This is a genomic window from Rhodophyticola sp. SM2404, from assembly GCF_053570515.1.
Genome location: NZ_JBSEDL010000005.1, coordinates 1 through 57,671, shown reverse-complemented (window position 1 = coordinate 57,671; position 57,671 = coordinate 1). Strand labels below are relative to the sequence as shown.

Here is a 57,671-nt window from a genome sequence, read left to right as displayed (position 1 = left end):
TTGCCAACCTTATGGGTGGAAAGACTTTATTTCAAAGCAGTGCTGAACGTCTCACTTCATCCGACATCATTGAGTTCACTCCACATATTACATTAACGAACTCTGACTTCCGTTTCATCATTGGAGAACAATTGCAGGAAATCGGCATAGATCCCGGACCTATTTTGATTGAGCCGGAGACAAAAAATACAGCCGCTGCGATATTAGCTGCAAGCATTTTTGTGCACGCAAAGGACAAGGACGCAGTTCTATTGGTTGCACCATCTGATCATGTGATCCCCGACACGCATGCGTTCCATGATGCAATCAAGGTGGGATTAGCACATGTCCAAAATCAAAAGATGGTTACGTTGGGCATCAGGCCAACACATCCCGAGACAGGATACGGATATTTAGAATTATCTTCAGCGCCCCTAGATGAGCATGGCTCATCTGATCTCAAGACGTTTATAGAAAAACCCAACTTACATAATGCCACGCAGATGGTCCAAGCTGGCCACTATCTTTGGAACGCGGGAATATTTCTATTCCGGGCGCAAGATATGATCGATGCTTTCAGAGCACACGAGCACCAAACTCTCGACTTTGTCTCGCAGGCCGTTGATGAAGCCTTAATTGATTTAGGTTTCTTGCGCTTGTCCAAAGAACCTTGGTCAAAACTTCAAGATATTAGCATTGACTACGCTATTATGGAAAAGGCGCAGAACTTGGTCGCAGTACCCTACCTTTCAAAATGGTCAGACTTGGGAGGGTGGGATGCAGTTTGGTCCGAGAGTAAGACCGATGCCTCGGGCAATGCCACCTCTGATACCGCACATGCGATTGAATGCTCAAATAGTCTGCTGCGCTCTGAGAGTACTAGTCAGCAGGTCGTAGGTATTGGACTGACTGACATCATGGCGATAGCAATGCCTGATGCTGTACTTGTTGCTCCGAAAGACCGCGCGCAGGACGTCAAAAAAGCTGTAGACTTGCTCAGAGCAAAGGACATTGCACAAGCAGAGATATTTCCTAAAGATCATCGCCCTTGGGGATGGTTTGAGAGTTTGGCAAAAGGAGAACGCTTTCAAGTGAAGCGCATTTGTGTGAAGCCCGGAGCAGCGCTGAGCTTACAAAGTCACAATCACAGGTCTGAACATTGGATTGTCGTTGAAGGTACAGCGAAGGTTACAATAGATGAAGACGTTCAGTGCATAACTGAAGGCCAGTCCGTGTACGTGCCATTGGGTGCGATACATAGGATGGAAAACCCAGGGAAGTTGCCCATGTTGTTGATAGAAGTGCAGATTGGAAGTTACTTGGGTGAAGACGATATCATCAGATACGAAGACATTTATTCGAGGAGTTAAAAATAGATGAGTGATTACGTTGTTAAAGACATAGCTTTAGCGGATTTTGGCCGCAAGGAATTGGACATTGCGGAAACTGAAATGCCTGGATTGATGGCGCTTCGCTCTGAATACGGCGAAAGCAAGCCATTGAAAGGCGCACGCATCGTTGGCTCGCTTCATATGACGATCCAGACAGCTGTTTTGATTGAAACATTGGTGGCATTGGGTGCTGATGTGCGCTGGGCGTCTTGCAACATCTTTTCAACACAGGACCACGCAGCGGCAGCCATTGCAGCAGCGAACATTCCTGTCTTTTCGATCAAAGGCCAGTCATTGGAAGAGCATTGGGATTACTTGGATAAATCCTTTATGTTCCCAGAAGGTCCAAACATGATCTTGGACGATGGCGGTGATGCGACATTGTACGTTCTATTGGGCGCACGTGCAGAAGCGGGTGAAGATATCATTCCCGTGCCACAGTCCGAAGAAGAGGCCGTGATCAAGGCGCAGATCAAAAAGCGTATGGAACAATCGCCAGGTTGGTTCACGAAAACCCGCGATGCGATCAAAGGTGTGTCAGAGGAAACAACAACGGGTGTTCACCGTCTGTATGAATTGGTGAAAAATGGCCAGCTGCCGTTCCCTGCGATCAACGTGAACGATTCCGTTACAAAGTCCAAGTTCGATAACAAGTACGGATGTAAAGAGTCCCTTGTTGACGGCATTCGTCGCGCAACCGACACGATGATGGCAGGTAAGACCGCAGTTGTCTGTGGATACGGCGACGTGGGCAAAGGCTCTGCCGCATCACTTCGCGGGGCGGGTGCGCGTGTTAAGGTAACCGAGGTTGATCCGATCTGTGCGCTTCAGGCTGCGATGGATGGATTTGAGGTTCTAACGCTTGAAGATGCTGTTGAAACGGCTGACATCTTTATCACGACAACAGGTAACAAAGACGTCATTCGCATCGAACATATGCGCGCGATGAAGGATATGGCGATTGTTGGAAACATCGGTCACTTTGACAATGAAATCCAAGTTGCACACCTAAAGAACCACAAATGGACCAATATCAAAGATCAGGTGGATATGATCGAAATGCCATCGGGCAATCGCATCATTTTGCTTTCAGAGGGTCGTCTATTGAACCTTGGTAACGCAACTGGACACCCATCGTTTGTGATGTCAGCCTCGTTCACAAACCAAGTTTTGGCGCAGATCGAACTTTGGACTAAGGGTGATGAATATAACAATGATGTTTATATCCTACCAAAGCATTTGGATGAAAAGGTTGCGCGCCTGCATTTGGATCGCATCGGTGTGAAGCTTACGACACTCGCCAAAGATCAAGCAGACTACATCGGCGTCACACCAGAAGGCCCATTCAAGCCAGAACATTACAGATACTAAGAAAGAAAAAGACATGACAAGAAGCACATATGTATTTACGTCGGAGTCTGTTTCTGAGGGACACCCCGATAAGGTTTGCGATCTCATTTCTGATGCGGTTTTGGACGCCTTTTTGGCAGAAGAGCCAGAGGCACGGGTCGCTTGTGAAACATTTGCCACAACGAACCGCGTTGTGATCGGTGGCGAAGTGGGCCTGTCCGACAAAGAGAAATTATCAAGCTATATGGGCCGCATCGATGAAATCGCGCGCGCTTGCATCAAAGATATTGGATACGAACAAGATAAATTTCACCACGAAACCGTCGAGGTGACAAACCTGCTGCACGAACAATCGGCGCATATCGCCCAAGGTGTGGATGCCGCAGATAACAAAGACGAAGGTGCGGGCGATCAGGGGATCATGTTTGGCTATGCCACGCATGAAACCGAAGAGTTGATGCCAGCCCCTATTCGGTATTCGCATGCGATCCTGCGCCGTTTAGCAGAGGTGCGCAAGGATGGCACAGAACCCACATTGGGACCGGATGCAAAATCCCAGCTGTCAGTGCGTTATGAAGACGGAAAGCCCGTTGGTGTGACATCCATTGTTTTGTCGACACAGCACTTGGATGAAACCATGACATCCGATGATGTGCGCCTAGTCGTTGAACCCTATGTCCGCGAAACCCTGCCTGAGGGGTGGATTACCGCAGATACCGCATGGCACGTGAACCCAACCGGGAAATTCGTGATTGGCGGACCTGATGGGGATGCGGGCCTGACAGGGCGCAAAATCATTGTGGACACATATGGCGGTGCAGCCCCCCACGGTGGCGGCGCATTTTCTGGGAAAGACCCGACCAAGGTTGACCGCTCTGCAGCCTATGCGGCGCGCTATTTGGCGAAAAATGTGGTGGCCGCAGGTTTGGCCGAGAAATGCACGATCCAGCTGAGCTATGCGATTGGCGTTGCGCGTCCACTCTCGATTTACGCAGATACATTTGGCACAGGTCAGGTCAGTGAAGAGCAGATCGAAAAGGCTGTGTCAGACTGTATGGACCTGACCCCACGCGGTATCCGTACGCATCTGGGCCTGAACAAACCGATTTATCAACGCACAGCTGCCTACGGCCACTTTGGCCGCGCGCCTGATGCAGATGGCGGCTTCAGCTGGGAGCGCACCGATCTGATCGATGCGCTGAAAGCGGCTGTCTAGGCGCATTGAAAGTATCAATTGTCACTGTGGTTTTGAACAGAAGCGATACAATACGTGCTTGTCTCGAAAGTGTAAGCTCCCAACGTTATTCTAACATAGAACATATCTTGATAGATGGTGGCTCAACTGACGGGACGTTGGAAGTCCTTCGCGAGTATGCAGCTGGTTCAGACCAGGTGGTCATAACTTCGGAGCCTGATAAAGGGATTTATGATGCCATTAATAAAGGTATTAAACGTGCATCAGGAGACATAATTGGATTTCTGCATTCTGACGATATTTTCAGCAGTGACGGTTCCGTCGCAGAAGTTGTAAAAACTCTTTCCAAAAACTCTTTAGATGGGTGTTTTGGAAATTGTCATTTTTATTATAAATTGTCAGAGAAATTTCCAATTAGAGTTTATAGAATTTCTAATTCTTGGACAAAGCTTTTAAAGTTTGGTATTATACCTCCGCATAGCACATTATTTTTAAGGAATGGTGTATATAAAAAACTGGGACTTTACAGTACTGACTATAAAATATGTGGGGATTTTGAGTATTTCTGTAAAATGAAAAAAGCGGGTATTAAAATAAATTATTGTCCAAATTATACATTGAAAATGAAATATGGTGGTGCCAGTACGAAGTCGACTAGTAGGCGTGTCATAAATACAGAAATCTACGAAATCCTGAGTACGCATAATATTCAGAAGTTTAAATTTCTTATATACCTCAGGTATATCTTGAAAATATTTGAGATTAAGCCACGAGCTTTTCTAAAGTTAAGGTAGAAAACAAAAAATGTTGAAATCAGTAATTGTAACAGGTGGATATGGATTTATTGGATCAAACTTGGTTAGATATCTCATAGACCAAGGAATTGATGTATTAAATTTAGATGACATGCGTACTGGAGCTGCCACTGGTAATTTGCAGGACATAGAAGATGTCTCCAATTATGACTTTAAGAAGGTCAACCTAGCAGATCCAATAGCTTTAAAGGCTGCCGTAGAAAATTTTGTTCCAGATATCATATTTCATTTGGCTGCAGAAAGTCATGTAGACCGGTCAATTGAAGGCCCGGGACCTTTCATAGAATCTAACATTATTGGTACCTTTAATCTATTAGAGTTAGTGAGATTAGAAAATATAAACTGTCGTTTTGTTCTGGTATCTACCGACGAAGTATTTGGCTCACTTGAGCTCGGATCTGCAGAAAAATTCAGCGAGAACTCACGTTATAAACCTTCAAGTCCTTATTCATCATCAAAAGCCGCGGCTGATCATTTAGCTAAGGCATGGTTTGAAACATACGGCTTAGACGTCATTGTCACAAACTGTTCGAATAATTATGGCCCGAGACAACACAGCGAAAAGCTTGTCCCGATGGTAATCAAAAACGCAATTTCTGGTAAATCCATACCTGTATATGGTGATGGATTGAATGTGCGTGACTGGCTATTTGTTGATGACCATGTGAGTGCTTTGATCGAGATCGCACGGAACGGAGTTTCTGGGAACAGCTATTTGATTGGTGGAAATAATGAGTTACCAAATATTGAATTGATCAAATTAATTTTTGAAATGCTGAAAAGAGATCCTCGGTATTTAAATCATGAATTTGAATCATTATTGAAATATGTTGAAGATCGCGCTGGTCATGATCGAAGATATGCAATTGACAGTTCCAAGCTAATGACTGAATTAAATTGGGAGCCATCCTGTTGTATAGAAGAAGGAATTCGTCAAACCATTTTATGGTATCTGAAGTCGTGGGGAGGAGCTAGATAATGTCGCGCATTGGAATTTTATTAGCAGGTGGGACAGGTTCTAGACTGTGGCCAATTACTTTAGGCGTCAGTAAACAAGTATTAGCTGTTTATGATAAGCCCCAATTTTACTATGCACTATCTACGTTGATGCTTGCGGACATAAGAGAGATTTGCATCGTCACTAATCCAGAGAATACAGAAGTTTACGCTAGTTACTTTGGTGACGGTTCAGAAATTGGAATGACACTGCACTATGTAAGTCAAAAAGAGCCAAGAGGAATTGCTGACGCATTTAACGTTTGCAAACAGTATATTCAGAACAAAAAATGTGCCTTGATCTTGGGCGATAATATTTTCATCGGAAATGAGCTAACACGCGACATTACAAATCCAAGTCTAAACGATTATGGCGCCACACTCTTTGTGCAAGAGGTATCTAATCCATCAGCTTACGGCGTAATTGAATACAAAGAAAATGGTAAAATTAGGAATATTATTGAAAAACCGTTGAATGCTCCGTCCAACAATGCCGTGACTGGATTGTATTTTTATGACGAAAATGTTTCTTATTTTGCCGCTCAACTAACACCCTCTTCTCGAGGCGAATTAGAAATAACCGACCTTAACAATATTTATTTGAAAAACGGTGAATTAAACGCGCAGAAGTTTGGTAGAGGCCATATTTGGTTTGACACTGGAAATCCTCGCGATTTGCTTGATGCTGGAAATTTAGTTGAGATATTACAGAGGCGGACGAATTTGATGATAGGCTGTCCAGAAGAAATTGCGTTTCAGAAAAACTGGATTACCAGCGATGCGTTAATTGCATTAAGCAGAAAATATGCAAAAACAAACTATGGGATTTACTTAAAAGGCCTAGCAACATGCAGCACGTGAAAGTTACTACATCAGTGATTGATGAGCGAGGGATGTTGGACGTATTTGACGATCTACCCTTCGATTGTAAAAGATTTTTTACTATTAAAGCGCCGAAAGATCAGGTTCGGGGTAATCACGCACATCATCACACGGAAATGGTATTATATTCGGTTCAAGGTAAGATTAAAATTGAAGCGATGTCACATAATCATACTGAAGTTGAAATACTCATTCCGGGTTCATTTGGATTGTTGTTACTACCTCATGAATACAGGCGAATGACCTTTCTGGAAGATGCTTGCCTTCTTGTCTTAGCGAGCACCGTGTATTCGTATGATGATTACATTTTTGAGATGCCAAAATGATACAATATGAAAATTTGCAGAAATTAAATGACAATTATCGAGCTGAGATTGATGAAGCGATAAAACAGGTTCTCGATAGTGGGTATTTCATTCTCGGGGAGAATACAGCGAAATTTGAGGAAGAATTTTCACGGTACCTAGGCATTGACCACTGTATCGGAGTAGCCAATGGCTTGGATGCTCTAACGCTGTCTTTCGTGTGTTTGGATTTACCGTCAGGTTCTGAAGTTATTGTACAATCGAATACTTACATCGCAACAATTCTGAGTATCGTGCACAATGACTTAAAACCTATATTTGTGGAACCTGACCTTGATACTTATTCAATGTTAGCAAAATCGATAGAAAAGAATATTACGCCCAAAACAAAGGCTATTCTAGTTACTCACTTGTATGGAAAAATATCAAACATGGAAGAGATTTGCGCGCTTGCGAGAAGATATAATCTATTCGTTGTCGAAGACTGCGCGCAATCACATGGATCAACATTAAATGGTAAGCAATCGGGAACATTTGGTGACCTTGGCTGTTTCTCTTTCTATCCCACAAAAAACCTAGGTGCTTTAGGCGACGGCGGTGCAGTTGTAACAAATAATCAACTCTTTGCAGAAAAAATTAAAACTTTACGAAATTATGGCTCGTCTAAAAAATATTTAAATGAGAGGCTAGGAGTGAACTCAAGATTGGATGAACTCCAGGCTGCAATTCTTAGAATAAAGTTGAAGTACTTAGAAAGTTACATTCAGAAAAAGCGTGATGTGGCAGATCAGTACTTTCAATTACTTGACTCTACAAGGTATTCCTTACCAGTGATTGAAGCTGATAAGCGGGACACATATCATATTTTTCCAATCCGATTGAAGAGCAGAGATAAGATAAGAGAAGTATTAAATAGTAACGGAATAAAAAGTGAAATTCACTATCCAGTTCCATTATGTGACCAACCTGCACTTAAAAACCACATAAGCGCGCTACACCCAATTGCAAAGAAAATTTCAAATACAATTTTGAGCCTTCCTTGCTCTATAGTGCACACTGCCGAAGAAATTGAAGAAGTGTGTAAAGTATTAAATCAGGCTGAAGAAAATGCTAACTGAGTTTTGGAAGTACAGAGATCTTTTTTTTATACTAGTTTGGCGGGATATTTTAGTCCGATACAAACAAACCCTTTTTGGTATTTTGTGGGCAATAGTAAGGCCTTTAATCTCCATTGTAATATTTGCTTTTGTATTTCAGAAAGTTGCAAATATGCCAACGCACGGAGATTATCCGTATCAACTGACTATCTTCTGTGCAATGTTGCCCTGGATACTATTTTCCCATTTTTTGTCGGAAGGTGGGAATAGCTTGTTAGCAAATACAAATCTAGTTACAAAAGTATATTTTCCCAGAATTTTTTTGCCATTATCCTGTATCGGTGTCGGCGTCTTAGATTATTTAATAAATATAATTGTATTTATTTGTTTGGCAATTTTCATGGGATTTCATGTAAATTTCACGTCTGTATTTGGCCTAATAATTGCAAGTATTCCGGTACTAATCCTTAGTTTTGGTCCTGTGCTATATATTTCTGCGGCAACGGCAAGATATCGCGATTTTCGTTTCATGATACCGTTTGTGTTGCAAGTTGGAATTTATATTACCCCGGTGGGGTATGAGTTAGCTGCCCTTGGACCAAATGCAGCTCAATATTTGGCATACAATCCATTAACTTTTTGTGTTGAATTTTCCAGATTTATGGTTTTGGATGGTTACCCTATGCCAGGATTAAGTGCGTTTACCTCATTTATCGTTTTTGCACTTATAAGTTTTGTTGGTGGATTTAGGTATTTCAAAAGAACTAGTGACATTATGGCGGATTATATATGATGGACTATGCGATTAAAATCGAAAATGTGTCAAAATCGTATCGCTTAGGAGGTTCTACGGCTCCAGACAATTTTAGAGAAGCGTTGGCAAATTTATTCAAAGGAAATCAAAAAAAGGAAAACGACAAAGATTTTTTTGCATTAAAAGATGTGAATATTTCTTTAGAGCAGGGAAAAGTGCTTGGATTGATAGGTTCTAATGGAGCGGGCAAAAGCACTCTCTTGAAAATAGTATCTGGAATTACGAAACCTACAAGTGGCAGTGTTTCATTTCAAGGTCGAGTGGGAACATTACTGGAAGTTGGAACCGGCTTTCACCCAGAACTCACCGGTCGAGAAAATATATTCTTGAATGGCGCAATTTTGGGTATGAAGCGCCATGAGATTTCTCGCAAGTTTGATGAAATAGTTGATTTTGCAGGTATCGAGAAATTCCTCGATACGCCAGTAAAAAGATATTCATCTGGAATGTATGTAAGGCTTGCTTTTTCAGTCGCTGCTCATTTGGAGCCTGAAATTCTAATTGTCGACGAAGTTTTAGCTGTTGGTGATGCCGAATTTCAAAAAAAATGCCTTAACAAGATGAAAGAAATCTCTGGATCCTCTCGCACAATCATATTCGTGTCACACAATCAAGCTGCTATCGAAAGCTTATGTGACAAGTGTGCATTGCTTGAGCAGGGACAAGTAACGTTTGTTGGCGACACGCATCTTGCTTTGCAACAGTACGGAACGACTAAGACCACTAATGCGTTTGATAACAAAGCGGTACAACGTAAAGTCATTACAGATATCGAAGTTAAAAATATTGCCGTTAAAAATAAAGATGGAGATATCAATGGTGCTATTAAAATGGGAAGCGAAGCAATATTTAAATTAGAAATTTTGTCTCAGAACGCCTATGAGAATGTTGAAGTTAGTTTAGGTATCAACACATTGTATCAGGAAGAGCGTATGCTTTTATCGAATAAACTAACTGGAGAAAAAATTAGCTTAAAAAAAGGTACAAATTCATTGTCTGTTATTGTTCCAGAATGGCAACTTGGTCCTGGCACCTATGGTATAAATGTTCACATAACATCCCGAGGACTTGTAAAAGAGTGGATAATAAATGCTGTAGAATTTGATGTTGCAGCAAACGATTTTTTTGGTACGGGTGCTTTACCCCCAGATGCATACAGAAAATTCGTATGTAATCATCAATGGATTTTGTAAATGTATTCATGGTTGAAATATAAATTTAAGCAAAAATCGAAATTCCACCAAAAGTCGATAGAGTTCCGAGAGATGATGGAGGCGAATGATCAGTATGCATACGAGAAAATGTTTGCTGATGATATGAATATAAAAATATATATGGACAAAAACCGATTAGAATTTTTAAAATCTGTGGTAGAATTAGCTGTAAGTAAAATAAGCGTTGTTTCTAAAACACATATTTTGGATGTTGGCTGTGGCACAGGTGACTTATTAAATATTTTAATACAAAGGAAAATTGGTGCAACCCATTTAGGGATAGATTATGCTTCAACCGCAGAAAGAGTTGTGAAATCTCTCAATGGGAGCATAGAATTCGTTTGTGGCGATTTATATGAGCTGACCTTGCCTCGAAAGTACGACCTTGTGTTTTGTACCGAGGTAATAGAACATGTTCCAAGACCTCGTAAATTTGTCGAGAGAATATTCCAAACAATGGATAGCGGGGGTCATCTCATAATAACTGTTCCAGACGGTCGTAAGGATACTTGGACTGGACATCGTAATTTTTGGAGTCCAGAAAGTTTTGAGGAATTTATAAGTGAATTTTATGAAGAATATGAGATCGACTATTTAGAAAATACTAATTTTGCGGTGGTAAAAAAATGTTAAGAAAATTGACTAAAAATTTCTTTGAATATTTTGGACTTGAACTGAGAAGAAAAAATGTAACTCAGAACCTATTAAAAGATCAATTAAGCTGGAGTTATCAAAGAGACTTCTTGGGGCCAGATATAGCATATTCTATACAGAAAAAATTTATCATCGATATAGGTAGTGGCGCCAAGCCAAATCCTTACGCAAATGTATTGACTGACTTTTATCCAGATGCAAGCTTCCATAGAGCAGGCATGTTAGACGAAGACAGACCCGTTGTTGTGTGCTCTATTGAAGATATGCCGTTCAGAGATAAATCCTTTGATTTTTCTTTCTGTACCCATGTTTTGGAACACGTCCCTAATTTGGAAAAAGCTATACCTGAGATAGTGCGAATTAGTGATAGTGGACTTATTGAGACTCCTCGATATGGTAAGGATTTTATGCTTGGAACATCGAAGCAACACTATTGGCAAGTTGTGCCGCATGATAATGAATTATTTTTCTTTCAATATTTAGAAAATGAGCGATTTGCTTCATCAGAAGCGAGTCCATGTATGCGTGACTGGTGCTCAAATACTAAAACAGAATTTCAAGAGTATTTTTGGCAAAAGCAGTTATTATTTAACTCATTATTGAGGTGGGAAAATGAGGTTAAATTTCATACTTATCGGTTCAATGGCGGCGCATCAGAGAATATTGAAGAGAAAAAAATAGCGTCAGAAAACATCGATATCGATGGAAATGCCAACCTTTCCGAAGACGAAATAAATATGCTGTCGCAAATTTTGATTTCTAGGGTCAGCAGAGAACCGATGTACTATTGTTATAAGGATCAGTCATTTAAGAATGATTTTGACGGATCCAGATATCCCGTGATTGGCAAACGTATCTTATTTCAAATTGGTGATGGAAATGGAGAAAATGTTTTAGATGGTTAAGTGCAAATTATGTAATTCGAGCGATGTAGAAAATCTATTTGAGAATATAAGAGATGATCGCTATGGATGTCCTGATGTTGTTTCTATACTGGATTGCAAGAAGTGTAGCTATCGTTTTACATATCCATTTTTAACTGATAAGAAACTGCCCACGTTATACGAAAAATATTATCCCAGAGCTTCTGAAAATGCAGAGCAAATTAAATATCAGAACCCAAAACTTTCGTTAATATTACGTATAAACCATTTTATAAACGGCACAAGCAATCAAGGTCAATTCATCGCTAAGGCAGGAGATAAATTCTTAGATGTGGGAGCTGGTTCATGTGGAAGTGCTTTACAAGCGAAGTTGAGTAACTGTGATGTTTGGACGATTGAAGCCGATCCAACTTCAAAGACATTCGCAGAAGAATTTGGTTTAACTCACCACACTGGTATGCTTTCTGACGCTCCTAATTCTTTCGCCGACTTTGATATTATATCTTTTAATCAGGTTTTGGAGCACGTAACAAACCCAGAGCGAGAAATTACTAATGCCAAAGCACGATTAAAAGATAGTGGGTTAATATTTATATCAGTTCCAAATTCAAAAAGCTTGGTTGCGCGATTGTCAGAAAGTTCATGGATAAATTGGCATGTACCCTTTCATGTTAGTCACTTTAATAAAAACGTTATGAAAAATATGCTCCAAAAACATGACTTGAAGATCCAGAAGATTTATACAAAAACACCTAACTTATGGTTAAAAATACAAGTGCTACGTTATTTGGGTCTGGACAAAATATACATCTGGGATCGTCAAAAGAATTCGCAGAGTGAACGCAATACGATACTTGAAAAAATTAAAAGGAAAACTCTATTGGCTTCGTTGTCTATTCTCACGCCAGTAATAGCGAGAATTTTAGACTTTTTCGGTCAAGGGGAAAGCATCTGTATAATCGCAGTAAAAAAATGAATCACTATGACTATTTTTGTAGTTATTCCAACATTTAATCGTATAAAACAACTTTCGGAATTGCTCTCAGATCTTCGGTATCAAGAGGGCTGCCAAATACCCGTGGAGATATGCGTTGTTAATGACGCTTCCACAGATGAAACGTCTGCGGTGTTGGAGCACATTGAGAATATAAATGTTATCGCTACACGTGGTAATCGTTGGTGGCCTGGAGCAATCAATGATGCAATACATTACTTGAAGAATGATCGCTCCATTCGGCAGGATGATTTTGTTTTGCTTTTGAACGATGATACTAGGTTGCCTACAAATTATCTACGTGAGCTTATGTCCACAGCATGTCTGGGCCCCAAGGTTTGCATCGGGTCTATGATAAAAGATATTGATACATCAGAATTAATCAGTGTTGGTGCTTGCTATAATCGTAAAAAACTGAAAATAACTGACCGCATAAACAATACTCAGCAATATGATAACGTAATAGAGTTATCTTTACTTAGTGGTCGCGGAACTCTTTATCCGGCTTCTGAATTTATGACATTAGGTAAGAGCAATGAATTTTTCACTCCACAATACTTTGCTGATTACCTTATTTCGTTCCGGTTTAAACAGCAAAATTATAAACTAGTTACTCATCCAGATATTTTTGTCTACAGCGATACTAATTTTGGAAACATGAAAAAATTAAGTTTTTTACGAAAATACTTTTGGAGGAGGTCATCGAATTATGTCATAGCTAAATTTTATTTTGATTTAATGACAATAAAAAAATCTTTTATACTACTTTACCCCTTAATCGTTATCGGGAAGGGTGTATGGAAACTTAGGGCTCGCAGTAAAATATGAAAATCATAATTATAGACACTTATTATCCAGCGTATTTGAAAAAATTAGAGCCTAAAATGTTAGGCATGAGTCATGAAGAGTGTCAAAATTATCTTAGAAACTCTATGTTTGGGACAGGAAATTTTTATTCAAAAAATTTAGCAGAATACGGCGTGGAAGCCTTTGAAATTATTCCAAACAGCAAGTTTTTGCAAAAGAAATATTGGAAGGAGCAAAATAAACTATTTAATGTGGTGAAGCTTAATATACCATACAGATTAAATCGTTTAAATATTTTGCGGAAGGTCGGGTTATATAATAGTTCATATGATGATTATATCTTGAGAGAAATAAGTCAAGCTAAGCCGGATGTAGTCTATTCTCAAGATTTGAGTTTTATCACTCCCGATTGTGCTCAAAAGATTAGGGGACTAGGAGTAAAATTAATCGTTGGACAAATCGCATGCCCAACGCCTGGGTTAGAGTTCTTAAAAGTTTATGATTTGATACTTACTTCATTTCCCCATTTCGTGAATCGATTTAAAGAGTTGGGAATCATGAGTGAGTATTTCAAAATTGCGTTTGAAAGTACAATTTTAGACAGTATTCCGAAAAATACTACAAGGGATATCACTTGTTCTTTTGTTGGTGGTATTAGCCGCCATCACTCCAGTACGATACCGTTATTAATGGCTGCTTCGGAGGTAATTGACCTCTCTATTTTTGGATATGGGGCAGAAAACTTAGATCCAAATTTGACAAATCTCCATCAGGGTGAGGTATGGGGGACAGAGATGTATCAAACCTTGGGGCGTTCATTGATTACTTTAAATCGCCACATTGACGTATCGGAAAATAATGCGAACAATATGCGATTGTTTGAAGCCACCGGAATGGGCGCATGTTTAATCACAGACATGAAAGATAATTTAGGAGACTTATTTGTGTTGGATGAAGAGGTCGTCACTTATTCATCACTAGATGAGTTGAAGGAAAAGTTACAGTACCTACAAAATAATTTAAAGATAGTCGAAGAAATAGCGCAACGCGGTCAGAAACGAACACTCAGTGAGCATAGTTATAAAAATAGAATGAGCGAACTGATTCAAATTTTAGGCAGGTATCTGTAGATGTTAAATATTTTAAGGTTAGTTAGGGCTAGGATTAAGCGTTCGTACTCGGTATCGCATTCGTATAAGGAAGTGAGCGTTTTTAGTGATGTAGATATCGAAAAAACAATTGAGACTTGGCAGCTTGAAAGCACGCCCTGTGAGCAATGGAAAATCGTGTCGCAACAAATTCAACGTCTGAAGCAAAATATAGAAACCACTGAATTTAGATCCTTTCGGGAAGCTTTGGAAACAAGCTACGAAATCAACGATTGTTTCAATGTTTTAGAAGTAGGATGTTCCTCTGGATATTACAGCGAAGTTTTAAACCGCTCGTTTCCTAATTCTAGTTACACCGGTGTCGACTTTTCAAAGAAATTCATTGAATTTGGTGTTGAGAAATTTCCAAATATTAATTTACAACAAATGGATGCTCAAGATCTTGGGGAATTTGATGACCGTCAATTTGAATGCGTCGTGTCGGGTTGTGTGTTACTGCATATACCGAATTGGGAGATCGCCCTTATTGAATCGGCTAGGGTGGCGAACCGGATTCTTATTCTCCACCGTACACCATTGAGTGATACTATCACAAAAAGATACATAAAATCGGCATATGGAAGTCCAACACTTGAGTGGCAGTTTTCTATTAATGATATCAATGAACTGTTAGCTTCAAAAAGTTTCCAACTGAAAAATGTAATACCACTATCCGTGAGTGATAATGGTCAAGTAGCAACGATGATATACGAAAGAATTCTATGAAGCATATTTATTGCTGTCTTTTTGATAAAAATTATTCTGTAAAGGGTCTTTCAATGATCCAATCTTTACAGAAGTTTGATCCGTCCGCCCGTATATTTGTTTTAGCTCTTGATAAATATACTGAGCGGCTAATTTTAAAATTGAAAGAGCGGAATATTAATTTAATAACTCTAGTACAAATAGAAGATGAAAATGTACTGACTGCCAAAGGTAATAGAGGATTGGTGGAGTATTATTGGACACTTTCTTCTGTTCTTACGGCTTATGTATTTGAAAAATACAACCCTGAATTCGATACGCTTACATATTTAGACTCTGATATATTTTTTTATTCTGACCCAAATATAATCTTCTCTCAGATAAAGCGAAATACATCTTGTATAATCACGCCTCATAATTTTTCACGTAGGTTGATGGACCGAATAGTTAATGGCAAGTTTTGCGTTCAATGGGTAACATTCGTTAACAATCAAGTGGGAAGGAAAGTCCTGTTCGATTGGCGATCTGATTGTCTTGAGTGGTGTTATTACAAGCTTGAGGACGGCAAAATGGGCGATCAGAAATATTTAGATTATTGGCCAAAACGATATGAAGGTGTGGTAATTGACGGAAATCTAGGGGCGGGCGTCGCGCCGTGGAATTATGAAGATATAAGTTTCAGTGAAGACGATGGGAAGATATTTGCAAACGCTTCACCTCTAATCTTCTATCATTTTCATCAATTTACGCACATCGCCAGAGATAGATATGATCGATTGTCAAAGTTTTACACTGATGTATGTGACGTTCCAGAAAGTATTTACATGTTATACGAGGACGTCTCAACCAAAAATTATGAAAAAATCGAAGCGATAATGCATGAGGCCCCATACAACTTTACGTCGATCAAAAAAACATCCTTACTACTCCGCAGAATTGTGCAAGCTTACTTTCCAAATTGGATTAAAGCACTTTTACGTCGTATAAAGCGTTATTAATTGATGTTAAAACAACGTTATACAGAGACTGTAGTTGTGGTTGTTTTATTTCTACCTTACGTGATATTTTACACCTATCTCACTACGCAACGAGAAATTATTTTTGACACAGCAGTATATTTTGAATTTTACCATCAAATTCAAAGTTTATCTTATCATTATGTAAATTGTATGGGGTTTGAGCCTGTATTTTGTTATACTTCAAAGTTATTATCAACCTCTGGTTTAACGCCATACACGATACATATATTTTGGTCATTTTTGACTATTTCTTTGATTATCTTAGGAATCCTGAGATTTAGCAATAAGCGCAGAGTTAAACTTGTTCTCATTGTTATACCATTAACGTTGAATTTTTATAATCCAACCGAAATATTTTTTCTGACACGACAATTTGTTGCAGGTGCCTTCTTATTGAATTTCTTCGTCAGCAGGGAGCGATATGGAAAATTTATTTGGGGTACTTTGGCTATATTTACTCATTTTTTTTGTTTACCTATTCTTTTATTATTTATTATTTCAAAATACAACTTAATCGAAATAGTGAGATCCAACTATAAAAAAATTCTTGTAGTTTTTATCTTTGTAGTAACGATGTTTTCCGAAGAACTAAATCTTGTTCGCGCAACACTTGAATACAAAATTCATGCGTACCAGGGCAAAAATGACGGTTCGGTTTCAGCTCTTAGCGAGGTAAAATTTTTATTATATTTTGCTACTGCATATTATTTGGCTGATCACAAGGTCAGGATATTTTTAATTTATTGTTTTTTGTTCTATTGTTTGACATTTATTAATTCTTTAGCGCACTTACGGTACCATAAGTATTTTTACTTTATATTTATGTACGCATTCCTTTACTCTACAAGATTAAATCTATCAAGTTATACGATTATCGTTTCACTGCTGGGAATCTTCAGGTTTAATTCGATAGTAAAGTGGCAAACTAATGGTTTTGGATTGGATTCGGCAGTCAAAACACTGTTCCGAGAATTATTATCGTAGGAAGTAAACACGTGAAAAAAGCACTTATAACTGGGGTTACGGGCCAAGACGGTTCATATCTAGCAGAATTTTTGTTAAATAAAGGCTACGAAGTTCATGGAATTAAACGACGATCGTCGCTCTTCAACACACAGCGTGTTGATCATATTTATCAGGACCCGCATGTTATAAATAACCGCTTCAAGCTTCATTATGGAGACTTGTCGGATAGCTCAAATTTAACGCGTATACTGCGAGATATCGAGCCTGATGAAGTATACAATCTTGGAGCGCAGTCTCACGTTGCGGTGAGTTTTGAAAGTCCTGAATACACAGCCGATGTCGATTCCATTGGAACATTGCGCTTGTTAGAGGCCATACGTTTCTTGGGTTTAGAAATGAAGACAAAATTTTACCAGGCCTCGACTTCGGAACTTTATGGGTTGGTTCAGGAAACGCCTCAAAATGAAACAACACCTTTTTATCCACGATCTCCCTATGCGGTTGCGAAATTATATTCATATTGGATTTGCGTAAATTACCGAGAGGCTTACGGCATGTTTGCCTGTAACGGTATCTTATTTAACCATGAAAGCCCCCGTCGTGGCGAAACTTTTGTTACGCGCAAAATCACGCGTGGACTAGCCAACATTGCTCTTGGGCTAGAAAGCTGCCTGCACATGGGCAATATTGATGCATTGCGTGACTGGGGTCATGCCAAAGATTATGTGCGCATGCAATGGATGATGCTTCAGCAAAATGACGCTAAGGATTATGTTATCGCGACAGGAAAGCAATATTCGGTGCGAGAATTTATTACTTGGTCAGCAAATGCACTTGGCATCGATCTTGAGTTTAGAGGCTCTGGCATAGATGAGGTTGGCGTCGTAACAGGTGTCTCTGGTGATCTTGCGCCAAAGATCTCAGTGGGTCAGGTAATTGTTAAAATTGATCCGCGCTACTTTAGACCTGCAGAAGTTGAGACGCTCTTAGGAGATCCGTCCAAGGCAAAAGCTGAACTGGGTTGGGAGCCTGAGATAACTGCGCAAGAAATGTGTAAGGAGATGGTTGAAGAAGACCACAAGGCTGCGCGACGCCTTGCGCTCCTGAAAGAGCATGATCTCGAGCTTCCCGTGTCGATTGAAAACTAAGGCTAAGTGATGAAAAAAATCTTTGTTGCAGGTCACAGGGGAATGGTTGGCAGCGCTATTTGTCGAAAATTACAAAGTCAGTCTGATGCTGCGATCTCTACGCGCAATCGCGACGAACTGGATTTGTGTGATCAGCGAGCCGTCCATGAGTTTATGAAATCGGAACAGCCCGATGAGGTTATTCTAGCCGCAGCTAAGGTCGGTGGCATCTATGCTAATAATATCTATCCGGCCGAGTTTATCTATCAAAATCTACAAATTCAAAATAACATTATCCACGCAGCACACATGAATGATGTGCAGAAATTACTCTTTCTTGGCTCATCCTGCATTTATCCACGATCAGTAGAACAGCCAATGCGTGAAGATGCCCTCCTTACTGGAATACTCGAGCCCACAAACGAACCCTATGCAATCGCCAAGATCGCTGGGATCAAAATGTGTGAGAGTTATAATCGCCAATATGGTAGAGACTACCGTTCTGTGATGCCAACGAACCTATATGGGCCGGGAGATAATTATCATCCTGAAAATAGTCATGTTGTCCCGGCACTGATCAGACGTTTCCACGAAGCTAAATTAAACAATCTAAATGAAGTTATCGTCTGGGGGTCGGGAAAGCCCATGCGTGAATTTTTGTATGTGGACGATATGGCTGAAGCCAGCTTGTTTGTACACACTCTGGACCAAACAATTTATGCAGAAAATATAGAGCCGATGTTATCGCACATTAATGTCGGAACAGGCGTTGACATTACAATAAATGAACTTGCCCAAACTATCAAAGACGTTGTTGGCTTTAATGGTGAGCTCATATTTGATGCATCCAAACCTGACGGAACAATGCGTAAGTTGATGGATGTTTCAACATTGCATAGACTTGGTTATATTGCACCTACCAATTTGCGATCTGGGTTAGAATTAGCTTATGCAGATTTTCTTAAAAACAGTTCCTTTTTAAGGATGTAGGCGTGATACTGGATCACTTCCAAATGTTATGCTGCGAAAACCGCAAATATCTCGAAACAGTCTCTGCATTCGAGCATCCACCATGTCTAGCCCCCTATATTTGTCCATTGATTTTTGGTTTCTCTAATAGGGTTTCTGGGGCGGGTGGGCGCATGTTTAATGCGTGATGAGGGATTGCTTTTGTCTGCCATAGCAAGGCCCGAAAATGCCTACCATTATTCTGACCCTAAACCAGACATTGCTGAAATTGCTGCCGCCTATGGCTTTGGCCTCGCTTGTCCGTCGTCAGTGTTTATGGAACCAATGGCGGCCTAAACTAAGAGAGAGTTTGGCTCATCTGGTTGGTTTGATTATGCGGCGTGCTGGTGGTGATGCAAGCTCCGCGTTTCGAGTGTCTTCCGTTTGATCCTTTCGCGTTGTTTCAGAATGGCTTTGTCACGCCCGAAGTAGACGTCGGCCGGTGTGACGTTGTTGATGCTCTCGTGGTAGCGCTGATGATTGTAGTGGTCGACGAAGGCCTCGATCTGGGCCTCAAGATCCCCCGGCAGGAAGTAGTTTTCCAGCAAGATGCGGTTCTTTAAGGTCTGGTTCCAGCGCTCGATCTTGCCTTGCGTTTGCGGATGATATGGCGCGCCGCGAGAGTGCTTCATCCCCTTGTCCTTCAACCAGTCTGCCAAGTCACCTGAGACGTAGCTAGAGCCGTTGTCACTGAGCAGACGTGGCTTGTGAACGACGTGCACCTGATCACAGCCCGATGCTTGCAATGCGAGGTCCAGCGTGTCCGTCACATCCTCTGCCCGCATGTTCGTGCAAAGCTTCTAGGACACGATGTAGCGGCTGTAATCATCAAGGACAGTGCTGAGATAGAACCAGCCCCAGCCCAATACCTTGATGTAGATGAAGTCGGTCTGCCAAAGCTGATTGATGGCTGTCGTTTTGTGCTGGAACTCATCGGCTGCTTTGAGAACGATGAAGGCTGGGCTGGTGATTAGGTCATGAGCCTTGAGCACGCAATAGACAGTGGATTCTGACACAAAGTACCGTTCCTGATCCGTGAATGTCACCGCCAACTCACGCGGTGACAGTTCCGTCTTCTGCAGGGCGAAGTCGACAACCTTGCGCTTCACCTCGTCAGGCACGCGGTTCCAAACGTGCTTTGGCTTCGGTGATTAATCCTGCAATCCAGCCTCACTACGCTGCAGATATCGATCATAGCAGCGGTAGAACGTGGTACGTGGAATGCCGAGCTTGGCTAGTGTCACACGGGCCGACAGATGGCTTTCCTCGACCAGCCGGATGATCGCCAACTTCTCTGATGCAGGGTACCTCATTCGTGGTCGCCCCCATCGCCTGTCATGCTTTTTTTGAGAAGGCGCAATTCGAGCGTCTGCTCCGCAACTACCTCTTTGAGGTCCTTAGCTTCACGGCTTCACCTCATCAGTGTTCGCAGCCCGTGCTGTATCGCCTGCCAGCCGCTTTTTACCAGCCTCCATGAAGTCCTTCGACCACTTGTAATAGATGCCTTGGGGGATCCCCTCACGTCGGCACAGCTCTGCAATGCTGTCCTCGCCGCGCAGGCCATCCACCACGATCCTGATTTTCTCTTCCGATGAATAATGCTTACGCGTGGCGCGCTTGATGTCTTTGACGATCTTCTCGCCGGGTGTCTTGGTTGTCTTTCTCATCGTCCACTCCTCAGTGGTTACGATGAGCAACAAACCCTCTCTTAGCAAATAACCCTATTTGGACCCATAGGCGCTGACGTCAGACAATTTGTTCTCTGGGCGCGATAAGATCCTGAACTCTGCCTTAGCGGTGTGGGACCTGCACCCACTTATTGGAACTGGCTGGTTCAGCTTTGGCAGAGCCACGTCAGAGGATGCGGTGCGCGCGGCGCTAGAAGCTGACGGCATCGCATATGATCTGAATGTCTACTGGCACCATGCCCACGGCCACAATTTGTGGACGACCATGCTCATTGAGCGGGGCCTGGTTGGCTTTGCGATGGTGACCATCCTGCTGTTCCTCTATTTCCGAACTTTCCTGCCGATTGCGCTTAGCCGCGAGCAGCTCGACCCGGTCGACCGCGGTGCGGCTCTGGGGGCGCTGCTGGTCGCAGTGGGCTTCGCAGTGGCGGGGCTGGGTAACACGGCGATGATGAATGAGCATGGCCACTCCGGCATGGCGTTCATCGCCGTGGCCTATGGATACCTGAGGGGCAGGGGGATTATTCACTCAAGTCAGCGAACGTCGCAGTGAGTGAGCGCTGCGTTGTCAGGCCATCATGCAGTTAGTGTCCTTCGGTCATTTCGCAGTGTCGCTATTGTGGCCTAACCCAAATGTCACGAAACGCTGATTATGCGACGCCAGTGGTGGCCCGCGGGGGCCAACCCTGTGAGTGCCCCGAGTGCGGGGCCTGGCGGGCGTGGGAGTTGCCCCGCGCGGGCTGATTGGGTTGGGTCCGGTCTGGCGACGTGGCACTCCTGGAGCGCGCCCCTCGGGTAGTGGCACCCGCGCGGCTGCCGTGTGGTTGTTGCTCGGGGCCGCCGTCTTGCCTCAGTTATTGCTTGTTGGCCCCACTCAATGTCTTTAGCATAACACTGGGACTTACACCGAGGTGAAATAAGTGGCCCTAAACAGTGAACATTTAATCAACTTTGTTTTTGTATTTTCCGCGGCGCTGGTGCTGAGCGTGGCGCTCGTTTTCGTGCGCATTGGGCGGGGCGCGTCGGATCTGTCGGCGCAGCAGTCGTCGCACACGCGCCCCACCTCGAGGCTGGGCGGCTTATCGGTAGTCGGTGCCATTTTTATCGGCACTTGGTTCTGGTTCGTGAGTGCCGAATTGTCTGCCGCGTATCAATTGTTCTTAATTGTCTCCGCCCCACTCTTTATCGCGGGAGTGGCCGAGGATTTTGGTGTGGCCACTGGCGTTAGGCTGCGCCTGCTGGCGGCGGTCGTGTCCGGCGCGGGCTTCGTGGTGGCCTTCGGCCAGTGGCTGCCCAGGCTAGATGTGGCAATTCTGGATGTTGCGATGGCTTGGCCGGTCTTTGCCGTGCCCTTCACAGTAGTGGCCTGCGCTGGAGTGGCCCACGCATTTAATCTCATTGACGGCATTAATGGCCTGTCCTCAGTTGTGTCCATTGGCGCCTGCGCGGCACTGATGGCCATCTGCGCGCAAGTGGGGCTCTGGTCGCATTTTCAGGCGCTCGGCCTCCTCCTCGCGGCGGTGGCTGGGTTTATGGTCGTGAATTTTCCATTTGGGCGCCTCTTCTTGGGAGATGGTGGCGCGTATATCATTGGCCATATTTTGGTTTGGACGGCGGTGTCCGTCGTTTGGATGTCGCCGGACGTGTCGACATTTGCGGTCCTGCTGATTTTTTTCTGGCCAATTGCCGACACTGTGCTCGCAATTTGGCGCCGCGGCACTCGCGGCCGCGACATGATGCAGCCTGATCGCCTGCACTTCCACCAGCTCGTGATGCGGGGACTTGAGGTGGCCGTGCTGGGTCGCGGGCGCCGCGAAATTGCGAACCCACTGGCGACAGTGGTCATCACGCCCCTGGCCATTGCCCCGATGGTCCTGGGGACCGTGTTCTATAACAGCCACGTAGCCAGCGTAATTTTTACTGTGTTGTCTTCTGCCTGCTTCGTCTTGGCGTATTTGATTGGAATTAAATGGGCGCGGAGGGGTCGGCGCCGAGTGTGACCCCACTGGCGCCTGAGTTTTAGCAAATACTGTGGCGGCGGCGGTGTTATGCTTCCAACAGTAACGGCTGAGCGGTGAGGCAGCGCCACAGAGTGGGGCTGCCTCCAGCGCCCCTATCCATAGCGCTTTCGGTTGTCAGTGGTGAGTGTGGGGGCTCACTATTGCGTTTTGCAATCCCGACGGGCTGTTGGCGTATTTAAAGCGCTCGCATTTGCACTGAGGTGCAAACCTGAGGCGGCAGTGTCCCCAGCGGCGGGCATTGGGGCGAGCTTTGTCTTGGCGGCTGGGACAATGCGGACTAATTCGCGAAAATTCGCGCCGGGGTTGGTGCGCCCAAACATGGTGTGTCGCTAGGGCGACCCCGCGTCGGGACATCAGCCCGAGCAGTTAACTTTGGGTCACGCGTGATCGCAGCGCTCCGCGAATGAGGACTGCGGCGGCTCCAAAGAAGCCGCCGAGCACGAGCGAGAGTGCTAGTATGAGCGAGGGCTTCTTGTGGTGATTGATTTCTACTGCCGATAGGTCGTACTGCACTGCCTGAAAATTCTGCTCGTCGCGCAGGGGGGTGGCGCCTACGGCCTGCTGAATATCTTCCAGCGTCGTATCTTGCTGCAGCGAGCGGAGTTCTGACTGCAGGCCGCGCAGGTTCGGCACGAATGCCTCCAATTGCTCGCGTGACGAGAGAATTTCTATTTGCCGCTCAATGGCGAGGTACCCGTCCATGTAAGTCATTCCACTTAGTGGGCCCGCTGGGCTTGCGCGTGTCTGTGAGGTGGAAAAACTTGTTCCCGTTCCCGTTCCCTGTTCTATTCCAAGGGAGCGGGCCAGTGATGCCTGCTCAGATAAGTATGATAGCTGATCGCTTATATTTATTTGGTAATCTTGGAGGCTATTCTCAATTTGGCGCTCAATTTGCGCGCCACGTCGCGTAGTCGCGCGCAGGGCTTCATTCGCCTCGGCATTGATGCGCTCCAAGACGCGCTGGCGGCTGGCCGCATTGGTTAAGTCGATAAGCTCGTCAATGAATGCATCGCTTCGGGATGTGTCATCAGACTGCCAGCTAATTTCCCAGCCTCTCGTCGTGCCCGACGGTGTTGGCGCTGCAATTTCTACTGAATTTATTCCAACTTCAAAAACTCGACGCGTAAGCTCTTGGTCGTACTCCGCCTCCGTGTCGTAATTCCGCGGGTCTGGCATGCCTAACTGGCGTATTGCCTCGGCGATCGTGTCGCGTCGTAGCAAAACAGCAGAAAATTCGGACATTAGGCCAGTGGAACTCACGATATCAGTATGGTCGATAGGGGCGATGTCGGTCCCTTCTATTGGCGTCGGCCTGTTCAGGCCGGCACTCTCTAAACTGCGCAACGCCCCCTCAATGGGTCGGAATTCGGAGGCGTACACGGCGTCGATTGGGCTCAGCTCAATTGAAGCGTCAAAGCTGTTGGGTGTGACCGCTAGATAAGCGCCGCCTATTGCGAGGGCGGCGGATGATATCCCGCCAATTAGCCACTTCCCGTCCCAAAGGGTCTGCACGAGTTCAAAGAGGTCGATTTCGTCGTCGTGTTGCTGTGTGTCAGGCATGTCCATCCCCAGTGTGTTGGGCGATAGGTAGCAAATTTCCTCGGTTATGCAACATCCGAGCCGCTGCTCCAGCTTTTATGTTACATTATGCCGCTTACGTGTCGTGGGTGCCCCTCAGGTGTCCGCATGCTGCACTTCAGTTTGGACGGCTGAGAGAAATATCTGCGGCGCATTTCCCAATTTGAGGCTGCGCCATCAATTATTGGGGGAATTGGTATTGGGTGGGTGGATATATTTGAATATGTCAGACGTGACACGACCTCGGAATGTAGTCGCTCCTGGCAGAGCGGGTGCGTGCTTGTGATTTGTTGCGCTGCGGTGGTAGGGAGCAGGGGGAAACAGTGGTGTAATTGAAGCGGGTTTGGTCGTGAGTGAAGCTCATCAGAACTGGTATTTGGTACAATTTAAGCCAAATTCTCACGCAATTGCTGTGCGTAACTTAACGCGCCAGAATTTTGAGATATTTCTACCTATGATTAAACACGTTCGGCGTGTTGGGTCCCGCTTCGTGGACGCTCAGGGGCCACTATTCCCGGGCTATTTGTTCATCAGGCTCGATTTTGGGTTCGGTGGCTGGCGGTCGGTTAATTCCACTTACGGTGTCTCACGTATTGTCTCTTTTTCTAATCAGCCAAGCCCAGTGCCAAGTGAACTAGTGGAGGGATTGAGGGCGCGCTGCGATGAAGACGGACTACTTGGCGCCGCCCCTGATTTAGAAGTCAATGATCAGGTGACGCTGCAAGTGGGCCCGTTCGCACAGTTTTTGGCAACAGTTGAGACGCTTGATGCGGACGAGCGTGTCTGGGTGTTAATTGACCTGATGGGGCAAAAAACACGTGTCAATGTTGGCCGTCAGGACGTTGTGAAATCTTGAGAGCCGGTTATTTATAGTCCCCTTATTGCAGATAAATTAGGCAGCCTAAGACGCTTACGCCCGATACTTTAGGGATTGCTGGCGGAGTGCGCCCACCCAATTTGTAGCCTTGCCCTAACACCCACCCCCCAAGCAAAACCAACCCCGCCAAAAACACCGTCTGCCCCGCGACCATCGCCGTTGATGACGCGCCTACTTCAAGCAATTATGTCGGCGATGTCCTCATGCCCTGTCTACCGTCAGCGCTTATGGTGCCAAATAGCGATATATGATGAGAGAGTGTTTCTGGCGCATCAGTAACCACTGAGGAGTGGGCGACGAGAAAGACACAGAAGAGCTCGCGCGAGAAGATCGTCAAAGACATTGAGTGGGCGACCCGCAAACACTGGTCATCCGAGGAGAAGATCAGGATCGGGCTAGATGGCCTTTATCGCAAAGACAGCATTGTTGAGCTTTGTCGCCGTAAGGGGATATCTCAGCTTATCTCTCAGCGCGGTTCAAAACCCGCCTTTGGCGTGTCCAAGCTTGGTTGATATTGCATCATTTGGTCTTGGTCTATCCGAGCGGCGCGCTCTACGCCTCGCGCAAGCGCTCGCGCGTGATCGCCACATGCACCTGCGCGCCATGGATCAGGGCCGCATCATTGAAATCATAGCGCGGGCTATGCAGCGGCGCGCAGTCCTCGCCATTGCCGATAAAGGCAAAACATCCCGGAACATGGGCGAGAAATCGCGCGAAATCTTCTGAGCCTGTCATGGGCTCGGGTCGGATGCGGATCTCGCGGGAGATCGGTGCCGCGGCGTCCAGCAAGGCCGCGGCCAAGTCTGGATCATTGATCGTGGGCACGAATTCGCGGCGATAGTCCAGCTCCACCTCAAGGCCATGGGTCAGGGCATTGCCTTCGCAAATGCGGCGCATTTCGGCCTCGATACGGGCCGAGACATCAGGGCTGAAACTGCGGCAATCGCCTGAAATACGCGCCTCGCTTGGCAGAGCATTGCGGGTGCCATCAGTGCTGATTTCCGTGACCGAGACCACGGCGATATCGGCAGGGTTCAGCCGCCGCGCGACGATGGTTTGCAGGTCAAGCACCAAAGCGCAGGCAGGCACCATCGCCTCGCGACCCCAATCAGGGCGGGAGGCATGACCGCCTTGGCCGCGCAATGTGATCTCGAAGATATCCTCCGCCGACATGATCGCGCCTGCGCGGGTCTCGATCGTGCCAAGGGGCAGGGCGGGCATGTTATGCAGGCCGAAAACCTCGTCAAAGGGGAAGCGTTCCAGCAAGCCGTCATCCAGCATCGCCGTTGCGCCTTGGCCCCATTCCTCAGCGGGTTGGAAGATGAAGCGCACGGTGCCGTCAAACCCGCCTTCCTCAGCAAGGAGTTGCGCCGCCCCAAGCAGCATGGCGGTATGCCCGTCATGGCCGCAGGCATGCATCAGCCCCTCGTTTTGCGAGGCATATTCCGCCCCCGTGGCCTCGGAGATGCGCAGGGCGTCCATATCGGCGCGCAGGCCAATCGCGCGGTTGGATGTGCCGCGTTTGAGCGTGCCCACAACGCCCGTGCCGCCCACGCCTTCTGCCACCTCAAGGCCAAAGCCGCGCAGGGTTTCGGCCACAAAAGCGGCGGTGCGGTTTTCCTCGAAGCCAAATTCGGGATGGCGGTGCAGATCGTGCCGCCACTGGGTCATGCGGCTCTCAAGGGCTGTCAGATCGCTCATGCAGCTTGGCCCAGAACCGCCTCGGGGCTCAGGCCCGTCATCTCTTGGAACAGGGCAGGGTCGGTTGCGCCTTCGGTGTTGAAGACCAACACCCGCGCGTCCGGCCCAAGCCCGATTTTTGCGGCCAGATCGGGCTGGTTCAACACCTCGATGGCCGCCGCCAACCCCGCGCCTCCGCTTTCGCCTGCAACAATTGCGGGGTCATCGCCTTTGGGGCGGGCAAGGCGGTTCATCACATCGGATGCGCTGGCCTCATCCACCGTCATGAAGCCATCGGCCACACGTTCCAGCACACGGAAGGCCACCATCGAGGGCTCGAAACATTCCAGCATCGCCATGACGGTGGAGTCGGTCTCGGGGACTTCCACGGGATGGCCGATTTTGGCGCTTTCATAGAGGCAGGCCGCACGCGCGGGATCAACAATGGTGATATGAGGGCGGTTTTCGCCCAGAACCAAACTCATATGGCCCGCAACCGCTGCTGCGAAGCCGCCCACGCCTGCTTGCAGGAAGATATGGGTAGGCGGCTGCGGCATGTCGGCCAAAGCCTCGCGGACCATGGCGGTATAGCCCTGCATCACGAGGGAGGGGATATATTCATAACCGGGCCATGAGGTGTCGGACAGCACCGTCCAGCCTTGGGTTTCAGCCACGCGGGAGGCCTCGGCCACCGAGGCGTCATAATTGCCCGCCACGCGGGTGATCTCGGCCCCGAAGGCGGCGATTGCGTCGGCGCGGGCTTGGCTTACGCCTGCATGCACAAAGATCACCGCGCGCGCGCCCATCAATTGTGCCCCTTGCGCGACCGAGCGCCCGTGATTGCCATCCGTAGCGCAAGCAAAAACCATTCCAGCGGCGACCTTGCGCACCTCTTCCGACATCACTTCGGAGATCGCGACCTCTCGGCCCAATTGGCGGCTGGCTTCTTCACGGACCAGCACCATCAGCGCATAGGCCCCGCCAAGCGCTTTGAAACTGCCCAGACCAAGGCGAAAGCCTTCATCTTTGACATAAAGCGCGCCAAGTCCCAGCTCACCCGCAAAAGCAGGCAGGGCATGAAGCGGCGTGGCACCCGCATTCTCGCGCATCGCCAGCGTTTGCGCTACGCGGTCTGCGCCCGCAATGCTCAGCGTTTCGGCATCACGCGGGTCAAGGGGCTGGCCGCGCGCGGCAAGGGGGCTGTGCAAATAGGGCTGTGTGGACATCGCTTTCCCTTCCTCTGGGCTATGCGGCGTTAGCTGGCGTCTTCGGTGATCTCACGCATCGCTTGTAGAAATTGCGCGACTTCCGTTTCGGTATTGTAATGGCACATCGAGACGCGGATCGCATTCACGATGCCCAAAGGCCCAAGGATATTGCCCGAGTAATGGTCATCCTTGCGCATATGGGTGCGGATGCCCCGCTCGCGTAATTTGGTGACAACATCGGCTGCGTCCTGATCCTTGACCGCGATGCAGACAAGCCCTTCGCGGCGCGGATTGTCCACGCCTCCGATGATGGTGACATCTTCCATCTGCGACAGACCTTTGAGATTGCCTGTACCATGGATCATCGCATTGGTCAGGCTTTGTTCATGGGCATGGATCGCTTCGCCTGCGGCCACCATGCGGTCGCGGCGGTCGCTGCTTTGGGTAAACTGGCTGCCCAACCATTCAAAATAATCCACCACATCCGAGAAGGTCGCATAAGCGCCCGTGTCGCGGGTGCCAAGTTCCCATGGCTCACCGGGGGCACCGACCAGATGATCATGGGGCAGGGCGGCCAGACGGTCCGAGATCCAAGCCACCCCATAGCCATGCCGCGAGAAGACCTTATAGGGCGAGATCACATAGCCATCGATCCCGTAGCTGGCGATATCAAGGCGGCCATGGGCGGCGTGCTGGATGCCATCAACAATGATAAAGCAATCAGGGGCCACAGCGCGGATGGCTTGAGAGATCGCGGGAATATCCATGCCCATACCCGTCACAGGCGAGGTGTGCAGGATGGTGGCCACCTGTGTGTCAGGGGTGATTTGCGCGGCATAGGCTGCGGCATCAACCGCGCCTGTTGCATCATCATGGGCGATCAGGACATGGGGTTTGCCCGCAACTTCGGCCCATTTATGCGCGGCACTGCGGCTGGCAGGATGCTCGACGGTTGAGCCCATGACCTTGCCCGCAGGCGTGCCAAGGCAAGCGGTGCGGATCAGGCGAAACAAAAGCTCCGTCCCGCTTTCGCCCACAAAGAACTGGCCATCAGGCGCATTGAACAAGATCGCCATATCAGCCTTGGCCTTGTCGATCATTGCGACCAGCGCCTTGGCGGCGGGGTTGTCGCGGCCCTGATTGTCAGGGATCGCGGCCATGCGGCCCGAGGTCTCGACCACGGAATTGAGCGTCAGCGCCCCGCCTGCATTTTCAAAGAAGACACGGTTGCCCTCAAAAGGGCAGGTGTCGACATGGGCGAAACGGGCGCGCACTTCCTCAAGAAGGCCGGGTTTGGACGTAAGCATGTGATATTTCCCGAATTGTGAACGGTCGGCCAGAGGCTGCTGGCATCCCCGAATGCTGACTATCCATAATTTCGCAGCGCCGTCCATGGGGCGCGCGAAGGTAAGGCGGGATGCGACTTTTGATCATTTCACGGGGCGGCAAATATGGCAGAGGCGCTGGGCCTTTCCTGCGCTTGGCCCAAAGACCTGTGTGCTTTGCAAAACACCTGATTGAAGTGCTTTGACGCAGCGGTTACAAACCGCTCGGACCACATAAAACGACAAGGCAAAATCATGAGTCACGAGGGGGTCATCCTTCTAATTATCGCGGCGCTTCCCTTTATCGGAGCGCTGTTGCCAGGGCTGATGATACGGGCAGGGCGCAATGCCTGCGCGATCGCGACCGCCGTGCCGACTCTTTTCGCGCTGACGATGCTGATCGTTTTGGCCCCCGCCGTTCTGCGCGGCGAGGTGATTCAAGCCCAGATTGAATGGCTGCCACAGCTTGGGCTGTCGGCCTCCTTCTTTCTGGATGGGTTGGGCCTGCTATTCGCGGGCATGATTCTGGGCGTGGGCCTGTTGATCACGCTTTATGCGCGCTTCTACCTCTCGGGCGCTGACCCTATGGGGCAGTTCTATACCTATCTGCTGATGTTCCAAGGCGCGATGCTTGGTATCGTTTTGTCCGATAACATCCTGCTTTTGTTGATTTTCTGGGAGCTGACTTCGCTCTCCTCCTTCTTGCTTATCGGCTATTGGAAGCATTTGCCCGAAGGCCGCCAAGGCGCGCGGATGGCGCTGACCGTCACGGGCGCGGGCGGACTTGCGATGATTGGCGGCATGCTGATCCTTGGCAATATCGCGGGCAGCTATAACCTGACCGATATCTTGGCAGCGGGCGATCTGATCCGCGCGTCCGAGTGGTATTTGCCAGCGCTGATCCTGATTTTGCTGGGGGCCTTTACCAAATCCGCGCAATTCCCCTTCCATTTCTGGCTGCCCCACGCGATGGCCGCGCCCACGCCTGTCTCGGCCTATCTGCATTCGGCCACGATGGTGAAGGCAGGGGTCTTCTTGATGGCGCGCATGTGGCCTGCGCTGGCGGGGACCGATGCGTGGTTCTATATCGTGACGACCACGGGCCTTGTGACGATGGTTCTGGGCGCGCTGATTGCGCTGTTCAAGGATGACCTCAAGGCGCTTCTGGCCTTCTCGACGGTCAGCCATCTGGGTCTTTTGACCATGCTTTTGGGCTTTGGCACCCAAGCGGCGGCTGTGGCGGCGGTATTCCACATCATCAACCACCTGACCTTCAAGGCGGCGCTGTTCATGACGGCGGGCATTGTCGATCATGAAACCCATACGCGCGATATCAAGCGTTTGGGCGGGTTGCGGCACTTGATGCCCATCACCTTTGTGATTGGCGCGGTTGCGGCGCTGTCCATGGCGGGGATACCGCTGTTCAACGGCTTCCTGTCTAAGGAAATGATGCTTGAGGAGGCCTCGCATACTGATTGGTTCTCAAGCCCCTATGCTGTGCCTGTTCTGGCGACGATTGGTGCGCTGCTCTCGGTGGCCTATTCGCTGCGTTTCATCTTCCATGTCTTCCTTGGACCCGTGCGCGACGACTACCCCCATACACCGCATGACCCGCCGTTTGGCATGTGGGCCGCGCCTGCGCTTCTTTGTGTCTTGGTGATTGTGATCGGTGTGGCCCCCTTCCTTGCCGAAGGCGTGGTCACGGCAGCCGCCAATGCTGTGACAGGGGCTGATCTGCATCCGCATCTCAAGATCTGGCACGGGGTGACACCTGCGCTGTGGATGTCTGTTCTGGCCGTCATTGGCGGGGCGGTTTTGCTGTCGCAACATGGCATGCTTGAGAAAATCTGGAACGCGATGCCGCGTCCCGAAGCCAAGGCCATTTTTGACAGGCTGGTTGCAGGGATCGTCGCGGCCTCGCGCGCTGTCACCGAGATCAGCCATAATGGCGCCATCAGCCGCTATCTGGCGATTTTCACCGTCACATCCGTGGCCTTTGGCTGGATTGCTTATTCGTCCAGCGGTCTGTCGGCCCCGACACGTGAATTGTTGCCTGTGCCGCCTGTGATTGCCGTGGGTTGGATCATGTTGATCGCGGCCACGATTTCGGTTGTGACCATGCATCACCACCGCTTTCGGGCGCTTGTCCTGATCGGGATTATCGGGCTGTCGATCTCGGCGGGTTTTGCCTATCTCTCGGCCCCTGATCTGGCGCTGACGCAAATCTCGGTCGAGACCGTGACCATCATGCTGCTGCTTCTGGCGCTGCATTTCATGCCGAAATCAACGCCCAAAGAAAGCTCCACTGGTCTGAAGCTGCGCGATGGTCTGATCGCGCTTGGCGCGGGCGGCGGTGTGGCGGCTTTGGCCTATGCCTTCTTGATGCGCGATATCGAGACGATCTCGGAATACCACCTTGCCAATAGCTATGAAGGCGGGGGCGGGACCAATGTGGTCAATGTGATCTTGGTTGATTTCCGTGGCTATGACACTTTTGGTGAGATCATCGTTCTGGGCATCGCGGGCCTTGTGATCTACGCGATGATGCATGCGCTGCTGGATGGACCAGCGGGGCGGCGGTTGCGCAAAGCGGATTTCTCGAATGATATCTCGCGCGACAGGCACCCCTTGATGATGGTTGTTGTCACCCGCGTCTTGATGCCAATCGCGGTTGTTGTGGGCCTTTATATCTTCCTGCGCGGTCATAACGAGCCGGGCGGTGGGTTTGTCGCGGGGCTTGTGATCGCGATTGCGCTGTTGATGCAATATATGGCCTCGGGCTTTGCATGGACCCAAGAGCGTAAGCGGATCGAATATCACACCATGATCGGGCTTGGCGTTGTGATTGCAGGGCTGACGGGCGTGGGTGCATGGCTGGCGGGCAAGCCGTTTCTGACCAGCGCCTATACCTATATCCACCTTCCCCCGATTGAGGAATTCGAGCTGGCCACGGCGATGCTGTTTGATCTTGGCGTCTTCCTGACGGTCTTGGGTGCTGTGATGTTGATGCTCTATAGCCTCAGCCGCATCGCGGGTGTTGGCGGTGAGACAGTCAATCTCGAGCCGATGGATTACGACCCTGGCCAAAAGGCCAAAGACGAGGGGGAGGGCTGATATGGAACTCATCGTTGCAAGCAGTATCGGCATTCTGACAGCAGGCGGGATTTACCTGCTTTTGCGGCTCAGAACCTTTCCTGTCATCCTTGGCCTTGCGCTGCTATCCTATGCGGTGAATGTCTTTTTGTTCGCCAGCGGGCGACTGGCGATTGACCAATCCCCCATCCTGTCGAAATACGGCGATGCAAGCTATACCGACCCGCTTCCGCAAGCCCTTGTTCTGACCGCGATCGTGATCTCCTTCGGGATGACGGCTGTGCTGGTGATGCTTGGGCTCGTGGCCTATCTGGAGGCCGATAGCGACCGCATCGACCTTGACCCAGAGGGCAGCGATACAGACGACGATAACGAGAGGGCCGCCTGATGCACTGGATTATTCTGCCGGTCATCCTGCCGGCACTTCTGGCCCCGATCATTGCCTTTGCAATGCGCTTTGACATCACCTTGGCGCGCATCGCCTCGGTTACGGGCACTGTCCTTCTGGCGGGGATTGCGCTGGCGCTTGCCGCGTTCGCGGTAGATGGCACGACCCATGTCTATCGGCTTGGGGATTGGCCCGCACCTTTCGGGATTGTCCTTGTTCTTGACCGCCTTTCGGCTCTGATGGTGCTGTTGACCTCCTCGCTGGCGCTGATTGTGTTGATCCATGCGATCACGACGGGTTGGGACGCGCGGGGCCGCCATTTCCATGCCCTGTTCCAGTTCCAGCTTATGGGCGTTTGCGGGGCCTTCCTGACGGGGGACATCTTTAACCTGTTTGTTTTCTTCGAGGTTCTGCTGATTGCGTCGTATGGTTTGATGATCCATTCGGGCGGCAAGGAACGGATGCAGGCGGGGCTGCAATATGTGGTCATGAACCTTGCGGGATCGACGCTGTTCCTCTTTGCTTTGGGCACGCTTTATGCCTCGACAGGCACGCTCAATATAGCCGATCTTGCGCTGCGTATCCCTGAAATTCCGATGGAAGAGGCGGCGCTTGTCCGTGTGGCGGTGATCTTGCTGATGATCGTGTTTGCCCTGAAAGCCGCGCTTTTCCCTGTGCAATTCTGGCTGCCTGCCACCTATGCGCAAGCGCCCGCACCTGTGGCAGCACTTTTTGCGATTATGACCAAGGTCGGGGCCTATGCGATCTTGCGGGTGCATACCACGGTCTTTGGTCCGGGCAGTGCAGGTACGGAAGATCTGGCGGGGACATGGTTGTTCCCAGCCGCGATCCTGACCATCGCCATCGGCGCTTTGGGTGTTCTGGGCGCGCGTCGACTGATGCCGCTGATCGCCTTCTCGGTCGTGGGATCGATGGGAACCTTGTTCATCAGTGTGGCCATGTTCACCCCTGTGGGGATGTCGGCGGCGCTCTATTATATGGTTCATTCCACCTTTGCGGCGGCCTGCCTGTTTCTAATCGCTGATCTCGTGGTCTCACGCCGCTCGGGCGACAGGTTGCGCCCCGAAGCCCCAACCGTGCAAAACGGCCTGTTTGCGGCGCTGTTCTTCGCGGCGGCCATCGCCATGGCGGGGATGCCACCGCTGAGCGGCTTCTTGGGCAAGCTGCTGATCCTTGACGCGATCCGTGATCCTGACACGATTGTCTGGGGCTGGTCGGCGGTGCTGATCGGCTCGCTCCTGACGATTGTGGGCTTTGGCCGCGCAGGGAGCATCCTGTTCTGGAAATCCACATCCCTGACGCCAGAGGCCGCGCCTGAGGCACCCCAGCCCGCGCCCGCCACAACAGGGCAGGTGGCCCCCGTTATGTTGACCTTGGCCGTCTTGGCAGGGCTTGCGGTTTTTGCAGGACCCGTCTCGGCCTATCTGGGCGCGACCTCGTCGCAGCTTTTTGATCGCCAAGGCTATGTCGATGCCGTTCTCAACCCAAGTGAGGGGAGCTGAGCCATGTTGTTTCGTTTCATTCCACATCCTCTGCTCAGCGTGACCCTTGTTCTGGTCTGGTTCGGTCTGGTGAACACCTTCACCTTGGGCAATCTGATCCTTGGGGTGGCTTTTGGCGTGATCATCCCGATGCTGACGGCTTCCTACTGGCCTGATCGTCCCAAACTGGCGCGCCCACTCAAGGTTGTTGAATATGTCTTGGTCGTGCTGTGGGATATTGTCGTGGCCAATGTGCAGGTGGCGATGATCATCATGTTCAAGCGCGAAGCCACGATCAATTCGCAATGGATTGTTATCCCGCTCGAGCTGAGATCGGCCGAGGCCATCACCGTGCTGGCAGGCACCATCACCATGACGCCCGGAACCGTATCGGCAACGCTTGCGGCCGATGGCGGTGCGATCCTTGTGCATTGCCTGCATACTGATGACCCTGATGCGGTGCGCGACGAGATCAAAACCCGCTATGAGCGCCGCCTATTGGAGATTTTCCCATGATCGAATACGCGCTGATCTTTGCTGTAAGCTGCTATGCTATCGCGCTTGCGCTGGACCTTTGGCGGATCGCCATTGGCCCCGATAGCGCCGACCGCATCCTTGCGCTGGATACAATGGTGATCAATGTGATCGCGCTCTTGGTGCTCTATGGCGTCTGGCGCGGCACCGCGATCTATTTTGAGCCTGCCATGCTGATCGCTATGGTGGGCTTCGTCTCGACAGTTGCCTATTGCCGCTTCTTGTTGCGCGGCAACATCATCGAATAGGGGCGGGAATATGAACTTTTTTGTAGAACTCCTGATTTCCATCTCGCTCGTTATTGGCGGTGTCTTCGGCTTTGTCGGCTCCTATGGGTTGATCAAACTGAAAGGCTCGCTGCAGCGCCTGCATGCGCCCACAACGGCCACCACATTGGGGGTAGGGGGCGTGTTGATCGCCTCGATGATCTATTTCTTCGCCAAGACGGGGCATATCTCGGTGCATGAGTTGCTGATCACGCTGTTTTTGTTCCTGACAGCGCCGATAACGGCGAATTTCATCGCCAAAGCCTATCTCTCGCGGAATGTGGATAAGAAAGACCTGCCCCCGAGTGAGGGCGCATTTGGCTGGTCGGTCTATGACGATCCGCCCGAGGCAGATTCGGACAAGTAACGCCGATACGGCCTTAGCACCGCGCCGAGCCTGCGGGCTTTGCGCTGTCCCTCCCGATCCGTGCCATGCTGCGGGATGGGGGGATGCGTTTGCCCGTTTAAAATCAGTTTGATTTCAAGTACTTATTCTGCGCCTTGGCAAAAGGTGATCACATTTGCCTTGGGTCATCTGACTGTCACACTCGTTTTCTATGGTCCCTCCAACCTAAACTGGGAGGGGTCGCCCGATGCATTTCAGAACGCTGTTCCTGTCGGATATTCACTTGGGAACGCGTGGCTGTCGGGCAGATTTATTGGTGCCTTTTCTGCGCCAGCATGAAGCGGGAACGATCTATCTCATTGGCGATATTTTTGATGGTTGGGCGCTGAGCAAGCGCGGCTGGCATTGGCCGCAGGAACATAACAATGTCGTCCAGACCCTGCTGGACAAAGCGCGGCGCGGCACGCGGATTATCTTTGTTCCAGGCAATCATGACGAGGTCATGCGCCAATATCTCGGCACCCATTTCGGCGGCATCGAAGTGATGCAAACGGCCGATTTCACGGGGCTGAACGGCAAGCGTTATCTGGTGACCCATGGCGATCAATTCGATGCGGTGGTGATGAATGCCAAATGGCTCGCCCATTATGGGGATACCGTTTATGATTTCCTGCTCTGGCTGAACCCCAAAATCAACCGCGTCAGATCACTGTGGAGCGGGCGGTATTGGTCCTTGTCAAAATGGGCCAAACAGCAGGTCAAAGGCGCTGTGAATTTCATCGGACAATATGAACATGTCCTCTCTGAGGAGGCCAAGCGCGGCGGTTATGACGGTGTGATTTGTGGCCATATCCACCATGCCAATATCCGCAAGATCAAGGATATCGACTATATCAATACGGGCGATTGGGTCGAAAGCTGCACAGCCATCGTGGAGCATGCAACGGGTGCCATCGAACTCATCGATTGGGAAGAAAAGGCTTCGGTCAATATGGGGCGCAAGCCGCGCGCCAAACCCCAAAAACAACTTGTGAAGCTAGACAGTTAGGCAGGCAAATATGACGTCAGTGACAAAGCAGCTGAGCGAAGCTGTCAATCAAAACGCCACGATCACACGTGAAGGCCTGTTGGAGCGCCTTTTTGCGCGGCTCTTTCACGGGCTGATCTATGCGCAAATCTGGGAAGATCCTGTGGTCGATATGGAGGCGCTCAAGATCGGTGCGGATGACAATATCGTTTGTATCGCATCGGGCGGGTGCAATCTGCTGTCCTATCTCACCGCGAACCCTGCCTCGATCACGGCGGTTGATCTGTCGCCTGCGCATGTGATGCTGAACAAGCTGAAGCTGGCGGCTGTGCAGCATTTGCCTGATCATGAGACCCTGTTCCAAGTTCTGGGGCGCGGCGATCAGGCCGACAACCTCGAGATTTTTGACACCTATATCGCCCCGCATCTGGATGAAGACGTGCGCGCCTATTGGAATGGCCGCGCGCTGCTTGGCGCGCGCAAGACCATCCTTGCCCGCGGGCTTTATCGGCACGGAGTATTGGGGCGCTTTATCGGGCTGGTGCATGTTGTGGCGCGCCTGTCGCGCGTTGATTTCAAACCGTTTCTTGAGGCGCGCACGCTTGAGGAACAGACCGCCTTTTTCAACACCCAGATCGCGCCCGTCTATGACACATGGCTGGTGAAATTTCTGGCCAAACGCCGTGCATCGCTGTTCGGCCTTGGGATACCGCCTGCGCAATATGACAAGCTGGCCGCAGATGCAGGCGGCGATATCATCGAGGTGCTCAAAGAACGCACACGCAAGCTGTTTTGCGATTTCCCGATCCGCGAGAATTACTTTGCATGGCAAGCCGCCAATCGCGGCTACCAGCCCGGCGACAATCCTGCCGTGCCGCCCTATCTTGAGGCCGCGCATTTCGAAACCGTCATGGGCAATGCCTCCAAAGTGCGTGTCCTTAACGAGTCGCTGACCGATATGCTGGCGAAACAGCCGACCGCGTCCAAGGATTGCTATGTTCTGCTGGATGCGCAGGACTGGATGAATGACGACCAGCTCAATGCCCTTTGGAGCCAGATCACCCGCACGGCCAAGCCAAATGCCCGCGTGATCTTCAGAACGGGTGGGGCAGATGACATCCTGCCAGGCCGCGTGGCCGAGGAAACCCTGTCGCAATGGGCCTATCAAGCGGCCGCATCCGAGGCAGGGTTCAAGGCAGACCGCTCCGCGATCTATGGTGGTTTCCACCTCTATCAATTGAAGGGCTAAGCGCATGACAGATACCCATGGCGCCTTGATGGATCAGGTCTATCGCAGGCAAAGGCTGATCTATGACGCGACCCGCAAATACTATCTGCTCGGGCGCGATTTCACATTGCGCGAGCTGCATCCCGACCCCGACGCCCATGTGTTGGAGGTCGCTTGCGGCACAGGACGAAACTTGGATGAAATCTCCGCGCGCTATCCAAACAGGTCTCTTTATGGCTTGGATATCTCCTCGCAAATGCTGCGAACGGCCGAGGCGAAACTGGGCAGCAAAGCAAAACTGGCCTTGGGCGATGCCTGCCAGTTTGATCCGTTGGATTTGTTCGGTCAGGAGAAATTTGACCGGATTTTGATGTCCTATTGCATCTCGATGATCCCCAATTGGGAGGCCGCCATTCCCGAGGCGCTGCGCCATCTCAAACCTGGTGGAGAGTTGCATATCGTTGATTTCGGAGACCAATCTGACTTGCCGCGCTGGTTCAACACACGGCTCCGCTCATGGCTGGACCGCTTCCACGTGACCCCACGCGATAGCTTGCAAGAGGCTTTGAAGGGCCATGATGGGTTCGAGGTGCATTGGCAGCCTTTGCTCAAAAGCTACGCCCAATATGCGCGGTTGTCCAAAGCGGGTGGTGAGGGCTGAGCCGCAGAGTTTAAAACCCTCGCGCCACCGCGCGTAAGAAAGATCCTGTTTATGAGTACTTCCAACAGCTTGAAATTTTAACGGGACTCCAGCTCTCTGATCTTGCGCATAAAGTTGCTGGATTTTTCCGCTTATCTAAAAAAACCAAAGTCCCAGCAAAACCAATCCCGCCAAGAACACTGTCTGGCCCGCGATCATCGCAGTTGATGATGCGCCCACGTCGCGCAATTGTGCCAGCGATGTTTTCATGCCCACAGCGGCCACCGCCGTCACCAAGGCCGCACTTGAGAGTCTGGCAGCGGGCGGGCCCAAGTCGGCGGGAACCAGTTGCATTGAATTCAGCGCGGCCAGCACCAAAAACACCACTACAAAGCCCGGCAAGAGGGGCGGGCGTTTCGAACCCTCAGGCACATTCCCGCGCAGCAGGAGCGAGCCGATCAGCACCACAGGGGCCAACAAAGTCACGCGCAGCAGTTTGACCAAGGTGGCCAATTCGCCCGTCTCCTCCGAGACCGAAAATCCCGCCCCCACCACTTGCGCCACATCATGGATGGTTGCGCCAAGGAAGAGGCCCGTTTCATGCTCGGACAGGCCCAAGGCGCTGGCCAAAATCGGGTAGAGGATCATCGCCACCGTCGAGAGCAGCGTGACCGAGATCACCGTGAAGACCAGATCGCGCTCGGCCTCGGGGCGTTTGGGCAGGATCGAGCTGATCGCCATCGCGGCAGATGCGCCGCAAATCGCGACCGCTCCGCCTGTCAGAAAGCCGAATAACCGCTCGCGCCCGAAAAGGCGGGCGGTGGCTATCGACCCCACAATCGTTATGGCCACGGCCAATACGAGGAAGGCCAGAAATTCCCAACCCACGGCTTGAACCATGTCAACGCTGACCCGCAGCCCCAGAAGGGCTACACCAAAGCGCAGCAACCAGCGCGCGGCAAAGGTGATGCCGTCCGCCATGCGCGGGTCTTCCGTCATGAAATGGAAGGGGATGCCCAGTAGGATCGCCATCAGCATCACAGGCGCGCCATAATGGTCGGATAGGAACTGCGCCGCCATTGCGATCAGCGCTGCCATGGTCAGCCCCGGCGCGATGCTGCGCGCGGCGGCAAAGCGGGCTTTGATCCAGCTTGTGTCCATCATCCGCCCTCCCGCAGATTGGATAAATTTCAGCTTGTGTAGCGGCTCGGTTCATGTAGATCAATTGGGTATCAATTTTTCCAACGACGGGAGGCGTTCGGAAAATGGCACCGAAAATGGGCGCGCCGAATGCCCTGCCGCTCTATCTCCAAATCAGCGAATTGCTGATCCGTGAGATCGCCTCAGGGCGGCTTGTAGATGGTGAGCGTTTGCCGCCCGAACGCGACATGGCCAAGCAGCAGGGCACAACTGTGCGCACTTTGCGCAAATCCCTGTTGGAGCTAGAGAAAAAAGGCCTGCTTGAGCGCAAGCAGGGCTCGGGCAACTATATCCGTTCCAAGGCAGGTCACACCACCGAAAGCGTCTATTCGATGTTTCGGCTTGAGCTGCGCGAGGGGGGCGGTTTGCCCACGGCGCAGGTGCTGGATGTGACCCCCATGAAGAAGGATCGCCTCTGGGGTGAGGGTGAAGCAGCGACGCGCATCCGCCGTTTGCGATTCCTTAACAAACACCCCATCGCGGTCGAGGAAATCTGGCTGGACGGGCAGGCCGGTGCGATTGATCCTGCCGAGATATCAGACTCGCTCTATCGCTATTACCGTTTGCAATTGGGCCTATGGATCACCCGCGCCGAAGATCGTGTCTCCATCGACAAAACCCCTGATTGGGCGCCTGAGGCTTTTGCTCCGAAAAGGGGTGAAATTACCGCCCATATTGAGCGGTATAGTTGGGCGCAGGGCAGGGCGCCTGTCGAGTTTTCCCGCACATGGTTCGACACTGAAAAAGCACATTACGTGCAACGCATGATCTAAGGAGAAAGACGCGTGTCCAAGACAATATATGGCGTAATCGGCTGTGGCATGATGGGGCAGGAGCATCTGCAAAACATCGCGCTTCTGGACCAAGCCGAGGTTGCCGCGATTTTTGAGCCTGACGTCGGTATGGCGGCCAAGGCGCAGGCTTTGGCCCCGCAGGCCCGAATGATGGATAGCATCGAGGCGCTGCTGGCTTTGCCCGATCTGGATTGCCTTTTGATTGCCAGCCCCAATTTCTGCCATGTCGGGCAGTTGGAGCAGATTGCGGCGATCAACCCCTTGCCCGTGCTGGTCGAGAAGCCGCTTTTCACCGACCCCGCCGATCGTACCCGCATCGAGGCGCTGATGGCCAGCTATCCCGCGCCGATCTGGGTTGCGATGGAATATCGCTATATGCCGCCAATCGCTGCTTTGCTGAGCGAGGCCAAACAGGCAACGGGCGGGATCAATATGCTTACCATTCGCGAGCATCGTTTTCCCTTTCTCGAGAAGGTCGGGGATTGGAACCGTTTCAACCGCAACACAGGTGGGACCTTTGTTGAGAAATGCTGCCATTTCTTCGATCTGATGCGGCTGGTGCTCGGGGCCGAACCTGTCCGCGTGATGGCCTCGGGGGGGCAGGCGGTCAATCATCTGGATGAAAGCTATGCGGGCGAGGTGCCTGATATCCTTGATCATGGCTATGTCATCGTTGATTTTTCCAATGGTACCCGCGCGATGTTGGAGCTGTGCATGTTTGCCGAAGGCGCGCGCTATCAGGAAGAGGTCAGCGCGGTCGGTGCCAAGGGCAAGATCGAGGCGCTGGTGCCTGGCCCTGGCAGGTTCTGGCCTGCGCATCTGGGCGCGCCGCCCGTGCCGCAGTTGATCATCAGTCCGCGTGATCCCAAAGGGCCTGTCTTGCATGACATTCCCGTTGATCCGACCTTGCTGGCGGCGGGCGATCACAACGGCTCGACCTACTATCAGCATAAGGGGTTTCTTGAGATGGTGCGCGGAGAACGCGCAGCCCCCGAAGTGTCGTTGCGCGATGGTCTGATCTCGGTGCTGATGGGGCAGGCGGCACAGCAGTCGATGGCAACGGGTCAGGTGGTCGAGATATCCCTGCCTGCCTGAAGAAATTATTGATACACCATTGATGCAATGCGGACTGCCGATTACAAAAGACGCCACAGCATTGCGAAGGGGAGGACGTTATGAGTGTGGTTCCGGTTACATCCGCTGGTCTAGATGCCGCCGAAGTATCTTGGTTTGCGGCACTTTGTTCGGATGATTACCAGTTTCTGGGCGTGCCCGATGGGGATTTGCGCTCAAGCTGGGAGCATTGCTCGACAATTCTCAAAACGGCCGAGGCCAATGGTTTCCGCAATATCCTGTGCCCCTCCTCCTATCAGGTAGGCCAAGATACGTTGAGCTTCGTTGCGGGCGGTGCACCGATCACAGACAGGATCAATATGCTGGCGGCGGTGCGCTGCGGCGAGATGCAACCGATCATGCTGGCGCGCACCTTGGCGACGCTTGACCATATGCTCAAAGGGCGGCTTACGGTGAATATCATCTCCTCGGATTTTCCGGGCGAGAAAGCCGAGAGCAGTTTCCGCTATAAACGCTCGCGCGAGGTTGTGGATATCCTTAAACAGGCATGGACGCAGGACGAGATTAACTACTCTGGCGAAGTCTATGACTTCAAAGGAGTTTCTACTGACCCTGCCAAGCCGTATCAAACGGGCGGACCGCTGCTTTATTTCGGTGGATATAGTCCGGATGCGCTGGAGTTATGCGGGCAGCATTGTGATGTCTATCTGATGTGGCCCGAGCGCGAAGAAGAGCTTGCCGGCCGCATGAAGGCGGTTCATTCCGTCGCCGCGCGCTATGACAGGACGCTCGATTACGGGCTTCGGGTCCATATGATCGTGCGCGAAACCGAGGCCGAGGCCCGCGATTATGCCGAATATATCGTCAGCAAGCTGGATGATGAATATGGCAAGATGATCCGCGACCGCGCACATGATTCAATCTCGCTCGGGGTGGCGCATCAGGCCCGTGCTCGCGAATTGGCCGATCAATTCGGCTATATCGAGCCTAATCTCTGGACAGGTGTGGGCCGCGCGCGGTCGGGCTGCGGGGCGGCGCTTGTCGGTTCGGTTGATCAGGTTATGTCCAAGATCGAAGCGTATCAGAAAATGGGCATTCGCGCCTTTATCTTCTCGGGTTATCCGCATCTGGAAGAATGTGACTATTTCGGCAAACTTGTGATGCCGCATCTTAAAACCTGTTCGCTGCCAATCGAATATGGCCGCGTGCCAAGCCAAACCCCCAATACGCCCTTGGGCGCAGGAGAGCGCAAATGACCGACCGTCTATCCCTATCCGGCCAGCTTGAAATCTCGCGCCTTGTCTATGGCATGTGGCGTGTTGCCGATGATGAGAACACCGCGCCCGCACATGTGCAGGCCAAGCTGGAAGCCTGTCTCGAGCAGGGCATCACCACCATCGATCAGGCCGATATCTACGGCGATTACGGGGCCGAGGCGGTCTTGGGCGCGGCACTGAAATCCGCCCCGCATCTGCGCGACCAGATCGAATTGGTGACCAAATGCGATATCGTGGCCCCTTGCGGGAAATATGCCGATAAGCGCGTCAAATACTATGATACCTCGGCGGCTCATATCACGGCCTCGGTCGAGGCCTCGTTGACCAATATGGCCATCGACCGGATTGACCTTTTGTTGATTCACCGCCCCGATCCGATGATGGATCACCATGAAACGGGGGCGGCCCTTGATGCGTTGGTGGCCTCGGGCAAGGTCGGACATATTGGCGTGTCGAATTTCAAGCTCAATGACTGGAGCTTGCTGCAATCGGCCATGACTACCCCGCTGATTACCAACCAGATCGAGGCCAGCGTGCTGCATTTCGCCCCTTTCATCGATGGCGATATCGCATGGATGCAGGAGCGTGCCATTCGTCCCATGGCGTGGTCGCCCTTGGCGGGCGGCGCGCTGTTCTCCGAGCAGGGCGCGCCCGTGCGTGCTGTGCTGGAGCGTATCGCGGGCGAGCAGGGCGTTGATGCAACCGCCGTGGCGGTTGCTTGGCTTTTGGCCCATCCTGCCAAGATCGCACCCGTCATGGGCACAAATTCGCTGGAGCGTATCCGCGCGATCTCTTCCGCCAATAAGGTGCAGATCGACCGTGAAACATGGTTCGAGATTTTGACGGCAGCTTGGGGGCAAGAGGTGCCATGAGTTTTCAGGACACGATGGAGCAATTCATCCCCGGACCCGAGACGGGCAAGGCCCTGCGCGGAGCCTTGTCGCGCTTCGGCACAGGCGTCACGATTGTAACGACCATGACCAAGGACGGCCCCGTGGGGATCGCTGCCAACAGCTTTTCCTCGGTCTCGCTTGACCCCGCATTGGTCTTGTGGTCGGTCGGCAAGGCTTCACGGCGTTATCCCTATTTCTCTGGGGCCAAGCATATGGCGATCCATGTCTTGGGCGCGGATCAGCTGGATTTGTGCAAAGCCTTCGCGGCCTCTCCGCACGCGTTTGAAGGCGTGATCTGGGAGGAGGGCGCGCATGGCCTGCCGCTTTTGGCGGGATGTCTCGCGCGGTTCGAATGTGAACGCTATGCCGAATATGATGGCGGCGATCATGGCATTCTTGTCGGGCTGGTCCAGAAGGTCGCCTTTCGCGAAGGTGCGCCGTTGATCTGTTTTGGCAGCCAGTTCGGCCAGTTCCGCTTGGAAGGCTAGGCCATGTCCGCGGCGCCCGATCTAGCCGCCAGATTGGCCTCGCTTTTGGGCGAGACATGGTCCGCGCCCGATATCAGGCTAGTGCACAGGCGCAGCTTGCATGCCTATCACGATTGGGTGCTTGAGGATTTGATCTTCGCCAATAGCGCGGGCGAGGACATCCCCGCCTATTTCATTCGTCCGCCTGATGGCCATGGCCCTGTGCCCGCGATGGTCTATGCCCAGGCCCATGGGGGCAAATATGCGATGGGACGAGACGAACTGACCCAAGGCCGCGGATCGCTGCAAGGGCCTTATGGCGCGGCATTGGCCCAGATGGGTTGTGCCTCGCTTTGCCTTGAGATGCCCTGTTTCGGGGCAAGACAGCAGCCCGATGAAGCCTCCCGCGCCAAGGCGCTGGCATGGCAGGGCAGCACGCTGTTTGGGCAGATGCTGGCCGAGCAACGCGGCGGACTGGCGTTTTTGGCAAGCCATCCCGCAATTCTGCCTGACAGGATCGGCGCGATGGGGTTTTCCATGGGCTGCACCTTGGCGTGGTGGCTGGCGGCACTGGATCCGCGCATTCATGCGGTCACGGCGTTATGTTGTTTTGCCGATATCGCGGAATTGGTGCGGCTTGGCGCGCATGATGCGCATGGGGTCTATATGACGGTGCCAGGCCTTTTGCCTGTCGCGCGCACAGGCCAGATAGCGGGGCTGGCAGCCCCCCGCCCACTCCAGATTGCAATCGGCAGGCAAGACCCGCTGACCCCGCCCTCCGCCTTCGAGATTGCGCGCAAGGATCTGCTGCAGGCCTATGCGGCCCATGATGCGCAATCGGAGCTTCAGTTTCATCTGGAGGACGACACGGGCCATCTGGAAACACCCGCAATGCGCCAAGCGGTGCTGGAGTTCCTCAGGGCGGCCTTGCTGGAGGATTAGCCCGCGCCATCCTCGAAATAATCGCGGTTATCGGCGATCAGTTGCGTCAGCGTCGACAGGATCGAGCGTAAATGCAGCCGCATCCTGTCCAGAGCCTGACCGGAATAGCCATTGACGATGGAGTCCAGAATGCCGCGATGCTCTTCAAACAGCTCGGTCATCCGCTCCTGATGGCCAAGCGACAGACAGCGCAACCGATCAAGGGCGGTCTTTTCGCTCTGCAAGATGTTGCTGACACGCGGGTAACCCGTTGCCTCAGCCAAAAGGCTGTGGAATTGGTCATCAAGCGCATGGAATGTGGCGCGATCATTATCGGCAAGCGCATCGGCCTGTTGCTTGAGATTGGTTTCCAGCGCCGCGCGCGCGGCCTCAGATAGGCCCGTGTCGCAGAGCCGCCCGATCACGGCCACTTCAAGCGCTTCGCGCAGGAATTGCGCGCCGCGTATTTGATGCTCGGCCAGTTTCGACACATAGGTGCCGCGACTGGGATAGGTGACGACCAGCCCCTCGCGGCGCAACAGGGCAAAAGCCTCACGTACAGGGGTTCGGCTGGCCCCGAAGACCTGACCAATCTCGTTTTCCGAGATCATGCTTCCTGGGGTCAGGGTGACATTCAGAATTGCTGATTTCACATCCGTTGCAATCTGTTCTGCGGCAGGGCGGGACAGATCCAATGGCCTGACAGGCAAGGCGCTCATGTCAATATTGGACGCTTTTCTATTCACCCTTAGACCCTTTGCAGGAAGCATTCTACCCCACCTGTATACCGGTATTCAATTTGCTTGACAACCGCTCTGTGCCTGTGGCTGATTGAACAAGACAGTCGGGAGGGGGTGTCGCACTATGGCTGAGAAATCGCCAAAACGAGCGGTTCTGATTGGGGCGGGCATGGTTGCGCGCACCCATCTTGCGGCCTGTGCTTCGGCCTCGCAAAAGGTTGCCTTGGCGGGGATTTATTCGCGCAGCCCTGATCGGGCGCGCGCGCTGGCGGATGAGGCCCAAGCCATGCTTGGCGCATCGCCTCGGGCTTATGCATCTATTGATGACGTGGCCGCCGATGATAAAGTCGATTTCGCCATCATCCTGACCCCGCCCAATGCGCGGGCCGAGATCATCGCGCCGTTGGCGGCGGCGGGCAAACATATCCTTTTGGAAAAACCTGTTGCGCGCGATGGCGCGGAAGCGCGCGAGGTGGTGGGCCTTTGCAGCGCGGCGGGCGTCCGCTTGGGTGTGGTGTTCCAACATCGTATGCGGGCGGCCTCGCGGCAGGCGGCGCAGATGATCGCAACTGATACCTTCGGGCCTTTGGGTCTGGTCGAGATCAAGGTGCCATGGTGGCGCGAGCAAAGCTATTACGATGTCGCAGGTCGTGGCAGCTATGCTCGCGATGGCGGGGGTGTGCTGATCTCGCAGGCGATCCACACGATTGATCTGGCGCTGTCTCTGGCAGGCCCCGTGCAAAGCCTTCGCGCAATGGCCGTGACATCACGCTTTCATCAGATGGAGGCCGAGGATTTCGTGGTGGCGGGCTTGGAGTTCACCTGCGGGGCGGTGGGTTCATTGACCGCCAGCACCGCCAGTTTCCCCGGCGCGCCTGAGACGATTACCCTGCATTTCGATCTTGCGAGCTTGCATCTCGAGGCGGGCCAATTGCGCATATCTTGGCGCGATGGTCGCGTTGATACCTTTGGCGAGGAGGCTGGCACAGGCGGCGGGGCCGACCCGATGGCCTTCACCAGCGATTGGCACCAAGCCATTTTGGAAGATTTCGCCGATGCAATATCCGAGGATCGCGCGCCTTTGGTCACGGGCGAGGCCGCGCTTGCCGCCCATGATCTGATTGACGCCATCACCCGCGCTGCGCGCTCGGGCCAGACCGAGCAGGTGGCAGCATGACACGTCCCCTTCGCTTTGGCGCCATCGGTATTGATCACCGTCATATCTACGGAATGGCTGGCAGCATGATCAAGGCCGGCGCGGAATTTGTGGGGTGGTGGACCGACGGCCACCCGCCGCCCGAGGCGGGCATGATCGAGCGTTTTCCCGATGTCGCGCGCGTCGATGCGGCTGCGCGCTTGCTGGAAGACGACAGCATTGATCTGATCCTTCTGTCAGGCATTCCCCGCGACCGCGCGGATTGGGCGATTGCTGCGATGGAGGCAGGCAAGGATGTGATGACCGACAAGCCGGGCTGTATCAGTTTTGAGCAGCTTGACGCTCTGAAGGCTTGCGTGGCGCGCACGGGGCAGATCTGGTCGATTGATTTCTCGGAACGCTTCGAGGTTCCCTGCGCCTCAATGGCGGCAGATCTGGTCGCGCAAGGTGCGATTGGCAAGGTTGTGCAAACACTGGGGCTTGGTCCGCATCGCCTGAACCGCGCCACACGGCCCGATTGGTTCTTTGACCGTGCCGCCTATGGCGGGATCATCACCGATATCGGCAGCCACCAGATTGACCAATTCCTGTTCTTCACTGGCTCTCATGATGCCGAGATTACCATGGCCAATGTCGCAAATTACGCCAATCCCGAGGATCGGGGGCTGCAAGATTTCGGTGAGTTGGCGCTGCGCAGTGATCGGGCCCATGGCTATATCCGCCTTGATTGGTACACCCCCGATGCCTTGCCGAATTGGGGGGACGGGCGGCTGACCATTCTGGGCACTGAGGGTTATATCGAGCTGCGCAAATATGTGGATGTCGGCAGCCAAGGCACCGATCACCTGATCCTTGTGAATGGTACGCGCTGCGAGAAAATCGATGCGTCGGGGGCTCCGCTGCCCTATTTTGACAGGCTTATCCATGACATCCGCCACCGTGACGAGACAGCGATGAGCCAGAGCCATGTTTTCAAGGTCTGCGACTTGGCCCTGAAGGCTCAGGCGATGGCCGAAGGGCAGCGCCCGTGATCCGCGTGGCGATCATAGGGGCGGGCATCGGGGCCGAGCATTTGCAGGGCTACCGCGCCTTGCCGCAGCGGTTCCATGTCGGCACGCTTTGCGATCTGGATTTGGATCGCGCGCGCGCCGTGGCGGGCGCGGCGGGGGACGCGGGCGATATTGCCGTGACGAGCGATTTTGACGCCGTATTGGCCGATCCTGCGATTGATCTGGTGGATATTTGCCTGCCGCCGCATCTGCATGTTCCGATGAGCCTGAAGGCGCTTGCCGCCGCCAAGCATGTGATCTGCGAAAAACCTATCACCCGCGCCTTGTCCGAGGTCGATCAATTGATCGAGGCGGCAAGACAGGCAGGCCGTCAGGTTTTTCCCGTGTTCCAATACCGCTATGGTCGCGCGATGGCGCAACTGCGCGCTCTCAAATCCGCAGGGCTTTTGGGCCGCGCCTATACGGCCAGCCTCGAGACCCATTGGAACCGCGATGCCGCCTATTACGCCATTCCTTGGCGCGGCACATGGGATGGTGAGGCAGGTGGCGCGGTGCTGGGGCATGCGATCCATGCCCATGATCTGCTGTGTCACTTGCTGGGACCAGTGGCGCAGGTTTTTGCGATGACCGATACACGGGTCAATCCCATCGAGACCGAGGATTGCGCGGCGCTGGCCTTTCGGATGGAAAGCGGTGCCTTGTCCAGCAGTTCAATCACGCTTGGCGCGGGCAATGACACGACGCGGCTGCGCCTCTGCTACGAGCATCTGACCGCCGAGAGTGGCACAGCCCCCTACGCCCCGATGCAGGATAACTGGCGCTTCGTGGCCCGCTTGCCTGCACGCCAAGCCGAAATCGATGCGATTGTCGGAGAGGTTCCGGAAGGGCTTGGCGGTTTTGCAGGCTATCTGGAGGCCGTGGCCGATGCTTTGGCAGGCGCAGGCGGTGCAGAGGTTACCTTGCAAGACGATGGCCGCCGCTCAATCGAATTGATCACCGCGATCTATGCTTCAAGCCGAACGGGCAGGGCGGTTGCTTTGCCGCTTGGAGCCGATACAGTTTTCTACCAAGGGTGGCTGCCTGATCCGCCCGCTTTTTCACGCCTATCAGGACAATAAGGGAGGAACCTGACCAATGAAGAAGAATATCTTGATGACGACAGCCTTGGCGGCTGGACTGGGCATGGCGGCAAGCGCTTCCATGGCGCAGGAAATCCGCTTCATGTGCTATTCGGATGGCAATGAATGCGAAGTCTATGACGACGTGCTCAGCCGTTTCGAGGCCGATAACCCGGGCGTTGATGTGATTGTCGACGTGGTGCCTTATCAGGCCATTCTGGAAAACCTGCCCGTGCAGCTTGCTGCCGGCACTGGCCCTGATCTGGCAAAAGTCACCGATCTTGGGGGTTTGAATGAATACTACCTTGATCTCGCGCCTCATGTGGATGCTGGATACTGGACTGACAGCTTCGGCGAGACGCTGAACTGGTACCGCGCAGGTGCCGATGACGCAGGCATCTATGGCATGCATAGCCAGTTGACCATCACGGGGCCTTTCGTCAACGCAACCCTGTTCGAGCAAGCTGGCGTCGAGTTGCCGGGTGCGGGTGCATCTTGGGATGATTGGGCTGCAGCCTCGCGCGCTGTCGCCGAAGCAACGGATGCTGATTTTGCAATGGCGATTGACCGCTCCGGTCACCGTGTGGCGGGCCCTGCCGTGTCTTATGGCGCGCAGTATTTCGATGCTGATGGCAATGGCCAATTGGTCGATGACGGCTTCACCGCCTTTGCCGAGCAATTCGTCGCTTGGAACGAAGATGGCACCATGGCACGTGATGTCTGGGCGGGGCAGGGTGGGGCAACCTATCAAGACGCCGCACAGGAATTCATCAATGGCGAGCTGGTCTTCTATTATTCCGGTTCATGGCAGGTCGGCCGCATGGATGACCAAGTGGGTGATTTCTTCGATTGGCAAGTTGTCGGCAGCCCCTGTGGTCCCGCTGGACCCTGCTCGGGCATGCCCGGTGGTGCAGGTGTCGTAGGCTTTAGCCAGACCGAGCATCCCGAGGTTGTGGCCGCTGTGATCGACTATCTCGCGCAAGAGGATGTCTATGCAGAAGTGGCCGCACGCACACGCAACCTGCCAGCCCATCTGGGTGTCGCGGGTGCTGGTGTTGAGTTCGAGGGCGCATCGCCTGCCGCTCAAGCTGCATTGACCGCATTCGCCGCCGATCTTGCCAATGTCTCGCCGATTGCCTTTGCCTATCAGGGCTATGCTGGCAACCGCGCGATGTTCGGCATCACGGTTGAGCGTCTGAGCCAAGCGATTGTGGGCGAATTGACCGTGGCAGAGGCCATGGAGCGCGCAAGCTCCGATCTTGCGGCAGCGATGGCGGAAAGCCAGTAACCCTTTAAAAACCTCGCGCCCCCTTTTGCAAATCGCGCAGATAGGGGGCGCGGCATTGCCAATGCGGAGGTCCCATGCTGCGGATCATCACCCCCATCATGCGTGTCATCGAAATTCCGTTTCTGGGCTTGCAGCGCCTGCTCGGGATCAATCGCCTTGCTTGGGCATTTCTTTTGCCAAACCTCGTGCTTTTTGGCCTTTTTGCCTTTCTTCCTGTAATCGTGAATGTGTTTTATGCAACCACAGGCAGTGACAATGTTCTTCTGGTTGACCGCCCCTATGTGGGCGCGCGAAACTTCAATAATCTAATGGATTGTTCCAATTTTCTTGATCCCAATTCCTGCCGCGAGGACAAGTTCTGGCGCGCGGTCTGGAACACGACATGGTTCGTGACCTTGCAGGTGGGCATCATGGTGGGCTTTTCGCTTTTGACCGCGATCATCCTGAACCGCGATATTCGGGCGCGCGGCTTTTTCCGCTCGGTTTTCTTCTTTCCCGTCCTGCTCTCGCCCGTTGTGGTGGCCCTGATCTGGAAATGGATTTTGCAGCGAGAAGGCGTGCTGAACGCCTTTCTTGATTGGACGGGTGTGGGCGGGATCAACTGGCTGGTTGATGCGCAATGGGCTTTTGGCTGGTCGGTGTTTATCTCGGTCTGGGCGCATATGGGCTTTTATACGCTGATCCTTCTGGCGGGGCTTCAGGCCATTCCGCGCGATGTCTATGAGGCGGCCACGATGGACAAGGCCTCGCCTTGGCGCAGCTTCCGCCGCATCACCTTGCCGCTGTTGTCGCCCACCATGCTGGTGGTGCTGGTCTTGGCGCTGATCAAGGGCGTGCAGACCTTTGACGAGATTTACGCCTTTACGGGCGGGGGGCCGGGCACGGCCACGACCTTCATCATCCAGTATATCTATGAAGAAGGCTTTGCGGGTGCGCCGCGCCTGTTCGGACTGGCGGCGGCGGCCTCGCTGCTGGTGGCGGGCGTTCTGGTTGTGCTGACATTGGTGCAACTATGGATCAATCGGAGGAACGCAGATGTCTAGAGCTTGGGCTTTCCTTACCGCGACCCGAGGCAAGGGGCGGCTGCATTGGACCGATTGGGTCTCCTATGGGTATCTCTGTCTTGGGATTTTCCTGATGTTCGGCCCTGTGGTCTGGCTGGTTCTATCCAGCTTCAAAACCCCCAATGAATTGGACCGTTTCCCGCCCCGCTTTTTGCCCTATGCACAAGAAACGCTGGAGGTTGAGGGCTTTGATGAACCGCTTTTGGCCTATACCGTGCTTGAGGGCGATCTGGAGGGCGAGATCGTCGGCCAGACCCGCCGTGGTTCGGGCCGGATCGAGGTTGTACTGCCTGCAAATCCGCAGGAGCGTATCCGCCTTGAACTGGCGCAGGTCGAGGCCATCGAGCGGGTGGCCTTTGCCACCCAGAACTACACCCAGCTTTTCGAGCGCTTCAATTTCTTGCGTTTTTTCTGGAACTCAACTTTCATAACGGTGACCGCTACCTTATTAATGTTGCTGGTAAATTCCATGGCAGCCTTTGCCCTGTCGAAATATGAATTCAGGGGCCGCACCTCGGTGCTTTTACTGGTGATTGGCACGCTCATGATCCCGCAAACGGTGGTGCTGGTGCCTTTGTTTCTGATTGTGACGCAATTGGGGATGTTCAATTCGCTTTGGGGGGTGATCATACCGGGGGCTGCAACCCCCACAGGGGTGTTCCTTCTCAGGCAATATATGATCACCATCCCCGACGAGATACTGGACGCCGCCCGTATGGACAAAGCCAGCGAATGGAAGATTTTCTGGCGTATCATCATCCCGCTTTCGGCCCCCGCCATCGCGGTTCTTGCGATCCTTGCGATCATGTGGCGCTGGAATGATTTCCTGTGGCCACTGATCGTTCTGACCCAATCGGAAAATTTCACGCTGCAATTGGCGCTCAATTCCTTCCAAGGGGAGTTGCAGACCGATTGGCCTAGCCTGCTGGCCATGACGGTTCTGACCCTGCTGCCAATCGCGGCCGTGTTCATGTTTTTACAAAAATACATCGCCACCGGGATCGCCTCGACAGGCGGCAAATGAGCGGTGACGCTGGAGTAGGAAAGGGCTGAAATGGCCAAGATTGAATTAAAACAACTGCGCAAATCCTATGGCGCAATCGAGGTGATCAAGGGGATCAATCTCGAGATTGCGCATGGCGAGTTCTGCGTTTTTGTGGGGCCATCGGGCTGCGGAAAATCCACGCTGTTGCGGATGATCTCAGGGCTGGAGGGCATTTCGGGCGGCGATATCGTGATCGGTGATGAGGTGGTCAATGACATCCCCGCCGCCGATCGTGGCTTGGCGATGGTGTTCCAGTCCTATGCGCTCTATCCGCATATGTCGGTGCGCCAGAACCTGTCTTTCGGTCTGGAGAATATCAACACCCCGCGCCCCGAGATTGCGCGCAAGGTTGATGAGGTCTCGCGCATGTTGCAGATCGACATGCTGCTGGACCGCAAGCCAAAGGACCTGTCGGGTGGGCAACGTCAGCGGGTGGCCATCGGGCGCGCCGTAGTGCGTGAGCCGCGCGTCTTCCTGTTTGACGAGCCGCTCTCCAACCTTGATGCGGAGTTGCGTGTGGATATGCGCGGCGAGATTACGGCCCTGCATCGCCGTCTTGAGAATACGATGATCTATGTGACCCATGATCAGGTCGAGGCGATGACCATGGCCGATAAAATCGCCGTGCTGCGCCTTGGCGAGTTGGAGCAATTCGGCACCCCGCTTGATCTCTATAATCGCCCGCGCAACCTCTTTGTTGCGGGCTTTATCGGCAGCCCGAAGATGAATTTCATCAAGGGCCGCGTGAGCGGGGACAGCCGCGCGCGTATGGAGTTGGAGACGGGCGAGATGCTGGATCTGCCCGAGACGGGCTTTGCACAAAGGCTTGGCCAAGAGGTGACGCTCGGTATCCGCCCCAATCATATGCAGCCCACTGCGGCAGGGCCTATCGCAATGGATGTCGCCAGCGTCGAGCAATTGGGCGGCGAGTCCTATCTTTACGGGAAATTGCAAAGCGGCGCGGCCGTGACCTTGCATATGGCGGGTCAGACCAATGTCCAGATCGGCGAGCGGATCGCGATTTCGCTCAGCGCCGATGAGGTGCATCTTTTCGATACCGAAAGCGGTGAAACTCTTAGGACCGAGTAAGCGGAACAAGGAAGGCCCAGATGCGGCAAACATGGCGCTGGTTCGGTCCGGCAGATCAGATCAGCCTTGCTGAAATCCGCCAGACAGGTGCGCAGGGCATCGTCTCGGCGCTGCATCATATCGCCTCGGGCGAGGTCTGGCCGCGCGACGAGATCACAGCGCGCAAGCTTTTGATCGAAGGACAGGCTGGGGCCCCCACGGGTCTGAGCTGGGATGTGGTCGAAAGCCTGCCTGTGTCTGAGGCGATCAAGACCCAAGGCCCCGAGGCCAAAGCCCATTTCGCCGCCTATCGCGAGAGCCTTACCCATCTGGCGGCGGCTGGCATCAAAACAGTGTGCTACAATTTCATGCCTGTGCTGGATTGGACCCGTACCAAGCTCGCCGCCCCTTTGCCCCATGGCGGCACCACTATGGCCTTTGATCTGGTGGATTTCGCGGGTTTTGACATTCATTTGCTCCAGCGCAAAGCCGCGCAGGAAGATTATGGAGAGGCGCTGCGCGAGGCCGCCCGCGCGCGGATCGACGCGATGGATGAGGCAGGGCGCAAAGCCCTGACCTCCAATATTGTTGCAGGGCTTCCGGGGGCCAATGAACGCTGGAGTTTGACGGATGTGGCCGCACATCTGAGCCGGTACGATACGGTCTCGCCAGCGCGATTGCGCCAAAACCTGATCGATTTTTTGAGCGAAGTGGCCCCCGCAGCCGAAGCCCTTGGGCTACGATTGTGTTGCCACCCCGATGACCCACCTTTCCCCCTGCTGGGGCTGCCGCGTGTGATGTCATCTTTGCAGGATTACAAAACCGTGCTGGAGGCTGTTGATAGCCCTGCCAATGGGGCCACTTTTTGCACGGGATCGCTTGGTGTGGATGCAGGGTTTGACCCCGTTGCTTTTATCCGCGACTTGGGGCCGAAAATCCATTTCGTGCATCTGCGCAATACCACGCGCCATGCCCCCGAAGATGGCGCGCGTTGCAGCTTTTACGAGGCTGAACATCTGGGGGGCGATACCGATATGGTCGCCACGATCCGCGCACTTCTGGCAGAACAAGCGCGCCGCAAGGCTGAAGGCCGTGCAGATTGGGAAATTCCGATGCGCCCCGATCACGGGCAGGCGCTTTGCTCGGATTTGCAGCGCCCCTTGCAGCCCGGCTATCCGTTGGTTGGCCGTTTGCGCGGTTTGGCTGAATTACGCGGGGTGATGGCGGCTCTGACGGAATGAAGGGTCATCGGGAACCTCGCGGCGAAACAGGCCTTGGACCAGACAAATCCCTTGTCCTGCCGACGTTTCGCAAAGCGCGGATTGTTAATTCCGGTCACCGGTCGCGCCGAAATAGTGTTGCAAGGATCAAACGGGCATGACGTATGTAGACAACGCGCCTTTCAGTTCCAAAACCCATCTTTATGCAGCGCGGAACACTTCCTATAGAGATAATATGAGCACGCTCCTTTCCCCTGATAAAACGCGTCTTAGCGCCCCCGATTGCCTTGCCATCGGTCGTCTCAAGAGGCTGGCCGAGTTGCACGGTGCTAAACGGGTCTTCTTCTATGGACAGACGGCATGACCCCCTCTTCTTTGCCGGAAAATCTCGGTGTCGGTATCCTGCATTTCGGCCTTGGCGCATTCCACCGAGCACATCAGGCGGCCTTCACACAGGATGCAATTTTAGCCTGCGGGGGCGACTGGGGGATTGAAGCTGTTTCCATGCGCAATCCAGCGCTCGCAGGAACGCTGATGGATCAGGGCGGACGATATACCTTGATCGAACAACATCCAAAGGGGCCAAAGCTCCTTGAGATGACGGTGATCCGAAAGGCGCGTGCGCTTCAAGGAAATGAATTCCGCCTCATTGAACGGATGGCAGATCCGGCAATCCAAATCGTGACCATTACGGTGACCGAAAAGGGCTATGGGGCCGACATCGGATCACGGTGCCTAGACCGGTCCAATAGCGCAATCACCCACGATCTTGCTGATCCCGAAGCGACCCCGCAAAGCCTTATCGGCCTAATTGTATTGGGTCTGGCTGCCCGTCATGATGCGGGTCTTGGAGGACTAACGCTGATGTCCTGCGATAACCTGCCGGAGAACGGTGATTTGCTTGCGGCACTCGTTCTCGAATTCGCTCAAGAGACACAGCCAGGCCTTGTGGAATGGATTTCCAGAGCATGTTGTTTTCCCAACAGCATGGTCGATAGGATTACACCAGCGGCCACGGATGAAACTTTTGCGATTGCTCAAGCGGCACTTGGTCGCCCTGATCTTGCGGCAATCGAGACCGAAGCTTTTCGCCAATGGGTCATCCAAGATAGTTTTGCAGGCGCGCGCCCTGCTTGGGAACAGGCGGGGGCCGAGATTGTCCCTGATGTGGCCCCCTTCGAGACAATGAAACTGCGCCTTCTTAACGGATCGCATTCGCTTATTGCCTATCTCGGCGCCTTGGGAGGGTTTCCAGCGGTACGGGACGTGATGGCCGATGCCGACCTTGCCAATGTGGTTCAGGCGCATATGACCCTTGCTGCCCAAACCCTTCCACCGACACCTGGGATGGATGCAAAAAGCTATGCAGACGCATTGGTTTCGCGTTTTGCAAATCCCGCCATCGATCATCGTTGCTTGCAAATCGCAATGGATGGCAGCCAGAAATTACCGCAGCGCATCTTTGTTCCAGCTCGCCTGCAATTAAAAGCAGGGCGGGGGATCGGGACATTTGCTTTGGCCACGGCCGCGTGGCTCCGTTTCGCCGAAGGAATAGATGAAAAGGGGCGGAAATTGGATCTTAATGACCCGCTGGCAGACAATATCCGCGCAGTTTTGGCTCGGGCTGGTACAAATCCTGAAGATCGTGTTTCTGCTATCGCAACCATCCCCAATTTTGCGCATCAAGGAGTGCTCGAAGATCAGAGATTTTCTCACAGGACCGCTGAATTGCTGAATATACTCGAGCAGCACGGTGTTCATGCAGCGGTACAGGCTGCATTGAAAAACTGAGAGCTTCTTAAATAACCGGAACGATTTCGACGCATGGCGCTAAATTGCCTGCCGTCAGCGCCTAGTTTTGTAGACGCTTCGCTTGGAGATTTTGGAATCGAGGCAAGGCCGATATGAACAAAAGAATACGGTTTACAGACGAGATCAAACAGGACGGCGTGTCACCACTTGTGTAAGCGTTTGTTTAACCTTTTCTCAAAACAGTCTGAATGCTACTTCATAGGCACTGAAACTAAACGACAATTTTGAAAATTGGCTCCGGCGGTAGGGATCGGAGCTAGTTTTCGCACCCACTTTTAAAGCGCTGAAATTGCTAAATTTTTTAGGTCAGTTTCGGTGTCCAGAGTTGGTTTTGTGACAGCGGTGTGCCATCAGAGTGATAATCGGGTGTAAGCTACTTGCATAGACCTTCGGATGGCAAATTGGCCTAGGGTCATGAGCCTCCCCCTTTGAATTGGTCCGTCCCTATAGTTAGGAAAACGGAGAATCGAAGATGGGAATTACGAGACCGAAGCCTGAAGAGATTGTTGTTAAGCTGAGGCAAGTTGAGGTGCTGACAGGCCAAGGTATTGCGCGCCTGGATGCGATCCGGCAAATCGGCATTACTGAACAGACGTATTATCGCTGGAAAAAGAAATACGGTGGAATGGGCACTGAGCAGCTTAAGTGAGCCTCCCCCTTTGAATTGGTCCGTCCCTATAGTTAGGAAAACGGAGAATCGAAGATGGGAATTACGAGACCGAAGCCTGAAGAGATTGTTGTTAAGCTGAGGCAAGTTGAGGTGCTGACAGGCC

Annotated in this window: 54 protein-coding genes and 2 pseudogenes (1 of these 56 running past the window's edge); 49 read left to right on the top strand and 7 right to left on the bottom strand. The window is 51.9% G+C overall.

Annotated elements, in window-relative coordinates:
- The 21 genes from ACTYEO_RS09010 to ACTYEO_RS08910 all read left to right on the top strand — a co-directional run.
- On the top strand, positions 1 to 1,349 hold the 3' portion of the coding sequence (locus ACTYEO_RS09010) for a mannose-1-phosphate guanylyltransferase/mannose-6-phosphate isomerase (RefSeq protein ID WP_449323405.1). The gene continues 85 nt to the left of window position 1, outside the view; only the last 1,349 of its 1,434 coding nucleotides appear in the window; the start codon falls outside the window, past its left edge; its stop codon occupies positions 1,347 to 1,349.
- A 6-nt stretch (positions 1,350 to 1,355) separates the two neighbouring features.
- Positions 1,356 to 2,741 carry an adenosylhomocysteinase gene (ahcY, locus tag ACTYEO_RS09005; RefSeq protein WP_449323404.1) on the top strand — a complete coding sequence of 462 codons (1,386 nt, stop codon included), beginning with the start codon at positions 1,356 to 1,358 and terminating at the stop codon, positions 2,739 to 2,741.
- Between the two features lie 13 nt (positions 2,742 to 2,754).
- Positions 2,755 to 3,936, top strand: a complete 1,182-nt coding sequence (gene metK, locus ACTYEO_RS09000; RefSeq protein WP_449323403.1) for a methionine adenosyltransferase — start codon at positions 2,755 to 2,757, stop codon at positions 3,934 to 3,936.
- 5 nt (positions 3,937 to 3,941) lie between these two features.
- A complete protein-coding gene (locus tag ACTYEO_RS08995) occupies positions 3,942 to 4,709 on the top strand; it encodes a glycosyltransferase family 2 protein (RefSeq protein ID WP_449323402.1) in 768 nt (255 codons plus the stop codon).
- A 10-nt stretch (positions 4,710 to 4,719) separates the two neighbouring features.
- Positions 4,720 to 5,709 (top strand): dTDP-glucose 4,6-dehydratase, encoded by a 990-nt coding sequence (gene rfbB, locus ACTYEO_RS08990; RefSeq protein WP_449323401.1) that lies wholly within the window; start codon positions 4,720 to 4,722, stop codon positions 5,707 to 5,709.
- A complete protein-coding gene (locus tag ACTYEO_RS08985) occupies positions 5,709 to 6,587 on the top strand; it encodes a sugar nucleotidyltransferase (protein ID WP_449323400.1) in 879 nt (292 codons plus the stop codon). Before rfbB ends, ACTYEO_RS08985 begins: the two co-directional genes overlap by 1 nt.
- The gene (locus tag ACTYEO_RS08980; RefSeq protein ID WP_449323399.1) at positions 6,575 to 6,934 is read left to right on the top strand and encodes a sugar 3,4-ketoisomerase; all 360 of its coding nucleotides are present in this window, start codon (positions 6,575 to 6,577) and stop codon (positions 6,932 to 6,934) included. Before ACTYEO_RS08985 ends, ACTYEO_RS08980 begins: the two co-directional genes overlap by 13 nt.
- Positions 6,931 to 8,031, top strand: a complete 1,101-nt coding sequence (locus tag ACTYEO_RS08975; protein ID WP_449323398.1) for a DegT/DnrJ/EryC1/StrS family aminotransferase — start codon at positions 6,931 to 6,933, stop codon at positions 8,029 to 8,031. Before ACTYEO_RS08980 ends, ACTYEO_RS08975 begins: the two co-directional genes overlap by 4 nt.
- Entirely contained in the window at positions 8,021 to 8,803 is a 783-nt protein-coding gene (locus ACTYEO_RS08970) for an ABC transporter permease (protein ID WP_449323397.1), read from the top strand. The genes ACTYEO_RS08975 and ACTYEO_RS08970 overlap by 11 nt, the downstream gene beginning before the upstream one ends.
- Entirely contained in the window at positions 8,800 to 10,017 is a 1,218-nt protein-coding gene (locus ACTYEO_RS08965) for an ABC transporter ATP-binding protein (protein ID WP_449323396.1), read from the top strand. Before ACTYEO_RS08970 ends, ACTYEO_RS08965 begins: the two co-directional genes overlap by 4 nt.
- Entirely contained in the window at positions 10,018 to 10,671 is a 654-nt protein-coding gene (locus ACTYEO_RS08960; protein ID WP_449323395.1) for a class I SAM-dependent methyltransferase, read from the top strand.
- Positions 10,665 to 11,597, top strand: coding sequence for a class I SAM-dependent methyltransferase (locus ACTYEO_RS08955; protein WP_449323394.1), 933 nt, complete (start codon positions 10,665 to 10,667; stop codon positions 11,595 to 11,597). Before ACTYEO_RS08960 ends, ACTYEO_RS08955 begins: the two co-directional genes overlap by 7 nt.
- Positions 11,590 to 12,552: a class I SAM-dependent methyltransferase gene (locus ACTYEO_RS08950; RefSeq protein ID WP_449323393.1), complete on the top strand. Its 963-nt coding sequence runs from the start codon at positions 11,590 to 11,592 to the stop codon at positions 12,550 to 12,552. Before ACTYEO_RS08955 ends, ACTYEO_RS08950 begins: the two co-directional genes overlap by 8 nt.
- A gap of 6 nt (positions 12,553 to 12,558) precedes the next feature.
- The gene (locus ACTYEO_RS08945; protein WP_449323392.1) at positions 12,559 to 13,398 is read left to right on the top strand and encodes a glycosyltransferase family 2 protein; all 840 of its coding nucleotides are present in this window, start codon (positions 12,559 to 12,561) and stop codon (positions 13,396 to 13,398) included.
- 65 nt (positions 13,399 to 13,463) lie between these two features.
- Entirely contained in the window at positions 13,464 to 14,507 is a 1,044-nt protein-coding gene (locus ACTYEO_RS08940) for a CgeB family protein (protein ID WP_449323391.1), read from the top strand.
- A 72-nt stretch (positions 14,508 to 14,579) separates the two neighbouring features.
- The gene (locus ACTYEO_RS08935; RefSeq protein ID WP_449323390.1) at positions 14,580 to 15,251 is read left to right on the top strand and encodes a class I SAM-dependent methyltransferase; all 672 of its coding nucleotides are present in this window, start codon (positions 14,580 to 14,582) and stop codon (positions 15,249 to 15,251) included.
- A complete protein-coding gene (locus ACTYEO_RS08930; RefSeq protein WP_449323389.1) occupies positions 15,248 to 16,228 on the top strand; it encodes a hypothetical protein in 981 nt (326 codons plus the stop codon). The genes ACTYEO_RS08935 and ACTYEO_RS08930 overlap by 4 nt, the downstream gene beginning before the upstream one ends.
- Before the next feature lie 3 nt (positions 16,229 to 16,231).
- Entirely contained in the window at positions 16,232 to 17,233 is a 1,002-nt protein-coding gene (locus tag ACTYEO_RS08925) for an EpsG family protein (RefSeq protein WP_449323388.1), read from the top strand.
- A gap of 11 nt (positions 17,234 to 17,244) precedes the next feature.
- Positions 17,245 to 18,363, top strand: coding sequence for a GDP-mannose 4,6-dehydratase (gmd, locus tag ACTYEO_RS08920; RefSeq protein ID WP_449323387.1), 1,119 nt, complete (start codon positions 17,245 to 17,247; stop codon positions 18,361 to 18,363).
- A gap of 9 nt (positions 18,364 to 18,372) precedes the next feature.
- Positions 18,373 to 19,332: a GDP-L-fucose synthase gene (fcl, locus tag ACTYEO_RS08915; RefSeq protein ID WP_449323386.1), complete on the top strand. Its 960-nt coding sequence runs from the start codon at positions 18,373 to 18,375 to the stop codon at positions 19,330 to 19,332.
- Between the two features lie 159 nt (positions 19,333 to 19,491).
- Complete coding sequence (locus ACTYEO_RS08910) at positions 19,492 to 19,647, top strand: hypothetical protein (RefSeq protein WP_449323385.1); 156 nt, start codon at positions 19,492 to 19,494, stop codon at positions 19,645 to 19,647.
- Between the two features lie 35 nt (positions 19,648 to 19,682).
- Here ACTYEO_RS08910 and ACTYEO_RS08905 read toward each other — a convergent pair.
- Positions 19,683 to 21,017, bottom strand: a pseudogene (locus ACTYEO_RS08905) (IS3 family transposase).
- 199 nt (positions 21,018 to 21,216) lie between these two features.
- On the opposite strand from ACTYEO_RS08905, the gene ACTYEO_RS08900 reads away from it, so the two are divergent.
- Positions 21,217 to 21,591 (top strand): hypothetical protein, encoded by a 375-nt coding sequence (locus tag ACTYEO_RS08900; RefSeq protein ID WP_449323384.1) that lies wholly within the window; start codon positions 21,217 to 21,219, stop codon positions 21,589 to 21,591.
- Between the two features lie 367 nt (positions 21,592 to 21,958).
- On the top strand, positions 21,959 to 23,038 hold the full coding sequence (locus ACTYEO_RS08895) for an MraY family glycosyltransferase (protein WP_449323383.1): 1,080 nt from the start codon (positions 21,959 to 21,961) through the stop codon (positions 23,036 to 23,038).
- A 387-nt stretch (positions 23,039 to 23,425) separates the two neighbouring features.
- Here ACTYEO_RS08895 and ACTYEO_RS08890 read toward each other — a convergent pair whose 3' ends face one another.
- Complete coding sequence (locus ACTYEO_RS08890; protein ID WP_449323382.1) at positions 23,426 to 24,619, bottom strand: Wzz/FepE/Etk N-terminal domain-containing protein; 1,194 nt, start codon at positions 24,617 to 24,619, stop codon at positions 23,426 to 23,428.
- A gap of 367 nt (positions 24,620 to 24,986) precedes the next feature.
- Here ACTYEO_RS08890 and nusG point away from each other — a divergent pair, with 367 nt between their 5' ends.
- Positions 24,987 to 25,493 (top strand): transcription termination/antitermination protein NusG, encoded by a 507-nt coding sequence (gene nusG, locus ACTYEO_RS08885; RefSeq protein ID WP_449323381.1) that lies wholly within the window; start codon positions 24,987 to 24,989, stop codon positions 25,491 to 25,493.
- A 573-nt stretch (positions 25,494 to 26,066) separates the two neighbouring features.
- Here the strand turns inward: nusG and ACTYEO_RS08880 are convergent.
- The 3 genes from ACTYEO_RS08880 to ACTYEO_RS08870 are packed head-to-tail and all read right to left on the bottom strand — an operon-like array spanning position 26,067 to position 29,709.
- On the bottom strand, positions 26,067 to 27,215 hold the full coding sequence (locus ACTYEO_RS08880) for an amidohydrolase (RefSeq protein WP_449323380.1): 1,149 nt from the start codon (positions 27,213 to 27,215) through the stop codon (positions 26,067 to 26,069).
- Positions 27,212 to 28,420 carry a diaminopropionate ammonia-lyase gene (locus ACTYEO_RS08875; RefSeq protein ID WP_449323379.1) on the bottom strand — a complete coding sequence of 403 codons (1,209 nt, stop codon included), beginning with the start codon at positions 28,418 to 28,420 and terminating at the stop codon, positions 27,212 to 27,214. The genes ACTYEO_RS08880 and ACTYEO_RS08875 overlap by 4 nt, the downstream gene beginning before the upstream one ends.
- A gap of 29 nt (positions 28,421 to 28,449) precedes the next feature.
- Complete coding sequence (locus tag ACTYEO_RS08870) at positions 28,450 to 29,709, bottom strand: aminotransferase class V-fold PLP-dependent enzyme (protein ID WP_449323378.1); 1,260 nt, start codon at positions 29,707 to 29,709, stop codon at positions 28,450 to 28,452.
- A gap of 273 nt (positions 29,710 to 29,982) precedes the next feature.
- On the opposite strand from ACTYEO_RS08870, the gene ACTYEO_RS08865 reads away from it, so the two are divergent.
- The 9 genes from ACTYEO_RS08865 to ACTYEO_RS08825 all read left to right on the top strand — a co-directional run bounded on the left by ACTYEO_RS08865 (position 29,983) and on the right by ACTYEO_RS08825 (position 38,772).
- Positions 29,983 to 32,841, top strand: coding sequence for a monovalent cation/H+ antiporter subunit A (locus tag ACTYEO_RS08865; protein ID WP_449323377.1), 2,859 nt, complete (start codon positions 29,983 to 29,985; stop codon positions 32,839 to 32,841).
- 1 nt (position 32,842) lies between these two features.
- Complete coding sequence (locus tag ACTYEO_RS08860; RefSeq protein ID WP_449323376.1) at positions 32,843 to 33,208, top strand: Na+/H+ antiporter subunit C; 366 nt, start codon at positions 32,843 to 32,845, stop codon at positions 33,206 to 33,208.
- Complete coding sequence (locus ACTYEO_RS08855; RefSeq protein WP_449323646.1) at positions 33,205 to 34,731, top strand: monovalent cation/H+ antiporter subunit D; 1,527 nt, start codon at positions 33,205 to 33,207, stop codon at positions 34,729 to 34,731. The genes ACTYEO_RS08860 and ACTYEO_RS08855 overlap by 4 nt, the downstream gene beginning before the upstream one ends.
- Positions 34,732 to 34,734: 3 nt before the next feature.
- Positions 34,735 to 35,226 (top strand): Na+/H+ antiporter subunit E, encoded by a 492-nt coding sequence (locus ACTYEO_RS08850; protein WP_449323375.1) that lies wholly within the window; start codon positions 34,735 to 34,737, stop codon positions 35,224 to 35,226.
- Positions 35,223 to 35,492: a K+/H+ antiporter subunit F gene (locus ACTYEO_RS08845; protein ID WP_449323374.1), complete on the top strand. Its 270-nt coding sequence runs from the start codon at positions 35,223 to 35,225 to the stop codon at positions 35,490 to 35,492. The genes ACTYEO_RS08850 and ACTYEO_RS08845 overlap by 4 nt, the downstream gene beginning before the upstream one ends.
- 10 nt (positions 35,493 to 35,502) lie before the next feature.
- Entirely contained in the window at positions 35,503 to 35,877 is a 375-nt protein-coding gene (locus ACTYEO_RS08840) for a Na+/H+ antiporter subunit G (RefSeq protein WP_449323373.1), read from the top strand.
- A gap of 226 nt (positions 35,878 to 36,103) precedes the next feature.
- Positions 36,104 to 36,904 carry a UDP-2,3-diacylglucosamine diphosphatase gene (locus ACTYEO_RS08835; protein WP_449323372.1) on the top strand — a complete coding sequence of 267 codons (801 nt, stop codon included), beginning with the start codon at positions 36,104 to 36,106 and terminating at the stop codon, positions 36,902 to 36,904.
- A 10-nt stretch (positions 36,905 to 36,914) separates the two neighbouring features.
- A complete protein-coding gene (locus tag ACTYEO_RS08830; protein WP_449323371.1) occupies positions 36,915 to 38,132 on the top strand; it encodes a DUF3419 family protein in 1,218 nt (405 codons plus the stop codon).
- Positions 38,133 to 38,136: 4 nt separating this feature from the next.
- Positions 38,137 to 38,772: a class I SAM-dependent methyltransferase gene (locus tag ACTYEO_RS08825; RefSeq protein ID WP_449323370.1), complete on the top strand. Its 636-nt coding sequence runs from the start codon at positions 38,137 to 38,139 to the stop codon at positions 38,770 to 38,772.
- 135 nt (positions 38,773 to 38,907) lie between these two features.
- On the opposite strand, the gene ACTYEO_RS08820 is transcribed toward ACTYEO_RS08825, so the two are convergent.
- Positions 38,908 to 39,915 carry a YeiH family protein gene (locus tag ACTYEO_RS08820; protein WP_449323369.1) on the bottom strand — a complete coding sequence of 336 codons (1,008 nt, stop codon included), beginning with the start codon at positions 39,913 to 39,915 and terminating at the stop codon, positions 38,908 to 38,910.
- 101 nt (positions 39,916 to 40,016) lie between these two features.
- Between ACTYEO_RS08820 and ACTYEO_RS08815 the strand changes: the two genes are divergently transcribed.
- The 6 genes from ACTYEO_RS08815 to ACTYEO_RS08790 all read left to right on the top strand — a co-directional run bounded on the left by ACTYEO_RS08815 (position 40,017) and on the right by ACTYEO_RS08790 (position 45,398).
- Entirely contained in the window at positions 40,017 to 40,724 is a 708-nt protein-coding gene (locus ACTYEO_RS08815) for a GntR family transcriptional regulator (RefSeq protein ID WP_449323368.1), read from the top strand.
- A gap of 12 nt (positions 40,725 to 40,736) precedes the next feature.
- Complete coding sequence (locus tag ACTYEO_RS08810; protein WP_449323367.1) at positions 40,737 to 41,840, top strand: Gfo/Idh/MocA family protein; 1,104 nt, start codon at positions 40,737 to 40,739, stop codon at positions 41,838 to 41,840.
- Between the two features lie 80 nt (positions 41,841 to 41,920).
- Positions 41,921 to 43,075, top strand: coding sequence for an LLM class flavin-dependent oxidoreductase (locus ACTYEO_RS08805; RefSeq protein ID WP_449323366.1), 1,155 nt, complete (start codon positions 41,921 to 41,923; stop codon positions 43,073 to 43,075).
- A complete protein-coding gene (locus ACTYEO_RS08800; RefSeq protein WP_449323365.1) occupies positions 43,072 to 43,968 on the top strand; it encodes an aldo/keto reductase in 897 nt (298 codons plus the stop codon). The genes ACTYEO_RS08805 and ACTYEO_RS08800 overlap by 4 nt, the downstream gene beginning before the upstream one ends.
- Entirely contained in the window at positions 43,965 to 44,477 is a 513-nt protein-coding gene (locus tag ACTYEO_RS08795) for a flavin reductase family protein (RefSeq protein ID WP_449323364.1), read from the top strand. Before ACTYEO_RS08800 ends, ACTYEO_RS08795 begins: the two co-directional genes overlap by 4 nt.
- Positions 44,478 to 44,480: 3 nt before the next feature.
- Positions 44,481 to 45,398, top strand: a complete 918-nt coding sequence (locus ACTYEO_RS08790) for an alpha/beta hydrolase family protein (RefSeq protein WP_449323363.1) — start codon at positions 44,481 to 44,483, stop codon at positions 45,396 to 45,398.
- Here ACTYEO_RS08790 and ACTYEO_RS08785 read toward each other — a convergent pair.
- Positions 45,395 to 46,096, bottom strand: a complete 702-nt coding sequence (locus ACTYEO_RS08785; RefSeq protein WP_449323362.1) for a GntR family transcriptional regulator — start codon at positions 46,094 to 46,096, stop codon at positions 45,395 to 45,397. The two genes, ACTYEO_RS08790 and ACTYEO_RS08785, sit on opposite strands and share 4 nt — an antisense overlap.
- Positions 46,097 to 46,241: 145 nt before the next feature.
- Between ACTYEO_RS08785 and ACTYEO_RS08780 the strand changes: the two genes are divergently transcribed.
- From ACTYEO_RS08780 to ACTYEO_RS08735, 10 genes and pseudogenes are all read left to right on the top strand, one after another.
- Positions 46,242 to 47,294, top strand: coding sequence for a Gfo/Idh/MocA family protein (locus ACTYEO_RS08780; protein WP_449323361.1), 1,053 nt, complete (start codon positions 46,242 to 46,244; stop codon positions 47,292 to 47,294).
- Positions 47,291 to 48,304 (top strand): Gfo/Idh/MocA family protein, encoded by a 1,014-nt coding sequence (locus ACTYEO_RS08775; RefSeq protein ID WP_449323360.1) that lies wholly within the window; start codon positions 47,291 to 47,293, stop codon positions 48,302 to 48,304. Before ACTYEO_RS08780 ends, ACTYEO_RS08775 begins: the two co-directional genes overlap by 4 nt.
- Entirely contained in the window at positions 48,301 to 49,401 is a 1,101-nt protein-coding gene (locus ACTYEO_RS08770) for a Gfo/Idh/MocA family protein (RefSeq protein ID WP_449323359.1), read from the top strand. The genes ACTYEO_RS08775 and ACTYEO_RS08770 overlap by 4 nt, the downstream gene beginning before the upstream one ends.
- A 16-nt stretch (positions 49,402 to 49,417) precedes the next feature.
- Positions 49,418 to 50,689 (top strand): ABC transporter substrate-binding protein, encoded by a 1,272-nt coding sequence (locus ACTYEO_RS08765; protein WP_449323358.1) that lies wholly within the window; start codon positions 49,418 to 49,420, stop codon positions 50,687 to 50,689.
- A 74-nt stretch (positions 50,690 to 50,763) separates the two neighbouring features.
- Positions 50,764 to 51,732 carry a carbohydrate ABC transporter permease gene (locus ACTYEO_RS08760; RefSeq protein ID WP_449323357.1) on the top strand — a complete coding sequence of 323 codons (969 nt, stop codon included), beginning with the start codon at positions 50,764 to 50,766 and terminating at the stop codon, positions 51,730 to 51,732.
- On the top strand, positions 51,725 to 52,777 hold the full coding sequence (locus ACTYEO_RS08755; RefSeq protein ID WP_449323356.1) for a carbohydrate ABC transporter permease: 1,053 nt from the start codon (positions 51,725 to 51,727) through the stop codon (positions 52,775 to 52,777). Before ACTYEO_RS08760 ends, ACTYEO_RS08755 begins: the two co-directional genes overlap by 8 nt.
- A 30-nt stretch (positions 52,778 to 52,807) precedes the next feature.
- Positions 52,808 to 53,887 carry an ABC transporter ATP-binding protein gene (locus ACTYEO_RS08750; RefSeq protein WP_449323355.1) on the top strand — a complete coding sequence of 360 codons (1,080 nt, stop codon included), beginning with the start codon at positions 52,808 to 52,810 and terminating at the stop codon, positions 53,885 to 53,887.
- A 20-nt stretch (positions 53,888 to 53,907) separates the two neighbouring features.
- A complete protein-coding gene (uxuA, locus tag ACTYEO_RS08745; protein WP_449323354.1) occupies positions 53,908 to 55,107 on the top strand; it encodes a mannonate dehydratase in 1,200 nt (399 codons plus the stop codon).
- Positions 55,108 to 55,446: 339 nt separating this feature from the next.
- Positions 55,447 to 56,877 carry a mannitol dehydrogenase family protein gene (locus ACTYEO_RS08740; protein ID WP_449323353.1) on the top strand — a complete coding sequence of 477 codons (1,431 nt, stop codon included), beginning with the start codon at positions 55,447 to 55,449 and terminating at the stop codon, positions 56,875 to 56,877.
- Positions 56,878 to 57,370: 493 nt separating this feature from the next.
- Positions 57,371 to 57,544, top strand: a pseudogene (locus tag ACTYEO_RS08735) (transposase); the annotation flags it as partial.
- Positions 57,545 to 57,671 lie beyond the last annotated feature (127 nt).

Bases quoted from the DNA above. Each gene is read 5' to 3' on its own strand.
- ahcY (WP_449323404.1), top strand. From the start codon at position 1,356: ATGAGTGATTACGTTGTTAAAGACATAGCTTTAGCGGATTTTGGCCGC.
- metK (WP_449323403.1), top strand. From the start codon at position 2,755: ATGACAAGAAGCACATATGTATTTACGTCGGAGTCTGTTTCTGAGGGA.
- rfbB (WP_449323401.1), top strand. From the start codon at position 4,720: ATGTTGAAATCAGTAATTGTAACAGGTGGATATGGATTTATTGGATCA.
- ACTYEO_RS08985 (WP_449323400.1), top strand. From the start codon at position 5,709: ATGTCGCGCATTGGAATTTTATTAGCAGGTGGGACAGGTTCTAGACTG.
- ACTYEO_RS08980 (WP_449323399.1), top strand. From the start codon at position 6,575: ATGCAGCACGTGAAAGTTACTACATCAGTGATTGATGAGCGAGGGATG.
- ACTYEO_RS08975 (WP_449323398.1), top strand. From the start codon at position 6,931: ATGATACAATATGAAAATTTGCAGAAATTAAATGACAATTATCGAGCT.
- ACTYEO_RS08970 (WP_449323397.1), top strand. From the start codon at position 8,021: ATGCTAACTGAGTTTTGGAAGTACAGAGATCTTTTTTTTATACTAGTT.
- ACTYEO_RS08965 (WP_449323396.1), top strand. From the start codon at position 8,800: ATGATGGACTATGCGATTAAAATCGAAAATGTGTCAAAATCGTATCGC.
- ACTYEO_RS08960 (WP_449323395.1), top strand. From the start codon at position 10,018: ATGTATTCATGGTTGAAATATAAATTTAAGCAAAAATCGAAATTCCAC.
- ACTYEO_RS08955 (WP_449323394.1), top strand. From the start codon at position 10,665: ATGTTAAGAAAATTGACTAAAAATTTCTTTGAATATTTTGGACTTGAA.
- ACTYEO_RS08950 (WP_449323393.1), top strand. From the start codon at position 11,590: ATGGTTAAGTGCAAATTATGTAATTCGAGCGATGTAGAAAATCTATTT.
- ACTYEO_RS08945 (WP_449323392.1), top strand. From the start codon at position 12,559: ATGACTATTTTTGTAGTTATTCCAACATTTAATCGTATAAAACAACTT.
- ACTYEO_RS08940 (WP_449323391.1), top strand. From the start codon at position 13,464: ATGAGTCATGAAGAGTGTCAAAATTATCTTAGAAACTCTATGTTTGGG.
- ACTYEO_RS08930 (WP_449323389.1), top strand. From the start codon at position 15,248: ATGAAGCATATTTATTGCTGTCTTTTTGATAAAAATTATTCTGTAAAG.
- ACTYEO_RS08925 (WP_449323388.1), top strand. From the start codon at position 16,232: ATGTTAAAACAACGTTATACAGAGACTGTAGTTGTGGTTGTTTTATTT.
- fcl (WP_449323386.1), top strand. From the start codon at position 18,373: ATGAAAAAAATCTTTGTTGCAGGTCACAGGGGAATGGTTGGCAGCGCT.
- ACTYEO_RS08910 (WP_449323385.1), top strand. From the start codon at position 19,492: ATGCGTGATGAGGGATTGCTTTTGTCTGCCATAGCAAGGCCCGAAAAT.
- ACTYEO_RS08890 (WP_449323382.1), bottom strand. From the start codon at position 24,619: ATGCCTGACACACAGCAACACGACGACGAAATCGACCTCTTTGAACTC.
- ACTYEO_RS08880 (WP_449323380.1), bottom strand. From the start codon at position 27,215: ATGAGCGATCTGACAGCCCTTGAGAGCCGCATGACCCAGTGGCGGCAC.
- ACTYEO_RS08875 (WP_449323379.1), bottom strand. From the start codon at position 28,420: ATGTCCACACAGCCCTATTTGCACAGCCCCCTTGCCGCGCGCGGCCAG.
- ACTYEO_RS08870 (WP_449323378.1), bottom strand. From the start codon at position 29,709: ATGCTTACGTCCAAACCCGGCCTTCTTGAGGAAGTGCGCGCCCGTTTC.
- ACTYEO_RS08865 (WP_449323377.1), top strand. From the start codon at position 29,983: ATGAGTCACGAGGGGGTCATCCTTCTAATTATCGCGGCGCTTCCCTTT.
- ACTYEO_RS08860 (WP_449323376.1), top strand. From the start codon at position 32,843: ATGGAACTCATCGTTGCAAGCAGTATCGGCATTCTGACAGCAGGCGGG.
- ACTYEO_RS08850 (WP_449323375.1), top strand. From the start codon at position 34,735: ATGTTGTTTCGTTTCATTCCACATCCTCTGCTCAGCGTGACCCTTGTT.
- ACTYEO_RS08845 (WP_449323374.1), top strand. From the start codon at position 35,223: ATGATCGAATACGCGCTGATCTTTGCTGTAAGCTGCTATGCTATCGCG.
- ACTYEO_RS08840 (WP_449323373.1), top strand. From the start codon at position 35,503: ATGAACTTTTTTGTAGAACTCCTGATTTCCATCTCGCTCGTTATTGGC.
- ACTYEO_RS08835 (WP_449323372.1), top strand. From the start codon at position 36,104: ATGCATTTCAGAACGCTGTTCCTGTCGGATATTCACTTGGGAACGCGT.
- ACTYEO_RS08830 (WP_449323371.1), top strand. From the start codon at position 36,915: ATGACGTCAGTGACAAAGCAGCTGAGCGAAGCTGTCAATCAAAACGCC.
- ACTYEO_RS08825 (WP_449323370.1), top strand. From the start codon at position 38,137: ATGACAGATACCCATGGCGCCTTGATGGATCAGGTCTATCGCAGGCAA.
- ACTYEO_RS08820 (WP_449323369.1), bottom strand. From the start codon at position 39,915: ATGATGGACACAAGCTGGATCAAAGCCCGCTTTGCCGCCGCGCGCAGC.
- ACTYEO_RS08815 (WP_449323368.1), top strand. From the start codon at position 40,017: ATGGCACCGAAAATGGGCGCGCCGAATGCCCTGCCGCTCTATCTCCAA.
- ACTYEO_RS08805 (WP_449323366.1), top strand. From the start codon at position 41,921: ATGAGTGTGGTTCCGGTTACATCCGCTGGTCTAGATGCCGCCGAAGTA.
- ACTYEO_RS08800 (WP_449323365.1), top strand. From the start codon at position 43,072: ATGACCGACCGTCTATCCCTATCCGGCCAGCTTGAAATCTCGCGCCTT.
- ACTYEO_RS08795 (WP_449323364.1), top strand. From the start codon at position 43,965: ATGAGTTTTCAGGACACGATGGAGCAATTCATCCCCGGACCCGAGACG.
- ACTYEO_RS08790 (WP_449323363.1), top strand. From the start codon at position 44,481: ATGTCCGCGGCGCCCGATCTAGCCGCCAGATTGGCCTCGCTTTTGGGC.
- ACTYEO_RS08785 (WP_449323362.1), bottom strand. From the start codon at position 46,096: ATGAGCGCCTTGCCTGTCAGGCCATTGGATCTGTCCCGCCCTGCCGCA.
- ACTYEO_RS08780 (WP_449323361.1), top strand. From the start codon at position 46,242: ATGGCTGAGAAATCGCCAAAACGAGCGGTTCTGATTGGGGCGGGCATG.
- ACTYEO_RS08775 (WP_449323360.1), top strand. From the start codon at position 47,291: ATGACACGTCCCCTTCGCTTTGGCGCCATCGGTATTGATCACCGTCAT.
- ACTYEO_RS08765 (WP_449323358.1), top strand. From the start codon at position 49,418: ATGAAGAAGAATATCTTGATGACGACAGCCTTGGCGGCTGGACTGGGC.
- ACTYEO_RS08760 (WP_449323357.1), top strand. From the start codon at position 50,764: ATGCTGCGGATCATCACCCCCATCATGCGTGTCATCGAAATTCCGTTT.
- ACTYEO_RS08755 (WP_449323356.1), top strand. From the start codon at position 51,725: ATGTCTAGAGCTTGGGCTTTCCTTACCGCGACCCGAGGCAAGGGGCGG.
- ACTYEO_RS08750 (WP_449323355.1), top strand. From the start codon at position 52,808: ATGGCCAAGATTGAATTAAAACAACTGCGCAAATCCTATGGCGCAATC.
- uxuA (WP_449323354.1), top strand. From the start codon at position 53,908: ATGCGGCAAACATGGCGCTGGTTCGGTCCGGCAGATCAGATCAGCCTT.
- ACTYEO_RS08740 (WP_449323353.1), top strand. From the start codon at position 55,447: ATGACCCCCTCTTCTTTGCCGGAAAATCTCGGTGTCGGTATCCTGCAT.